Origin of the sequence: Actinomadura keratinilytica (assembly GCF_039539665.1) — a bacterium.
GTDB classification, from domain to species: Bacteria; Actinomycetota; Actinomycetes; order Streptosporangiales; family Streptosporangiaceae; genus Spirillospora; species Spirillospora keratinilytica.
Window position 1 is genome coordinate 1 of sequence record NZ_BAABDO010000035.1, and the last position, 51,908, is coordinate 51,908.

Below are 51,908 nucleotides of genomic sequence, written 5' to 3' on the forward strand. Positions count from 1 at the left end.
GGTCCACCACCGGCCGCACCGCCGCCGGCACCACCGGCCGCGCCGGCGCCACCTGCGGCACCGCCCGCCGGTCCGCCGCCACCGGAACCGCTGCCTCCGCCGGAGCCTGCGCCGGAGCCGCCGCCACCGGGACCGCCGGACGGCGGCGCGTTGTCGTCGTCGCCGCCTCCGCCCGAACCGGACGGACCCTTCGGCCGCGCCGATCCTCCGCCGGAGGGACCGCCTCCCGAGCCGCCACCGGTCGAGCCGCCACCGGTCGGGCCGCCACCGGTCGGGCCGGCGCCGGAGGGACCGCCGCCTCCGCCTCCGCCGCCCGAGGAGTTGTTGCCTCCGCCGCCCCGGAGGTTGTTCACCATCCGGGCGCCCAGCGGCAGGTAGTCGGCGGCCGCGCTGGCCGTCCGCTCGGCGACGTCACCGCTGGTGGACGACACCATCGGCACGATGAACCGCATCAGCGCGGGCAGTGCCAGCACCGCCATGATGATCAGGATGATGCCCTGGAGCTGGGCCATCGAGTCGCCGTGCATCGCCCGGAAGGCGACGGCGTAGATGGTGGCCACCACCGGCTCGTACAGCAGGTACGCCACCAGCCACGCGATCAGCTTGCGGAACCAGGCGCGGCCCTGCGGGGTGATGCTGGCCGCGCCCGCCAGCGGAAGCGCCCCGGCCAGCAGCACCAGCATCGCGCTGCGCACCACCATCATGGCGAGCTGGATCACCGACGACAGGATCGCCAGCAGGGCCACGATGAGGATCACCGCCGGCATCACCGGCAGCAGCGCCCCTCCGAACAGCGCGCTGATCTTGCCGAGGTTGCCCTGGACGTCGCCTTCGGTGGAGGCGTCCAGGATCCACACCGAGTAGGAGTGGCCCGCCTCGATCGCCAGCCGCACCGCCGCCGTCACCGTGAAGACGGCGACGACCATGGTGAGCAGCCCGGAGAACGCCTCGCGGAACGGCTCGCCGCGGCGCTGCCAGGCGGTCTTGCCCGCGGCGAACAGCAGCCCCAGCACGGCGACCCAGGTGACCAGCCACCCGGTCCGCTCGCGCATGAAGTAGACGGGGTCGTCGGGGTTCTCGCTGAGGGTGGGGTTGGGAACCTTGACCCACCACGTCAGCAGCACCTTGAGGATCTCGATCGCGGCGTCGGCGAAGGACTCGGCGACCATGTCGACGATGGATCCGGCGAGCGCCCCGCCGACCGCCTTGGCCGTGTCGTCCAGGCACCAGGGGAGGACGGGCACGATGCCGCAGCCCACATCGGCGGCGGCCTGTGTTGCGACGACCGAAATGTCAGACACCTCCCCAGGGAGTGAAGCCGGCCAGTGACGAGACGAGCTGCTGCGAGTTCGACGGCGACCCGTTCGGCTTGAGCTCGAGCTTCCAGTCGCCGGCCTGCCATTTCACGGTGACCGCGCTCACCGACATCTGGCCGTTGGAAAAGCGCATGACGAGCTGGACGACCGCGGTCTGCGGGTCGTAGGTGACGAACTGGAACCCGGCGATCTGCCCCAGACTGCCGGGCGTCACGGCGTCGACGCCGCGGTTGCCGCGCAGCTTGAGGTAGGCGTCCCTGCCGGGACCGGGGACCACCTGCTCGTCGGCGATGACACGCCACTGGCGGGAGAAGACGTAGCGGGAACTGAGGTGGACGGCGGCGATCAGCGCCCCCACCGGGGTATGCGCGAAGCAGCGGGCCACCTCACCGTCGGCACTGACGTTGAGAGGGCCCGCTGTCGACGAGTACGGCAACGCCATCGTCTTGTACACCTGCCAGGTGATCCCGGTCGGCGGTCCCGTCGGGATCTGCTGTGAGGTGTCACCCGGACGGCAGCCGTTCGCGGGAGCCTGCGTCGCGCCGTTCGCGGGAGTCGCACTGGCCTGGGGGGCGGTCGACTGCTCGGAGCGCGGTGCGGGACTGCGGATGAAGGTCACCGCGCCCAGCACCGCCACGACCGCCAGGAACCCGGCCGACATGAGGAAGGCGGGACGCCGGAACGGGCTGGAGTCCTCCAGCCCGTCATCGGTCGTCGAGCGTCGCTCGGTCATCCGACCAGGGCACCCACGAGCGCGGACGCCGAACCGGCCAGGATGCAGGCGGCGGCCACCCAGGCCAGCCCCGACGCGTGCGCGCCGCCCTCACCGTGGCGGTGCATGACCGCCATCCGGCCCGCCGCGATCAGCACGCCCGCGACGCACAGGCCGAAAACGACCCAGGCCACCCACCGCAGGATCTTCAGCAGCTGGTCGGCGCCGGGCGGGGCCTCGCCCTGCCCGGGGTTGGGAACGTCGGCGGCCACGGCGTGGAGCACGTCTACCGCGGCGGTGAACAGCGTGCTAAACATGCGTTCCTCCAGTGACGATGCGTTGGAGATCGGCGGCGAGCTCGGAGAACGCCGGCGGCAGTTGGATCTGGTCGGGGGGCTCTCCCAGCCGCAGCGCTTCGACCCAGGGCAGCTCCCACACCCGTGGGAACGCTCCCGAGATGAGATGCAGCAACTCCCGCAGCGGTTTCGGCCGTCGGCCGGGTGCGTCGGCGACCACCGCCAAGCCGACCACGCGCACGGTCGGGAGTCCGCCGCCAGCCCACTGCCGCGCGGCGGCCTGAGCGGCGCGCAGACCGCCCGCGTGGCCGCGCGCCACCAGCACGACGTTGGCGTACGCGGGCGGGTCGGGCACTGGCCAGTACTGGCCAGAGGCCATCCCGCCTCGGACGATGCCAGCCACCGTTGACGTCCCCGCGCCGCCGTGGCAGCTGGTGAACCACCACGCCGGGCCGGGGCCGCTGTACCGGAAGAGCCCCAGCTGGCTGGTGGGCGGCGGTGCCTGGCGAGGCTGGAGCACGACATGCGGCCGCACCTTGGGCTGGTCGCTCGGCGGACTGCCCGTCATGTAGGTGGTCGCCCCTGGTACGAGGTAACGCGGCCCGGAACCGTCCAAGGGGACACCATTCATGGTCATAGTCCCTTCGACGCACCGAGGATGTCCCCTGGTTCAAAAAGCATCTCCAGGGCAGGTCGGCATGCTATAGCATCGGCGCGCCATGATCGCGGGCTTTTTGAACCGTTACATTACGGTTGACCTGTCGAAGGAGGTCAGGGCAAGCCAATCGGCGGTCGGCCAAGGGGCGCCACCTCCCTTGGCCACCACAGGTGAGGGGCGATTCTTATTCGTGACTACAAGATTCGCCGACCCCCCATGCGGGTGGCTGACCAGCACCGATGTCATTCGTCCCGGCGGGCGCCGCGGCCGCGGGCCGCGGCGCCGCGCCCCGGGACGGCCCGCGGGGCCGCGCCCTGCCCGCGGCACCTCCCCGGCGTCCGGGGCGCCCGCCGGCGCGCAGCCCGTCCCGGAAGCCGTGAAACGCCACCGCGCCCGGCTGCGTCGTACGTGTCGATGCGAGCCGTGACCCTTTACACCCACCGGAACGCCCGTAGCGACGGGCGTTTCGAAGCGTGCGCGACCGTCGCGGCCGCGGTGCGCGGCGCACGGCGCCGTGCGCGGCGGTGCGGCGCGCCGAGGCGCCGCGGTCGGGCCGCCCCTCGCCCGCCCGGCGCCGCCGGGCCGCCCCCTGGAGGCCTGCCATGAGCCGTCATGCCGGTCGTGTCGCCGCCTTCCTGCGTTCCCGCTGTGCGCTCCGCTTTACCGATGACGGCGCCTTTACACCGGTCACCGTGTTGATCGGGGGCGGACTCGCATTCGTCATCACCTTTGTACTGATGGTCACCTTGTTGTTCGGCGGCGGTGCCGCCAACGCGTGCCCGTCAGGTGGAACCGCCAATCAACCCGAGGCGTCCGAGGAGGCGAACTCCATCCCCCGCAACTATTTGCGGCTCTATCAGCAGGCCGGACAGAAGTATGGCATTCCGTGGAATGTTCTGGCGGGCATCGGTAAGGTGGAGACCGACCACGGCCGGTCCAACCTGCCCGGTGTCAAAAGCGGTGAGAACTCCGCCGGCGCCGGCGGTCCCATGCAGTTCCTGCAGTCCACGTGGAACGCCTACGGGGTCGACGGCAACGGCGACGGCCGCAAGGACCGCTACGACCCCGAGGACGCCATCCCCGGCGCCGCCAACTACCTCAAGGCCAGCGGCGCACCGGAGGACATGCGCAAGGCGATCTTCGCCTACAACCACGCCGACTGGTACGTCGACGACGTCCTGGAGTGGGCCGACAAGTACGCCAAGGGGAACTTCGAGGTCGGCGGCGACAACGGGTCGGCGGCCGAGTGCGAGCCGGGACCGCAGGCCACGGGGAGCTATCCCCCCGGCACGAAGTGCCCCGCGGGGGCGGCCATGGGCGCCGAGAACATCACCAACCGGATGCGCTGCGTCCGCGACCAGATCAAGGCCCTGTTCAAGGTGCCGCGCGGCATCGGCTGCTACCGCCGCGAGGGCGGCATCACCGGCGGCGGCGAGCACCCGCTGGGCCGGGCCTGCGACTTCATGATCAGCAGTGGTGCGCCGACGGCGGCGGAGGCCCAGCTCGGCAGCGAGATCGCCGCCTGGGCGCAGGCCAACGCCAAGAACCTCGGCATCTACTACATCATCTACCGGCAGCGCATCTGGAACCCGTCCCGCGCGGACGAGGGCTGGCGGCTGATGGAGGACCGCGGAAGCATCACCCAGAACCACTTCGACCACGTCCACATCTCGGTCAACCCCTGACCCACCGAGGAGAGAGCGCAAGCCATGACCCTTCCCCGGCGGCCGGGCCCCCTGACCGCCCTGGCGGCGGCGCTGGCCGTGGCCGCGACCGCGTGCGGGGGGCAGGAGCCCCGCCGTCCCGTGACGGCCGCGACGACGGCCGCCCCGTCGCCCACGCCGACGGCCTGCCGGCCCACGGCGTCGGCCAAGACCCCCGAGGGCGGGCTGCCGGATCCGAAGGACGTCGACCAGCGTGACGCCACCGCGGTCGCCCGGGCCGCCGTGACCGTGATGTGGACCGTGGACTCCGCGATCGACCGCGGCCAGCGCGACGCTTACCTGCGCGCCTGCCCCTACCTGACCCCCGATTACGCCGCCCGCGTCGCCGCCGAGCAGGCCGTCGGCCCGCTGCCGCAGCAGTGGCGGGACCACCGCGCCTACGCCGAGGTCCGTCTGGAGCTGCGGCAGCCGGAGGGGGATCTCGACCCGGACACGCCCACCATGGCGTATCGCCAGTGGCAGGTCACCGTGACCCCGACCGGCCGCGACGAGTGGAAGGGCCGCACCGTTCGGGCCATCGCGTTCGTCACCCTCACGCGCGCCTCCCCGCGCGATCCGTGGCGCGTGGCCCGGGTGAGCACCGCCTGACCGGGCCCGTCCGACCAGGCCGTCCGACCAGGACCGAGCACGCGGAATGAGACGGAGGCAATGCCATGGGCCGTGACAGGCCGAGATCCGACGAGGTCGACGACGCCGCATACGCGTTCCTCGTCACCGTCGCCAACACGATCGTGGCGGTGGCGGCGTTCGGCTGCTTCATGATCTGGCTGGCCGGGCAGCTCTCGGGCCTGCTCAGCGGCAACGGCTGGCCCGACTCCGGTCCCAAGGACTGCTTCGGGGTCGCCTACCGGTTCCTGCGCGATCCGCTGGATCCCGCGGCCGCCTGGCCGGCCGCCGCGGCGCCGGACCTGGGGCCGCTCTGGCTGCTGTGCGCGATCCTGCTGGTCTTCCTGGCGCTGACGGGCTGGGCCGCGTTCTGGCTCGTGCGGTTCGCGCTGAACTGGCGGCGGCGGCGCGAGTTCCGGCGGCTGCGCCTCGGGTTCGCCTCGGGCAACGAGATCCGCAAGATGCTCAGCGAGAAGGCCGTCCTGAAGAAGGCCGGGTCGGTGCGGCCGTCCACCAAGGGCAAGAGCGGGGTCAAGCCGACCGACGTCGGGTTCTACCTCGGCCGCGACATCAGGTCCCGGCAGAAGCTCTACTCCTCCGTGGAGGACGTGTTCATCATCCTGGCCCCTCCGCGCCAGGGAAAGGACGTGCACTTCTGCGCCCCCTACACCATCGACGCGCCGGGCGCCTGCATCGTCACCTCCACCCGGGCGGACGCCTTCACCAACACCTACGCCATGCGCGCGAAGATGGGCGAGGTGCACGTCTTCGACCCCAACGGGCTGACCCGCTGGCCCCAGCAGCTGCGCTGGTCGCCGATCAAGGGGTGCGAGGACCCGAACGTGGCGGCGCTGCGGGCCGGCACGTTCGTGGACGCCAGCGGTTTCGAGGTGACCGGTGACGCGGCCTTCCTGGTCGCCGCGCAGACCTCGATCCTGCGCTGCTACCTGCACGCCGCGGCGATCGGCGGGCGCACGATGCGCGACGTCATGCGCTGGGCCTTCCAGCCGAACAACACCGAGCCCCTGCAGCTGCTGCGCAAGGGGGAGGCCGAGGGCACCGCGCCGATGGGGTGGGCGGGCCAGTACGAGTCCCTGATGGTGGCGAACACCAGCATGGGGGGCCGGATCTGGCCGGGTCTGATCCAGATCCTCGCCTGCTTCTCCGACCCCCGGGTGCTGGACGCGTGTTCTCCCCCGCCGGAGGAGACCTTCGACATGAAGCGGTTCCTGTCCGGCCGCAACACCCTCTACATCCTGGGCAAGGAGCAGAAGACCGGCGGTATCGCCCCGGTGGTCACGGCCATGATGGAGGACCTGTTCGACTCGGCCCGCAAAGAGGCGACGAAGATGCCGTCGAGCCGGCTGGACCCGCCGCTCACCGTCGAGCTGAACGAGGCCGCCCACATCTCGCCCATGCCGAGCCTTCCGGCGTACATGGGCGACTCGGGCGGTTTCTCGATCGCCCTGCACGTCTACCTGCAGTCGCTGTCCCAGGCCCGGGCGCGGTGGGGGGACCACGAAGCGATGATCATGTGGGACAACGCCGCCGTCCGGGTCATCATGGGCGGCGCGGGCAACGTGGAGGACCTCGAGGACGTCTCGCGGCTGATGGGCAAGGTCCGCGGCAAGGACGTGCTGTCCCCGGACGAGATCCGGACGCTGAAGTTCGGCAGCGCGGTCGTCGTCGCCCGCTCCGCCCGCCCGGTGGAGGTGCAGCTCACCCCGTGGTGGAAGCGCGAGGACGGCGACGAGATCGCCAAGGGCAAGGCGGAGACCGAGAAAATGATCACGGAGATCGGCAAGACCCCCCGGGGCCTCGGCGGGTCCACCCCCACCGCCCCTGCCGCGGCTCCCGCCGGTGACGGAGCGGCCGGCGGAGCCAACGGCATCGGCAACGGGGACCTGACGGCCAAGCCTCAGGGACCCAACGGGGCCGCACAGCAGGCGCCCGGCGCCGACCAGGGGGAGCAGCAGGTGCGCGTCGACGGAGGTACGGCATGACGGTGGAGGAGCCCCGGGCGCTGAGCTCGGCCGACGTCCAGGAGCTGGCGGACCTGCTGCGCAGGCAGCAGCAGCTGCTGGAGAGGCTCATCGAGCTGCTGGACGACCGGCTCGCCCCCGAGCCGGCCCCGCCCGCGGAGGCGCCGCCGCCCCCGCCCGGCCCCATCGACTGGACCACCCTGACCGGCCCGGAACGCAGCCGGACGCTGCACGAGCTGGCGACGTTCGTCGAGAGCACGGTGCACCACTACAAGCTGCCGCTGGCGATCCTGCCGTGCTGGTGGCGGCATCCGGAGGTCATCGAGGAGCTGACGGCGCTGTGGCAGGTCCGGAAGGAGACGTTCCGTCCCGGGGTCAAGCCGAGCGCCGCCATGCAGTGGCACGACGCCCTGTACAAGATCCGCGACCGGGTCTCGGTGTTCCTGAGCTCCTGCCGCGAGGGGCACATCGAACCCGCGTACGGCACCTGGATGAGCGACGCGCAGCGGGCGGAACTGGCGGCGTTCATCGCCCAGCAGGGGTGACGCGGCCGGTCACGCGCGGGTGATCTCCGGAAGCCCGTCGGGCCCGGCGCCGAGGACGAGGCCGAGGGCGGCGAGCCGTTCGGAGATCTCCCGCAGGTCCGCGCCGCTCACCGTCAGGCGGCTGGTGGCGAAGGTGCACCGCTGCGGTTCGAGCACCGGGGGACCGGTCCAGGGCACCTCCACCGCCAGCGACCGGGCCGCCAGGCGGCCGCGGGCGTCGGGATCCACCGGCAGGTCGAAGACGCGGACGCCGGCGGCCATCGCGCCGACGCGCACCGTGCCGGCCAGCCGGGGGTTGATCTCCAGGACGAGCGGTTCGGCGGCGTCGCCGACCACGAACTCCACCTCGATCCAGCCCGTGCAGGCGGACGCCGCGACGATGGCCTCGGTGATCTCCAGCATCCTGGCCCGGAGGCGGGGATCGAGGTCCGGGGCGGGGCAGACGCGCGGCCGCCGGAACGGCGGCAGCAGGTCGGTGCGCGAGCGGCCCTTGTCGACGATGGGCAGGGTCGCCACGCGGGTGCCGTCGGCGCAGGCGAGCACCGAGTACTCCCGGCCGTCGACGAAGCGTTCGGCGTACTCGTCGGCGCCCGGCTCGACCGGGCCGGGGCCGTCCACGAGCCGCATCCCGTCGCCCTCGGTCCCGTACCGCCGCTTGATCACCCATCGTCCGGCGGGGGCGGCGCCCGGCCGCGCCGGCGGCCCCGGCGGCACGGGAACCGACAGCTCGCGCAGGAACTTGCGCATCGCGACCTTGTCCAGCCCGAGCGCGGCGCATTCGGGGTTCTGGGCGACGACCCGGATGCCCCGCCGGCGGAGCGCCGCCGCGATGTCGATGTCCCGCGGCAGGGAGACATGGCTGGAGTGGAAGACCACCGTCCGCGCGCCGGACCGCAGCAGCCGCGCCTCCAGGCGGTCCCGGTCGTCCGCGCGGTCGCTGACGCAGTGCACGTTCTGCGGCGGGGCGGTGCAGAAGTACCGGAACCACGGGTGGACGCTGCGGGACACGACGACGTGGTGGGCGTCGGCCGGCGAGGACATCACTCCTTGCGGCCCTCCGGCGAGTACGCGGCGTCGGACCGGTGCCTGCGCCCGCCCGAGTCGTCCGCGAACGGGGCGGCGACGCTCCGCCGCCAGGCCGGGCGGCCGATGCGGGTGCGGATCAGCAGCCGGTCCGCGCTTTCGCCGGCCCCCTCGCCTGCGCCCTCCGCGGTGTGCACCGGCCCGCGGCGGTGCAGGCAGCGGTGGTTGTCGAACACCAGGATCTCCCCCTCTTCGAGACGGTGCGACAGGTACGGCCGGGCGCGTTCGGCGACCTCCGCGAACCGGCGGCACAGCGACGTGATCCAGGGCGCGTCCCGGGGATGGGCGGCCGCGGCGCGCTCCAGCGAGCCGCGCATGAAGCGCAGGCCCTCGGGACCGATGACGGGCTGGTGCACGACCCGCGACCCGAGCGCCTCGTCGAGCACCCAGGGGATCTTCCGGGCGGCCAGCTCCGCGCGCAGTTCCGCGGCCGACCGCAGTTCCCGGGCGATCGCCGTCCACGGCAGGATCTCGGTCCGCCCGCCGGCGGCGGCCGGTGTCACGCACAGCAGACAGGTCAGGTCGTTGGTCCGCGGCCAGCCGGGGCTGTCGACGTGCCAGGCGAGGGCGTCGTCGGAGCCGGGGTCCACGACGATCTCCTGCATGACGCGCGACCACGACCGGCGGTAGGGGTCCTCCAGTCGGCCGAGGCATACCGACAGCGCGGCGAGGACCGGCGGTGACGGCGGCCCGGCCGCGCGGACCAGGGCGACGTGCGGCGGCGTGTCGAGCAGCCGCCGCACCCGTGCGCACGCCCGCCGCCACTCCTCGCCCGCCCGGTCCGCGAGGGCGTCGCGCAGCCCGCGCTGCGCGTCCTCGTCGTGCAGGGTCGCGTCGTCCAAGCCCAGTTCCCGCCACAGGTCGGCCACCCGCGCCGCGGTCGGCTCGGACAGGGCCGTCCGGACGGCGGCGGGAAGCGGCTCGCCGGCGGGGCCGGCGCCCGGCGCGGACGGGATCATGAGCCGTCCGTCGGACGGGGGCTCCCGTCCGCGGTCACCTTGGTCCGCAGCAGCTCGCGGTCCGACGTCGCCAGGTCGCTGATCGCGGTCCGCGCGTGCAGGCAGTGCTTGTTGTCGATGATGAGCAGGTCGCCCGGCTCCAGCACGGTGTCCACCACGGCGGGGCACTCCTCGAGGTCGGCCTCGAACTCGGCCAGCAGCTTCTCCGTCGCGGGGTCCAGCTCGGCCCCTTCGGCGACGGCCTCGGAGACGGAGTACCGCAGCCAGCGGATCTCCTGTCCGCCCTCGGTGATCGCGGGCGCCCAGTGCACGCCGCCGCCGAGCTCGTCGGCGATGCGCCAGGGCAGCCGCAGGCCGGTGATCTGCTCGGTGAGCCGCCGCAGCCGCCCCGCCGGGGTGTCGAGCAGCGCCTTCAGCGTGAGCAGGTGCGAGCGACCCTCGCCGTTCTGGTCGGGCCGCACGCAGAACAGGCACGTGTAGTCGTTGGGCCCGTTCCAGTCGGTCCCGTCGGTGTGCAGGTGCTCGTTGAGCACGTGGCCGTCGACGACGCGGTCGGTCCGCGGCTGGATGTGCCGCACGACCTTGGACCACGGCTGCCGGTAGGGCTCGACGAGTTCGCCGAACGTGGAGCTGATGGAGATCAGCAGCTCCCGGCCGCGCTCGGGCGACAGCCCGCGCAGGAGCAGGAAGCCCGAGTGCCGGATGCGCCGGTGCGTCTCCGCGACCAGGTCGTCGAAGGCGGCCCCGGCCAGCTCGCTCATCCGCGCGACCGTCCGCCGCTGGTGCTCGCGGTCGCGGAGCACGGACTCGGCCACGTCCAGGCCCGGCGCGGCGGCGGCGAGCGACCGGGCCTGGGACGCGGGGACCTCCAGCAGGTGTTCGCTGGGCAACGGGTTCATCTGCGTCTCCCCTCGGTGGGCGGGTGCCGGCGGGGGTCCGGTCGGCTGTCCCCGGGCGAGGGCTGCCGCATGCGCGGACCCAGCCAGCGCGCCGGTCCGAGTCCGGGGCCCGCCGCGGGCAGGTCGTCGGACCAGTTGACGATGTAGGTGTCGGTGAGGCCGCGGTTCGGGTCCTCGAACAGCCCGCGCACGGCCGGCCCGACCCGTTCGAGCTGCTCGCGCGAGTGTTCGGGAAGGGGCTGCGCGGGCCGCGCCCACGCCGGCCGGTAGGACGCGGCGAACGCCCGCCGGGCCGTGCCGGTGCGGTTGGGGCCCACACCGTGGAACACCCGGTGGTTGATGACGATGGCGTCGCCCGCCCGGCAAGTGACGGTCGTCTCCTCCGGATGCTCCCGGTACCGCCGGTAGGGCATGGCGTCCCGGTGCATGCTCAGGTGCGAGTACGGCACCACCCGCATCGGCGACCGGTCGGGCGTGAGGTCGTCGAGGTAGCACAGCACCCGCACCAGCACGGGCGAGGTACCGCGGGCGCCGTGCAGGTTCGACCCGTAGGGATGGCTGTCGGTATGTAGCGCCATGCCGGGATAGCCCGGCTCCGACCGGGAGAAGCTCACGCCGAGGCAGACCACGTCGTCGGCGAACAGCTCGTCCAAGAAGTCCAGGGTCCGGGCGGACGCCGCCATCTCCAGGACGGCGGGGTCGGCCCGCCACTGCAGGTCGTGGGCGTACCAGTGGGTGTCGGTGTAGTTCGACCGGCGCAGCGGGATGCGCTCGGCGGCCTCCCGCAGACGGCTCAGCAGGGAGCCGTCGAGGTGCCCCGGCAGCACGGCGTAGCCTTCGAGTTCCAGGTTCCGGATGCGCTCGCCCGCGGTCAGCGCGTTCCAGTCGCGTTCGTCGATGGTCACCGTCGCGCTCCTTTCGAGCTCGCCGTCCGGGCCAGGTAGGCGCGCTCCAGCTTGGTCAGGGCGGCGCAGGCGTCGTCGATCTCGCGGGAGGTCCACCGCTCGTGCACGAACAGCGTGACGTGCCGGCCCGCCGCCGCTTCGGCGTTCGGCCAGGAGGCCCGGCCCGCCGGGCGGCGCGGACGGTCCGCCGCGCCCAGCGGCCACGCCCCGGGCTCGGCGGCGCGGACCTGGCGCTCGTACCACGGTTCCGCGGCCGGGATGTCGGCCCACACGCCGCAGGGGATCCCTTCGGCCCGCAGGGCCCGCAGGTATTCGGTCATGCTCACCCCCAGGCGGGCGAGGTCGAGCCTGATGCGGACGAACCAGTAGGCGGGGCTGCAGTCGGCCGCCACGCGGGGGACACCGGTGGCCTCCAGGCCGTGCAGGCCCGCGCGCAGCCGCGTCACGAGGTCGCGTCTGGCGGCCAGGACGCCCGGGAGCTTGGCGAGCTGCACGCGGCCGATGACCGCGGCGAGATCGTTGCCGTTGAAGTTCAGGGCCGCCTGGACGTTGCGGACCGCGTCCGCGCCCGCCGCCTTCCCGCGGTCGGAGAAGCGGCGGATCCGCTCGTACAGCGCCGGGTCGCGGGTGTGGACGACGCCGCCCTGCCCGCCCGTGCTGTGGTGCTTGTTCGTCATGGTGGAGTACACGGCGACGTCGCCGAAGGTGCCGACCGGACGGCCCCGGTACTCGGCCCCGTGCGCCTGGGAGCAGTCCTCGACGACCGGCAGTCCGTGGCGGCGCGCCAGAGCCAGCACCGGTTCCATGGCCACCGGCTCGCCGCCGATGTGGGCCACCACGATCGCCCGGGTCCACTCCGAGAGGCAGCGCTCGATCTGCGGCGCGCCGACGTTGAACGATCCGGGCGCCGTGTCGGCCACGACCGGGACCAGCCCCAGCAGCGGCACCGGCATGACGCCGCCGGCGTCGGTGACGGCCGGGACCACCACCTCGCCGGGGCGCCGCGGCTCCAGCGCGCCCAGCGCCACGTACAGCGCCGCGGTCCCCGAGCTCACCAGCAGGGCGTGACCGCCCCCGTGGTAGCGCGCGAACTCCGCCTCGTAGGCGCGCTGCTCGTCGCCGCCGTACCGGAAGTCGTCGCCGGTCTCGATGGTCCGCGCGAAGAAGGCGTCCACGGCCGCCCGTTCCTCCGGGCCGAACACCCGCCTGGGCGGGAACGGCCGCGTGCGCACCGGCTCGCCGCCGTCGACGGCCAGTCGTGCGGTCCGCGGCGTCATGTCGGCACCCGGCCCGGCGCGCGGGTCCGGGCCGCGCTGGCGGCGCTCACCGTTCCGGACGGGAGTGCCGGCTGCGCAGCTCGGTCATCAGGCGGGACACGTCGGGGGCGAACAAGGCGACGTTCTCCTTCTCCATCATGGCGGAATGGGCCCGCAGCCCGGCCACCGGGCGGATCGGGTAGGACCGGGTCTCGGTGCGCTCGCCGAGGACGCCGGCGAGCACGTGGTCGCCGCCGTCGCCGCCGCCGTCGTCGGCCACGGCGAAGACGTAGGTGCGGCTGCGGTGGCCGCCCGGCGTCGGCCGGTACGCGCGGGCGAGTTCCTGGTTCTTCTTCCACACGCATGCGCCGCGCAGCACGTCCAGCGGCGCCAGCTCCGGGATCAGCAGCCGGTTGCGCTGGTGCTCGTCGGCGTCGGCGAGCAGACGGGCGAGCAGTTCCCGCCACACGGCCTCGCGGCCGGCCGCGGCGTCCAGCGGCTCGGCCCCGGGGAAGATTTCGCGGTCCAGCGCCACCAGCGCCGCGGCGTCCGTGCGCCGCGGGTCGAGCAGGTCGAAGAAGCGGCCCAGCGCAGCGCCGGGGGCCGGTTCCGGCCGCGCCCCGCCCGGGTCCGCCCCGCCCGGCTCCGCCCGGCCCGGCTCAGGGGCCGGCGGCTCCCGCCCCGGCGGGTCGAACAGCACGAGGCCCGCCAACGCACCGCCCCCGGCCTCGACGGCGACGGCCGTCTCGTACGCCAGGAGCGCCCCGAACGACCATCCGGCGAGCACGACCGGGTCACCGCCGGCCAGCCGAAGGATCTCCGCGCGGTACACCCGTACCAGCGCGTCCAGGTCCAGGAGCGTCTCGTCGCCGGTCAGCTCGGGCGCCTGCGCGATCAGCACGGTCTGCTCGTCGCCGAGGGCGCGGATGAGCTCCAGATACCCGTAGCCCAGTCCGCCGGCCGGAGGCAGGAACACCAGCGGGACGCCGCGGCCGCCGCGCAGCCGGGTGATGACCGGGATGCGCGCCGGGGCCCTGTGCATGAGGTTCTCCGCCTGCCGGGCCACGGTGGGCAGCGCCAGCATCTCGCCCAGCGTGAGGACGACCCCGCACCGCTGCCGGATCCGCGCGCACACCTTCAGCACGTCGACCGACGTCGCGCCCCAGACGCCGAACAGGTCGTCCTCGTGCCACACGTCCTCGACGCCCAGCGCCTCCTCCCAGGCCTGTTTGAGCATCGCCGACCACAGGCCGAGGGTGCGCGGACGGCCGTCGTCCTCCCGGCGGGGGAACAGCGACTCGTAGAGGGCGCGCGCGTCGGCGGACTCCTCGGCCAGCCGCGCCAGGAACGCGTTGGCCGGCGGCGGAGCGGCCGAGCCGGCGGGCGCTCCGGCCTCCGGCTCGCGGGCCTCGCGGGTGTCGTCGGGGGGCGCGGAGGGCGGCGGCGACGCGGCGGCCTCGACGGTCAGCCGCATCCTGCCGCCGTCGTCGCCCTGCTCGATCCACTCGGCGCCCGCGCGGGTCAGGAAGGACCGGGCGGGGATGTTGCGGTCCGTCCGCCTGACCTCGAACACCAGCGCGTCCACCCCGCCGGCCGCCGCCCGGTCCGCCAGCTGCCGCAGCAGCCGGTGCTCGACCTCGCGGTGCAGCACGCGGCAGCTCAGCATCCAGGACCACACGTGCAGCGCGGCGGGGGTGAGGGAGTACTCCAGCACGCCCGTCAGGCCGTAGTCGCCGAACCGGTCCGCCACCTCGGCGACCAGGCACACCCGGCCCTCGTCGGCGAGGTCGCGGGCCACCGCGGCCTGCGTCCTGCGGGACGGGCAGGTGGTGAACTGGGTGACGCGGTCGCTCATCTGGGCGATCCGCGGGACGTCCTCGGGGCGCGCCTCCCGCACGCACAGCCGCAGGTCCAGGTCCGCCAGGAACCGCTCCCGGTCGGCCGCCTGCGCCATGGCGCGCCTGCGGCCGACCTCGGCCCGGTACTGCTGCGTGCGGTCCACGGCGACCGGGCCGGTGTCCGGCGGGTCCAGCAGCCACGCGTGCTCCAGGAACGCGCCGACGTCCTTGTCGTCCTGGGGGAAGCGAAGGGTGTGGACGGCGGGCATCTCGGCGCGCATCCGGGCGCACTCCCCGGGATTGTCGTCCACGAAGACGAACGATTCGGGTGCCGCGTTCAGGTCCGCCGCGGCCCTGCGCAGCTTCGTCGGCTTGGCCTCGAACCCGGCCTCGACCAGGGCGAAGTCGTCGAGCGTCAACGGAAAGTCGTGCTCGTCGAAGGCCCGCTCCACGTCCTGGCGGGCGTTCTGCGTCACCAGGCAGAGCAGGACGCCCTGGCGCCGGCGCTCCAGCAGCATGCGCTGGAAGGACTCCCGCCCCGGGCCGAGCCGCAGCCCCCGCTCGCCGGACTCGGCGCAGACGCCCTCCCACAGCGTGTAGTCGGCGTCCACGGCGATCACCTTGACCGGGCGCCTCTCCCGGGCGTGGACGGCGCGGGCGATCTCGGCGGCGAACGCGGTGTGCAGCTCGTTGCCGTAGACGGGTTCGCCGTCCACCTCCTGGCAGCTCGCGTCGCCGACCCGGTACCGGGGCACGACCTGCGACGCCGTGATCAGGGTCGTGCGCTGCGCCCTGCTCAGCCGGTCCACCAGCTCGGCTTCGCACCGCGCCACGTCCGCCGCCGACGCGCCCGGCGGCGAGGGGTAGAGGCACACGATCGAGCCGACGGCGGGACCGCCCGGACCGTCCAGGCCGGCGAGGAACGCCGACAGGTTCTCCGCGAACCGCTCCCGCCGCGCGGCGCGGCCGTCCGGCGCCGCGTCCATCCAGTCCACCGTGCGCAGGACGACGATGTCCCAGTCGCGGCCGCGCCCGCCCGCCTGCCGCCGGAACTGGACGAGCCCGGCGGCGAGCTGGTCGAAGCGGACGTCCATGCCGAGCCGGTCGCACAGCCGCCGCAGCGGCCGCGACAGCGGGCCCGCCGGGAAGCTGGCCGCGATGGTGGCGCTAGTCCCCATCGGCCGCCCGGGCTCGCGCGGGGCCGCCGCCTTCCGCGGGCGGCCCGGTCAGGTCCACCTTGCAGTGCCGGACCCGCCGGCGGGAACGGGCCGGATCGGGGACGGCGTCGCGGGCGTGCAGGGCGCGGCGGTTGTTGACGACCAGCAGATCGTCCTTGCGCAGGAAGAACCGGTGCAGCCGCGCGCTGCTCAGCATGACGGTGTCCACCATGCGGATGAATTCCATGGTGTCCCGGTGCGGCAGGGCGCTACCGTACCGTTCCACCGCGGTGGCGACCCGGAACGGCTGCCAGCGGAGGCCCTCCTGGGTCAGCGGTACCGCCCGCAGCTCGCCGCCGCCCAGGCCGTCGTCGATCGCCCAGGGCAGGACCTCGCCGCTCAGCCGGTCGACGGCGGCGATACCGAGCCGGTCCTTGATCTCTTCGAGCGCGTCGTCCAGGGAGAGCAGCAGGGACACGCCCCCGCCCGACTGGTCGGGCTCCACGCACTGCAGCATCGTGACGTCGTTGGGTGCGGGCCAGTTGGCGCTGTCGGTGTGCAGCCATTCGGTGAGGACGCCCCACCCCTGCATCCGGGCCGACTCCCGCGGTCGGAGAATGCGCGTGGCCGTGTAGCTCGGATCCGGGTAGGGGTGCGCCAGGCGGCCGATGCGCCCGGCCAGGACACCGAACAGCAGAGCGCCTGAACCGAAGCCGACACCGCGGACCACGGTGTAGTAGGGCGGTCGGCGCAGGCGCGCGCGGATCTGTGCGGCAAGCGCGTCGATGGCGTCGAGCGGCAGTCCGTGCGCGGCGGCGACCGAGCGGGCGCCGTCCGGGGCGAGCAACGCCCTGTCGTCGAAGGAAGCGTCGTCCTGCACCGTGGAGTGCCCGAGGTCCTGCGGCCACCGCAGTACCGCATCGGCGCGTTCCGCGGCCATGGGTACGCCCGGAATGGTCTACCTCCTCGTCCTGTTGGTCGCTGATTCCCATCGGCCTGTCGTCCGCGGACCGCCGTGCGTCACCCTTGCGGGCCCGGCGCGGCTGGCGTCCGCTGCCGCCTGCTCTTGTAGGTCAGCCACTCCCCGGCGACGACGGGCCGCGGCCGCGGTTCGCCCGGCGCGTCCCGGAGCCGGAGCGGCTCGATGACGGCGTCCAGATTCGGGTTGTGGAAGAACACGATGCTCTGGCGGCGCGTCGCCCCCGCCGCCCCGGCCGGCGGATTGACGACCCGGTGCACGGCGGACCGCCACCGCCGGCCGGTCCAGTAGGCCATCAGGTCGCCGATGTTGACCACGAGCGTGCCGGGCGGGGCCGGCACGTCGAGCCACCGCCCGTCCCGGGTCTGGACCTGCAGTCCGCCGGGGGCGTCGTCGGCGGCGATCATCGCCAGCACGCCGAAGTCGGTGTGCGCACCCGCCCGCATGGCCCCGGCCTCTGGAGGGCGGTCCTGCTCCGGATAGCCGATCAACCGCAGGAAGTCCGCGCTGCGGTCCATCTTGTCGGCGAAGGCGGCCTCGGGAACGCCCAGCGCGTCGGCGAGCAGCCCCATGACCCGCCCGGCCAGCGCGTGCGCGGCGCGGTAGTAGTCCAGCAGCGTCTCGCGGAACCGGGCCGGACGGTCGGGCCACTCGACGGTGCGCAGGCCGGCGCCGGCGTACTCGGCGGAGCGTTCCGGGACGTCCGCCGTCCCGATCGCGAACGCCTCCTTGACATCGGCCGGTGCCGTCTCCCCGCCCGTCGACGCCAGGCTCTCGGTGCCGAGCGGCGTGTAGCCGCGCGAGGACCCCGGAAGGTGGAACCGGCGCTTGTAGTCCTCCGGGGCGTCGAAGAACTCCCTGGCGACGGCGTGGACGTCACGCAGCAGATCCGGATCGAGCCCGTGGCCGCGCAGCAGGAACAGCCCGAACTCGGTGCACGACTGCGCCGCCCGGTGGGCGGCGTCCCGGCGCCGCGACGCCGAGCCGGACAGGTGGTCGGCCAGGTCGATGGTCGGCGGCATGGTCACCGCCGATCACGCCGTTCGCTCGGCCAGCAGCTGCCCGCAACCGGCCTGGATGTCGCGGCCCTTGCTGGGCATGGGCTTGGCCATGAGCCCGGCGTCGGACAGCAGCCGCCGGAACTCGTCCACCCGGTGGTCGTCGATGCGGCGGAACGGGAAGCCCGGGATCTCGTTCCACAGCAGCAGATGCACCTCGAACAGCTCGGGCTCCAGCATGTCCACCAGGCGCCGGGCGTCCTCGATCCGGTCGTTGACCGACTCGAACATCAGGTAGTTGACGATGACGCGGCGGTCCCGCGTCCGCGCGAAGTGCCGTGCCGCCGTCAGGATCTCCTCGATGCCCCACTTGCGCGTCGTCGGGATGAGCTGCCGCCTGACCTCGTCGCTGGTGGCGTGCAGCGAGACGTGCAGCTGGAGATAGGTCGGCTCGTCGGCGAGCTGGTAGATGCGCGGCACCACGCCCGAGGTCGTCAGCGAGACCACCTCGATGTCGGTCCACTCGTACAGCCGGCGCGCGGCCTCCACCATGTTGTCGTAGTTGAGCAGCGGCTCGCCCATGCCGGACAGGGTGACGAAGCGCCACGGAACCGTCAGGCCGCGTTCGCGGCAGTCCTCGTCGACCCGGACGGCCTGGGCGTAGATCTCGTCGGCGGACAGGTTGCGCGCCGGACGCTGGAGCGCCGTGGCGCAGAACGTGCAGCCGATGGCGCAGCCGGTCTGGGTCGAAAGACACTGGCCCGGCCCCGCGTGGTGGGAGAAGAAGACGGTCTCGACACGCCGTCCGTCGTGGAGCGTCCAGAGGTATTTGGCTGTTCCCTCGTCGTCGATATGGCGCTCGGTCAGCCGGAGAACGGCATCGGTCATCGTCACCCCTGTCGAATGCACCCGGACGCGCGCCGGGCGGTGTCTGTCGCACTAGAGGAAGAAGCTGTGCGTCGGACGCGGGAGGACCGTGCGCAGGTCCTCGATCCACGCGCGTACCTCATGGAGGCGGTCCTCCCTGCGGAAGTGCTCGATCTCGCGGAAGAGCCGGTTGAAGAAGTACCCCCGGCCGTTGCTGGGACACTGCCGGGCGAAGCAGTTGGTGGTCCGGACCATGTCGAGGACGGCCCGCCGCTCCGGACCGTCCCAGATGTCGCCGATACTGCGCGCGGCGACGTTGCCGATGAAGTAGTCGGGATTGCCGTAGCGGTCGGAGCAGACGACCATGTCCCCGTTCGGGGTGATCTCCCCGAACCAGCCCGCGGCCAGGCAGCCGAACTCGTCGTTCTCCGCGGCCGCGGCGTCGTCCCGGTCCGGCTCGTCCGCGCCGCCGTCGTCGGGCACGACCACGTCGATTCCGGCGTCCTCCAGGCGCCGGCGCCACGGGGCGCCGGGGCCGACCACGCTCAGGAACCTCGCCACGGTGTCGTCGTTGATCACGAGCTGGGCCGTGTAGAAGGGGAAGGCGGGCCGGAAGATGACGTAGTCGATGCAGCCGTCCCCGTACTCGTCCACCAGCCGGCACAGGTGCTCGGCGGTGGCCTCGAGATCCGGCAGGTTGCGCTCGTCGACCACGACGGACACGCCGAAGAGCGTGGGCGAGCGGCGCTGCGCCCGCACCTCCGCCAGCCGGCGCAGGTTGTCCAGCACCCGCTCGGCGTAGTTCTTCCTGGGGTCGTAGTCGTGGTGCAGCTGGTGGACGTCCGGGCTGACGGCGTTCAGGCTGACCCGGACGAACACCAGGTTGGCGTCGAACAGCTCGCCGATGCGGCGCCGGTTCAGCAGGCTGCCGTTGGTGAACAGGCACTGCGGCAGGCCCAGCCGGTCGGCCTTCTGCGCCGCCGGATACAGCAGGGGGTTCATGGTGGGCTCTCCGCCGACCCACATGATCCCGATCCGGTCGGGCGCCAGATGGTCCAGGACGTGATCGATCTTGTTCTCCCGCATCACGGTCAGCGGTGTGGCGCGGGGATGGTTGAACACGTCGGTGTCGGACCAGTCCTCCCGGGCGCTGCGGCAGCTGCACCAGGGGCAGGAGAAATTGCACAGGTAGGTCGGGGACAGTTCGACGTGCAGCGGCTTGACCTCGTCGTACCGCCCCGCCAGGACCAGCTCCACGCGGTCTTCCCAGAAGACCCACTGGCCGGCCTCCTTGCGGGCCCGCCGGAACTGCTCCTCGTCCCCGTAGGCCGCCACCCGGTGGGGCAGCGGCCATCCGGTCCGTACCTTCATCAGACGAAGAACGAGTGGCCGAGCGGGTAGGTGACCTCGCGCAGGTCCTCCATCCACTTGCGCACCCGCTCGATCTCCCCCTGCTTGCGCAGGCGCTCGATCTGGTGGAAGACGCGGTTGTGGTGGTGCCCCCGGGAGTTGTGCGGGCAGAAGGTCTTGTAGCACTCCTTGGCGTTGATGGCGTCCAGGACCTTGCGGCGGCGCTCCCCGGTCCAGATCTCCTCGAGGGTGTTCTCGAACAGGTTGCCGATGGTGTACTCGGGGTTGCCGTAGGAGTCCGAGCAGAGCTGGACGTCGCCGTTGTGCCGGATCTCGCCGTACATCCCGTAGGCCAGGCACCGGGTGTCGTCGTACTCGGTCTCGTCCGGCGCCTCGCTGTAGGAGTCCTTGATCAGGATCAGCGGGATGCCCAGGTCGTTGAGGATCCGCCAGACCTCGCCGCCCTCGCTGACCAGGTCGAGGGCGCGCTTCTTGGTGTCCTCGCGCACCTGCGCCCAGTCCTTGTCGAAGTGCGAGTAGTTCATCACCGGCCGGGCGATGACGTAGTCGATGCCGGGACCCGACTCGTCCACCACCGCGCGGATCTCCTTGGCGGCGGCGACGGTGTCCTCCATGTTGCGCTCGTCGGTGATGAGGGAGATGCCGACGAGGGTGCGCGCGCCCCGCTCCAGTTTCCGCCTGGCGAGCAGGCGCATGTTCTTCTTGACCCGCTCGAAGTAGTCCCAGTCCCGCGGGTAGCCGTGGAACTTGCTGTACGCCTCCTTGGTGCCGCAGTTGAGGCTGATCCGGATGAGGATCGGGTCGGCGTCCAGGCACCGGTCGACTTCGAGGAACGTGCCGTTGGTCAGGAAGCTCGCGGTGATGCCCTTGCTCCGGGCGTAGAGCATGCCGTCGTAGGTGAACGGGTTGGCCGTCGGGTCGCCGCCGCCCCACACGATGCCCATCTGGCCGTCGGTGCGGTGCTCGGCGAGCTGGTCGATCACCCGGCGCAGCCCCTCCGGGTGCATCGTGTTCTTCTTCTCGACCTCGGTGTTGTGCTCCCAGGTGCCGCCCTCGACCCATCGGGTGCGGGTGACCCGCCGGGTGCAGTGCGGGCACTTGAAGTTGCACACCAGCGTGAAGATGCCCTCGAAGTGCGCCGCCGGGATCTCGTGGTAGCGGCCTTCGAGCACCAGTTCCGCACGCTGTTTCCAGTGCACCCACTGCGCCATGTACTTGGGCGCCTTGACGAACTCGGAATAGGTGCCGTACTCGCCCACCCGGTCCGGTATGGGATAGGCGGTGCGCCCTGCGATCTTGGGCAGCCAGGCGCCGGCGTAGGGCTGCAGGGGCGAGAGCATCTCCTCGTTGGAGAAAAGCGCCTCGTGGTCGTTGATCTGGAAGACCTGGCGGCCGTCGACGATGCCGTCCGGGCGCAGCGGCTCCAGGTCGCGCTTGTCGATCAGCGGCAGTCGGCGGTGCGGTACTCGCTTGCCGTCTGTACTCGTCATGAGTGGTGCTCCCGGGTCCGGGTCCGTTAGGAGTGATCGATCCAGCCGTGCTTGTCCAGCAATTGGCAGACATCGCACAGCCCGGACCATTCCACTGCGACGGCGGGCTGCTGGACGACCGAGCCACCGCAGTTCTCGCATTCGCGGTAGCGCGCCGACATGTCCACCGCGTTGCGCGCGTGCGCCGTGAACATCCAGTGCTCGATTCCCGGCCAGTACCACTGGATCTGGTCGGCCAGGTAGTAATAGAAGTTCCGGTCGGTGGGATTGAACTCCCACTGGTTGGGCGTGGTCTGCTTGGGCCGGTGCCCGGTGCGCCGCGAGTAGTACAGGTGCAGTTCGCGCTTCGGCGTGAACGCGAGCGGCAGGATGTAGGTGTAGGGCCCCACCTGGCGCCGGGGAATCGGACCGACGTCGAATCCGGTGGTGAAGGAGTTGAGCATGCCGGCGAGCAGGTCGGTCGTGTGCAGACCGAGGGCGATCTTCTGCACGCCGATCTCGTCGCCGTAGGCCTCCAGGACCCGCCGCGTGGAGTGGTGGTCGGCGTACATCGCCAGGTGCGCGTCCTCGGTCTCCATGAGATGCATGAGGATCTGCGCCATCGGCCGGTTGAGATGGAAGACCTTCTCGGCGTATCCGGCCTCGATGACATGGTGGTCGACACCGTGCCGCTGGGCGAGCCCGCGGGCGAAGTCGAAGGTCTCCGACCACTTGCTGTCGAAGTCCTGGAAGGTGGCCGCGTGGATGTTCAGGTCCGGTACGGCTCCGCTGTCACGGTAGGCGGCCAGCAGCATGAGCAGAGACCCGCTGTCCACACCGCCCGACAGGCCGAGGACGACCTGGTCGCCGCTCTCCAGCAGACCGAACTCGGCGATGGTGTCGCGCACCACGCCCTCGACGTGTGCCTCCGCGCCCTCCAGGTCGAGCGGGGTGGACTCCATGCGCAGCGCGCCCGTGGGGGCGACCCCCAGTCGCCGGTGCACGTAGGCGGCGCTGCTGTCCTGCGTCTGGTACAGCCGCCGGATGCCGACGATGTCGTACCCCTCGATCAGCCTGGCCACGTAGGTGCTGTTCGGGTCCAGTACGTGATTGTCGGGGACGATCTCGTCGTCTCCCCGGTACGTGACGGTGGAGGTGGGCGGAATCGCGTTTCGCAGCAACGCGGCAGCGACGGTGTCGCCGGGCTGGGTGATCAGAGAGTGCATTCCGCCTCGGCGGTCAAGCAGCGACAGAGTAGGCACGTGTCTCCGAGAAGTAAGAGAAGGCTTATGGGCAGGTAAGTTTCACGCCGGCCCGGCGCGCACTTCGGTACCGGGCACCCGAACTCGAGGTCGGGCGCCCGGCTCGATGTTTCCGCTGGATTACTTGCTGTTTCCGGTGAACTACTTGCTGGCGCGCGGGTCGGCGCAGCAGGTGCGGAAACGGATCAGGTCCGCTTCCCGCTTGGCCGTCGTCTCACGGAGCGCGGCCGACAGCGAGGTCGGGCGCACCTTGGTCGAGTCCGCGGTGCTCCGGGTGGGGGTGGTTGTGATCACTGCTGCCCTCCATAACGGACGACTGGGACGATCAAGGTCAACTCACCGTAGATCGAACTCTTGGAAAGTTCCAGGGGGGACGCCGGAATGGATTTGTTCACTGAGAGGCTCTTGCATAGCCGTCGGTCGCGGTGATAAGAAACACGGGGCTCTCAAGAGCCTGCGTCGCTATGCACTACGGGGAGGCAGGGTGTCGGCGGTCACCGGTAAACCCCCCAGTCGCCGCAGGTCAGGGTGTTATTACCGCATTCCGGAGCCGGCGGTGTCCCGGCGCCGCGCCACATCGGTTCCGGCAGGCCGCGGCCGCCCGGGTTTCGCATGACGCCGGGGACGCCGTCCGTCCCCTCCCACCTGATCAGACCACCGGCACGTACACCTCTTCCTCAGGGTCCCTCAGGCCGTTGCACCTGGGCGGTTGCTGCGGCGTTCGACCACGTTGTGCCGTCGACAGGGCGGCCGCATCGAGACGGGCCGGCCCGTCCGGTCTGTGATCGGCGCGTTCGCCCATGACGGCACCGAAGCCGCGACCCGCGGTCGGCGGCGGACCACCCGGCCGCCGCCCCACCCGCACACGAGATCAGCAGCAGCATGCAGAGGATGACCCGACACGACCTGAGCCATGTCCTGTCGATCCCGGTCATCGGCGGTTGCGTCGATCGGTGGGCCGGGCGGCCCGGCCGCAGACCGAGGCGGCGGCCGCCCGCCCGTTTCCGAGGCGGCTGCCTTCCCAGCGCCGCACCGACCGTGTCGGCGGCCGCCGCCCCCCGGGGCGTTCGTGCGGCCCGTCGGCGGTGTGCACGGCGTGCGGGGCCAGGGCGTCCAGCAGCGTGCGCAGCGTTGGGCGGGCAGGTCGGGTGGCAGGGGGCAGATGGCCGGTCCGGTGCCGTTCAGCGCGGTCAGCGCCTCGAACAGCCGCCGCCCGGGGGCCGCACGACGGCGTGCACCCAGCCGTTCACGGTCGAACGCCGTATCAACCGGTCCGGAGCGAGGCGCAGCGTCGTCACCGGACCGGCGGCACCCTGGCCGCCGCAGTGCTGCGGATCCGCCATGGGCCGTAGGACGCGGCTTGGAGGCGCTTCCATTTCCGATGCTTCCTTCCGGCCGGGCAGGCCGCGTGACCTCCCGCGGCCGGCGGCCGTGGTCCTTCGACTCGTCCCCGGCCTCTTCTCCATGGCCTTTCCAGCCGCGTGATCGCCGGGGCGAGCCGTTCGATCGGTTCCAGGCGTCCGCCGGCCCGGCCGAGGGCGTCGGTGAGCCGGGCGCCTGCGGCGGCTCTTCGGCGCCGCGGCGCGTCGGAGCGCCGGGCGGCAGGTCAGAGCGTCCACCCTCGCACACGCCGTAGGCTTGACGTGGCGGAATGATCCTGCGTCGTGCCGCCGTCCAACGGGCGCCGGGCACTCGCGGTGACGCTTCCGCCGCGGCGGGCCGGCCTCGCGCGTCCGGCCCGCCGCCGTGTCGGATGCCGGAGCGAAGGCCACCGCCGCGCGGTACAGCGCGAAGTCGATGGCCGCGGCCGACGACTCTCAGTAGAGTCGTCACGCTCAACAGCCTGGGAGGGGCAGATGATCGACCCGAATCTATTGCTTGAAGACACCGATGCCGTGGCCGCGGCGCTCGCCGGGAAGGGCGTTCCGGCGGAGTCGGTGCAGGAGGCCCGCGAGGCCCTCGTCGAGCGTCGATCGCTGCTGAGTGAGCTGGAGCGCAACCGCGCGGAGATGAACCGCCGCGCCAAGCAGGTGGGGCGGCTGAAGGCCAGCGGCGACCCGGCGGCCGAGGAGGAGCGCCGCCGGCTCACCGACCTCAAGGCCAAGATCACCGACCAGGAGAACGCCTACCGCAAGGCGGACGAGCGGTTCCGCGACCTGATGCTCCGCCTGCCCAACATCCCCGACCCGGCGGCCCCGGTCGGCCACGACGAGGCCGACAACGTGGTCGTGCGCTACGAGGGTCCGCCGGCCGAGGAGTTCAAGGCCGGCGAGTACCGCCCGCACTGGGAGGTCGCCGCCGACCTCGGCATCTTCGACGCCGAGCGGGCGGCCAAGCTGAGCGGGTCGGGCTTCGCCCTGCTCTACGGGGACGGCGCGCGGCTGCTGCGCGGCCTGGTGCAGTTCGGCCTCGATCTCCACCGGGAGACCTACACCGAGGTGCTGGTCCCCCACCTGGTCCGCGGCCCCCTCATGGTGGGCACCGGGCACCTGCCGAAGTTCGCCGAGGACGCCTACAGCATCCAGCCCGACGACCTGTGGCTCATCCCCACCGGCGAGGTGCCGCTGACCGGGCTGCACCAGAACGAGATCCTCACCCCCGACGAGCTGCCCCGGCGGTACATGACCCACACCGCCTGCTTCCGCCGCGAGGCCGGATCGGCCGGCAAGGACACCCGCGGATTCCAGCGGGTCCACGAGTTCCACAAGGTGGAGCTTGTGCGGATCTGCACCCCGGACACCGTCCAGCAGGAGTTCGAGGCGCTGCTCGCCGACTGCGAGCGGGCGCTGCGGACGCTGGGCCTGCCCTACCGGGTCGTCGACCTGTGCACCGGCGACCTGACCTTCTCCTCGGCCCGGATCTTCGACCTGGAGGTGTACGCCCCCGGCGTCGAGCGCTGGCTGGAGGTCTCCTCGGTCGGCAACTTCACCGACTACCAGGCGCGTCGCGGCAACATCCGGTACCGCACCGAGAGCGGCAAGACGGCCCCGGTCTACACGCTCAACGGCTCGGCCATCGCGACGCCGCGGCTGTGGGCGGCGATCATCGAGCACGGGCAGCGGCCGGACGGGTCGGTGGAACTGCCGGAGGCCCTCGAACCCTACGTCGGCACCCGCGTCATCAAGCCCAGGGGATGAGGCACGCGCCGTCGCCCGCCTGAGAACATCGTCGCCATGCGAGCGGCGATCATGTACGGAGCGGGTGACGTGCGCGTGGCCGACGTTCCCGACGCGCGTATCACGGCACCGACCGACGCCCTGGTCCGGGTCCTGCTGGCCGGCGTCTGCGGCAGCGATCTGTGGATGTACCGGAAGATGGCGCCCAGCGAGCGCGGTTTCCGGATGGGGCACGAGTTCGTCGGGGTCGTGGAGGAGGTCGGGGCCGAGGTGACCGCGGTCCGGCCCGGGCAGGTGGTGCTGGCTCCGTTCAGGTGGTCCGACGGCACCTGCGAGTTCTGCCGGGCCGGTCTGCCCACGTCCTGTTCCAACGGCGGATCGTGGGGAGGCGCGCTCGACGGCGGCCAGGGGGAGGCGGTGCGCGTCCCCCTGGCGGACGGCACGCTCGTCCCCGTACCGGTCGGGCCCGGCGATCCTCGTCTGGTGCCGGTGCTGGCGCTCGCGGACGTGCTGTGCACCGGCCACCATGCCGCCCGTGCCGCCCGGGTCGGCCCGGGGGCGGCCGTCGCGGTCATCGGAGACGGAGCCGTCGGGCTGTGCGCGGTGCTGGCCGCCGCCCGCCTCGGCGCTGAGCGGATCACCGTGGTGGGCGCCCACGAGGACCGCCTCGAACTGGCCCGCCGGTTCGGCGCCACGGAGGTGCTGAAGGCTCGCGGCGACGCCGCGGCCCGCCGGCTGCTGGAGCTGTCCGAAGGGCGCGGATACCACGCCGTTTTGGAATGCGTGGGCACCGGTACGGCTCTGCGGACGGCCCTGGAGGCCGCCCGTCCCGGCGGCGCGGTCGGCTACGTCGGCGTGCCCCAGGACGGAGAGGGCGTCGACGTCCGCACGTTCTTCCGCCGCAACGTCACGCTCGCCGGAGGGATCACCCCCGCACGGACGTACATCCCCGAACTCCTGCCGGACGTGCTGTCCGGCGGAGTCGATCCCTCGCCGGTCTTCGACCGCGTCGTCGGGCTCGACGAGCTGCCCGAGGGATACGCCGCCATGGACCGGCGGGAGGCCGTCAAGACGCTGGTCGACCTGCGCCGCTGAGCCGGCCCCGGCCTCCCTTCGGCCGACGCGCCCGGGCCGGCGCCGACGGCCGGTGCGCCGGCGCCGGGCGGTCAGGACTGCGCACGCTTGACGGCGAAGCCGTCGCCGACCATGGCGGCCAGCTTCAGGTACGCCTCGCGGGTGGACGAGGCCAGCTGCTCCAGCTCGACCTCGGCGCCCTCCTCCAGGTGGTCGTCGTAGGGGATGCGGACGACCCCGCGGCAGCGGCTCTCGAAGTGGGCCTGCAGCTTGTCCAGGTCCACCTGGCTGCGGGTGCGGTTGCGGACCATCGACAGCACCACCACGCCCTCGCGGACCAGGTGGCCGTGGTTGTGGGCCTCCAGCCAGTCGAGGGTGGCGCTGGCGGAGCGGGCGCCGTCCACCGACGGGGAGCTGACCAGCACGAGCTGGTCGGCCAGGCTGAGCACCCCGGACATGGCCGAGTGCAGCAGGCCGGTGCCGCAGTCGGTGATGCAGATCGAGTAGAACCGCTCCAGCACCACGGCGACCGCCGCGTAGTCCTCGGCGCTGAACGCCTCGCTGATGGCCGGGTCGCGGTCGGAGGCCAGCACCTCCAGCCGGGCCGCGTTCTGCGAGGTGAAGCCGCGCACGTCGGCGTAGCGGTAGATCTTGTCGCGGTTGTTCAGCAGGTCGCGGACGGTGGCGGCGGTCTCCAGCCGCAGCTTGTCCGACAGCGTGCCGCGGTCGGGGTTGGCGTCCACCGCGATCACCCGGTCGCCGCGCAGCGACGCCAGCATGGAGCCGAGCCCGACGGTCGTGGTGGTCTTGCCCACGCCGCCCTTCAGCGACATGACCGCGACCCGGTGGTGGCCGGACTGCACCGGGGTGCGGGCGCGGGCGATGAGGTCCTTGCGGCGCAGTTCGGCCTGCGACTCGCTGGGGTGGATGCTGCCGCCGGTGGCCTTGTAGACGGCGCGCCGCCACCCGCCGGAGGGGGCGATGCGCCGCTGGCCGAGCAGGTTCTCCGAGCTCAGGGCCTCGGCGCTCTGCGGCGGCGGCCCCTGCGGGGCCTGCGGGGCCTGGGGGGCCTGCGGGGCCGGCTGCGCCGGGGGCTGCGCGGGCACCGCCGGAGGCGCGGGCGCCGGGGGATAGCCGGGGGGCGGGCCGTCGAAGCCGGGAACCGGGTTGCTGTTGGGGTCGTACTGCGGCATGGGGGCGGGCGGCTGCGGCGCGCCGTAGGGCTGCCCCGGCTGCCACGGCTGGCCTCCGTACGGCGGCTGGACCGGCGGCTGCCCCGGCTGGACCTCGTACGGCACCTGCACGCCCGGCTGGCCGGGCGGCATGGGCTGGTCCGGCTGGCCGGGCTGGCCCTGCTGGGCAGGCGCTTCCTCGGCCCCGGGGGGCGGGCCCTGGGGGGCGCCCTGCTGCGGGGCGGGGCCGCCGGACTGGTCGCCGGGGTACGGCGGCAGCTGCTCCGGAGGCGGCGTCGTCTGCTCCCCGGCCGGTGTCTGCTCACCGGACGGCGCCTGTTCCCCGGCGGGCGGTGCCTGCTCGGTGGGCGGCGCTTGTTCGGCGGGGGGCGCCTGCTCGGCAGACGGCGTCTGGTCTCCAGCGGGCGTCGTCTGCTCACCGGCCGAGGGCGCCAGCTCCCCGGCGGGCGGAGCCTGCTGGTACGGCGGCGGCACCTGCTGGTACGGGGGTGCTGCCTGCTCGTAGGGGAACGGCGACAGTTCGTACACGGTCGGCGGCGGCTCCTGGGCGGGCGGCCCCGGTTGGAAGGGAGGGGGAGCCGGCTGCGCAGGCTGCCCGTTCTCGGAGGCGGGCGGGGGCTGCGGGGCGGGGTGCTCCCCCGGTGGAGGCGGCGTCGGCCCCAGGTGCCCCGGCAGCGGAGGCGGAGGCATCTGGCCCGCGTCGTACGGCGGTGCGTAACCGGAGATGCCCGTGTACGGCGGGGGCAGCATGCCGCCGTCGAACGGCTGCGGCATCGGGCTGCCGTCGTACGGCTGGGGCGGCGGCGGAGGCGGCTGCTGGCCTGCGTCGAACGGCTGGGGCGGCCCGTACTGGGGCATGGGGATGTCGCCGTACGGGGGGAAGCTCGGCGGCTGCTGCGCGTCGGCCGGAGACTGCGGTGCGGCCGGCGGGGCGCCCTGGAAGGGCGGAGGAGCCGACAGCCACGGCTCGGCGGGCGTCTCGACCTGCGGCGGGCTCGCCGCGGGCTCGTTTCCGGACGCGTCCGGGGCCGGACGCTGCGCCGCCTCGGCCTCCGGGGCCGTGCCCTCGTCCGCGGGGGCGCCTTCCGCGTCCGCCGCCCCCCGGTCCGGGGACGCGGCGTCGTCGGAGGCCGCGGCCGCCGCGGGCGGCGACTCGGTGGCGGGCTTGACCGGCTCGTCTCCACCCGGGTCACCGGGCGGGGACGTCTCGGCGCCCTGGCTGCTCATCGCGTCCAGAGATGCCAGGCGCTCCTCCAGCGACCGTCCGTCGTGCTCGTTCCTCGCCACCGGTTCTCCCCTCGACCCCGCCTCGAACGATCCTTTGGAGCTGGTTGGCATGACCCCACGGCAGGATACCCGTGCGCCTTTACCATGCGCCTCCGTTGAAGATCCACTCCTGCCGCCCGACGGGCCGTCCGGATATCGGGGGATGGGCGTGCCGAAGGGCCGGTAGCGTGATCCGTATGCATGCCATCGTCATCCGTGAACCGGGGGACGCCGACGTCCTGGAATGGACGCGGGTCCCCGATCCGGAAGCCGGGCCCGGCGAGGTGCTCATCGACGTGGCGGCCGGCGCGGTGAACCGGGCGGACGTGATGCAGCGCCGCGGCTTCTACCCGCCGCCGCCGGGCGCTCCCCCGTATCCGGGCCTGGAGGTCTCCGGCCGCGTGGCCGCGCTCGGCGAGGGCGTGACGGGCCTGCGGGTCGGCGACGAGGTGTGCGCCCTGCTCGGCGGCGGGGGATACGCCGAACGGGTGGCGGTCCCCGCGGGGCACGTGCTGCCGGTGCCGCGCGGCGTCGACCTGGTCGAGGCGGCGGGCCTGCCCGAGGTCGCGTGCACGGTGTGGTCGAACGTCTTCATGCTGGCGGGGCTGCGCGCGGGCGAGACGTTCCTGGTGCACGGCGGCGGCAGCGGCATCGGCACCATGGCGATCCAGCTCGCGCGGGCGCACGGGGCGCGGGTGCTGTGCACGGTGGGCAGCGCGCAGAAGGCCGAACGCTGCCGTGAGCTCGGCGCCGACGAGGCGATCAACTACCGCGAGGACGACTTCACCGAGTACGGCCCGTTCGACGTCATCCTCGACAACATGGGCGCGGCGTATCTGGCGCGCAACGTGTCGGCGCTGGCCGTCGGCGGCCGGTTGATGGTCATCGGGCTGCAGGGCGGCCGCCGCGCCGAGCTGGACCTCAACGAGCTGCTGCGCAAGCGGGCGCTGGTGCACGCGACGTCGCTGCGGGCGCGATCCGCCGAGGAGAAGGCAGAGATCGTCGCGGCGGTGCGCGAGCACGTGTGGCCCCTGCTGGAGTCGGGGGCGGTGCGGCCGGTGGTGGACCGCACGGTCCCCATGGCGGACGCGGCGCGGGCCCACCGGCTGCTGGAGGACAGCGTGCACGTCGGCAAGATTGTCCTGACCGTCTGAAACCCCTGGAGACAGCATGAACGAGTCTGCGCAGAACCCGTCCGGAGGCCGGGCCGAGCAGGAGCCGCAGGTTCTGGTGGTCGGCCCGAACGGCATCGCGGTGGAGGGCGGCAAGTCCGAGGGCGGTGACGAGAAGTCGGTCACCGACATGGTGGAGCAGCCCGCCAAGGTGATGCGGATCGGCAGCATGATCCGGCAGCTGCTGGAGGAGGTGAAGGCGGCGCCGCTGGACGAGGCCAGCCGGGCCCGCCTCCGCGAGATCCACCGGTCGTCCATCAAGGAGCTGGAGGACGGCCTGGCGCCCGAGCTGATCGGGGAGCTGGAGCGGCTGTCGCTGCCGTTCACCGAGGACGCGGTGCCGAGCGAGTCCGAGCTGCGCATCGCCCAGGCCCAGCTGGTGGGCTGGCTGGAGGGGCTGTTCCACGGCATCCAGACCACGCTGTTCGCCCAGCAGATGGCGGCGCGCGCCCAGCTGGAGCAGATGCGCCGCGCCCTGCCGTCGGGGATGATGCCGCAGGCCCAGCAGGGCGACGAGGAGCAGCGCCGCCGCCAGTCCGGCCCCTACCTGTAGGCCGGGCGCCGCCGGTCATCGCGCTGCGATCAGCGGGCCCCGTCCTCCGGAACGCCGGGGAAGAGCCTTTCGAGGACCTGGGCGACACCGTCGTCGTCGTTGCCCGCCGTGGTGTGGGTGACCGCCGCCAGCACCACGGGATGCGCGTTGGCCACACCGTACGAGGTGCCCGCCCAGGTCAGCATCGGCAGGTCGTTCGGCATGTCGCCGAACGCCACCACGTCGGCGGACGGGATGCCGTACTCGGCGCACAGCTCGGCGAGGGCGCTGGCCTTGGTGACGCCGTGCGCGCTCATCTCCAGCAGGCCGCTCCCCGAGGAGTGGGTGACGGTGACCAGGTCGCCCACGGCCTCGCGGGCCTTGACCGACAGCGAGTCGGGGTCGGCGTCGGGGTGGAACGCCAGCAGCTTGGTGCCGCCGCGGCTGACCAGCGCCTCGCCGTCCACCGCCCGCCCGCCCAGCGCCTCGGCGTCCCAGCTGCCCAGGTTGTAGCTGGCCTCGAACACGAACCCGTGCGGGTACTCCACGGCGAACCGCAGCTCGGGGATCGCCGCGCGCAGCCGCCGCACCGTCTCGGCGAGCACCTCGGGGGCGATCAGCCGGGTGCGGAGCACGGTCTCGGTGTGCAGGTCGTACACCACCGCCCCGTTGGCGCAGATGGCCACGCCCCGGTGCCCGACGGCCTCGGCGACCGGGTGCATCCAGCGCGGCGGCCGCCCGGTGACCATGACCAGCAGCGCGCCCGCGCGCTCCACACGGGCCAGGGCGTCGACGGTGCGGGGCGAGAGGGTCCCGTCGGAACGCACGATCGTCCCGTCGAGGTCAGTGGCGACCAGGCGCGGCATGGTTGGAGACATGTCACCTTCCCGTCGTGCCGCGTCCCGGGGTCGTCGCGCATCGAGGGGTCGGTATGACGACGGCGGGCACGGCTGGGACACACCATAGGCGATATGTCAGACAGTGCCCTGCGTGAGGCCCGCGGCCCGGCCGTCCGCCGTGCGGATCACCCCCGCGGGCCGGACACGCGGGCCGAAACAGGGCGCGGCCGACTCCGGGAAGCCGCCCAGATCGGCGGGGAGGCCGCCGCTCGGCCACAGGGCGCTTGAACGGCGCGCGGCGGGGCGCCTCGGGGGAACGACGGAGGCGCCCCGCCGCGTACGGGCGTCCAGTCGGCGCTCAGCGCTTGACGGGCTCCAGCACCTCCAGGCCGAGGTACTTGCGCAGCGCCTCGGGCACGCGCACCGACCCGTCGGCCTGCTGGTGGTTCTCCAGGATCGCCGCGATCCACCGGGTGGTGGCCAGCGTGCCGTTCAGCGTCGCGACGGGCTGGTTGCGGCCGTCCTCGTCCCGGTAGCGCACCGCCAGGCGCCGCGCCTGGAAGTCGGTGCAGTTGGACGTCGACGTCACCTCGCGGTAGGTCTGCTGCGACGGCACCCACGCCTCGCAGTCGTACTTGCGGGCCGCGCTGGCGCCCAGGTCGCCGGCCGCCACGTCGATCACCCGGTACGGCAGCTCGACCTTGGCGAGCATCTCCTTCTCCCACTCCAGCAGCCGCAGATGCTCGGCGTGGGCGTCCTCCGGACGGCAGTAGGAGAACATCTCGACCTTGTCGAACTGGTGCACCCGGATGATGCCCCGGGTGTCCTTGCCGTAGGAGCCGGCCTCCCGGCGGAAGCAGGACGACCAGCCCGCGTACCGCCGGGGCAGCCCGTCGATGATCTCGTTCATGTGGTATGCGGCAAGCGGCACCTCGGACGTGCCCACCAGGTACAGGTCGTCCTGCGGCAGCTGGTAGACCTCGGCGGCGTGCGCGCCGAGGAACCCGGTGCCCTCCATGGCCTCCGGCTTGACCAAGACCGGCGGGTACATCGGGACGAACCCGGCGGCGATCGCCTGTTCCATGGCCAGGTTGAGCAGCGCCAGCTGCAGCCGGGCGCCGACGCCGGTCAGGAAGTAGAACCGCGCGCCGGACACCTTGGCGCCGCGCTCCATGTCGATCGCGCCCAGGCTCTCGCCCAGCTCGAGGTGGTCCTTGGGCGCGAAGTCGAACTCCGGAGGCTCGCCGACGTGCTCCAGGACGACGAAGTCCTCCTCGCCGCCGGGCGGGGCGCCCTCCTCGATGATGTTCGGAACGGTCTTCAGCAGCGCGTCCAGCTCGGCGCCGAGCCGGTCGGCCTCGGCCTCGGCCTCCTTGACCTGCTGCGCCAGCTCTTTGGCGCGGGCCAGCAGCCGCTGCCGCTCGTCGCCCTGCGCCTTGGACACCGACTTGCCGAAACTCTTCTGCTCGGCGCGCAGCCGCTCGAACGCCGACTGCGAACTGCGCCGCCGCTCGTCCAGGTCGAGCAGCGTGTCGACGACGGTCTCGTCCTCCCCGCGGGCGCGCTGCGAGGCGCGCAACCGCTCGGGATCCTCTCGAAGAGCTCGCAGGTCAATCACACACCTGAGGCTACCGGTGCGGTGCACCCCTGCGCGCGCGAGTAACGACGGCGGCGTCCTCCGCGGGCCGGTGGTTTACCCGCCATGGCGTCCAATAGCGGACGTCCACCCCAGCAACCAACTTATGTCGCCAAGCGTCGAAAAAGTGACAACGGGGAGAGAATCAATGGCGCAGGCGACACCGCAGCGGCGGGGGTTGAGCATCGTGTGGGCGCTGAGCCCACTGTTCACCGCGGGGATCGCGACCCCCTTCATCTTCGGCTTCGCGGCGGCCCGGCTGAGATCCCTGCTGCTGTGGCTGGCGACCGGCATCTACCTCGCCGCCTGGACGGTCATGTTCATCACCGCCGAGTCGCCCGACACCGGTGCGGAGGACGCCGCCTTCAGCATCGCGGCCGCGATCGCGACGGTGGGCGCCTCGGTCCACGCCTTCGCCATCCGCGCCCGCGTCTTCTTCCAGGCGCCGGACCACAGGTCGGCCGCGTTCCAGCGGGCCCAGTTGGAGGTCCAGCACCGCCGCGAGCTGCGCCGGCGGGCGATGGAGATCGTCAACCGCGACCCGGCGATGGCCATCGAGATGCGCATCGGCCGGCCCGACCTGCCCCGCGCCTTCGACGACGGCGGGCTGGTGGACGTCAACCACGCACCCGCCCCCGTCCTGGTCGCCGTCCTGGGCATCACGCCTGAGCAGGCGCAGCAGCTCGTCCAGGTGCGCGAGCGGTGCGGCGGCTTCGTCTCCGCCGAGGAGGCGGCCGCGCTGGCGGGGCTGCCCCCGACCCTCACCTCGCGGCTCGCCGAGTACGGCGTGTTCCTGCGCTGAACCGGGGTCAGGCGCGGCCGCTGCGGATGGAGCGCAGCCAGGCGGCGGCCTCGGTGAAGTCGGCGTCGTGGGTGCCGCGGCGGATCTCCGGACGGACCTGGTCGGCCCGGGGGTAGGAGCCGAGGAACCGCACGTCGGCGCAGATGCGGCGCAGGCCCATCAGCGCCTCGCCGACGCGGGCGTCCTCCACGTGCCCCTCGAAGTCCATCCAGAACAGGTACGAACCCAGACCCGCGCCGGTCGGCCGGGACTGGATCAGCGTCAGGTTGATGCCGCGCATGGCGAACTCGTTGAGGATCTCCAGCAGGGCACCGGGGTGGTCCTCGCCGATGAAGGCGACCACGGTGGTGCGGTCCATGCCGGTGCGCGGCGGCGGGACGCAGGGGCGGCGCAGCTCGATGAAGCGGGTCACCGCGTCGGCCACGTCGTGGATGTCCTCGGCCAGGACCGACAGCCGGTAGCGGTCGGCGGCGAACGCCCCGGCCAGCGCGGCGTCGTAGTGGCCGTCGGCGACCCGCTGGGCGGCCTCGGCGTTGGACGTGGCGGCCCGCCACTCGGCGTCCGGGACGTGCTCGGCCAGCCAGCGGCGGCACTGCGGCTGCGCATGCGGGTGCGAGGCGACGGTCTTGATGTCGGCGAGCGTGGTGCCGGGCCGCACCAGCAGCGCGAACGACACCGGCAGATGCACCTCGGCGACGATCTGCAGCGGCTCGCCGGTGGCCAGCTCGTCCAGCGTGGTCGGCACCGAGCCCTCGACGGAGTTCTCCAGCGCCACGACCGCCGCGTCGGCCTCGCCGCGGCGCAGGGCGTCCAGCGCGGCGGGCACGGTGTCGTACGGTACCTGCTCGGCGCCTTCGGCGTCCGGCAGCCGGCTCAGGGCGGCCTCGGTGAATGTGCCCCGGGGACCGAGGAACGCGTACGTCCTGGTCACGTGACGCCCCCCGGCCGTGTGCACGCTTGTCCCAATGGCATATGACTTGACTCCTCCGCCGTGCCGAGAACGCGCGGCGGGCTGTGTGACAGGTGGTGTGGACGTCGAGTCTACGTGCCCGTCCGGGCCGGCACCGGCAAAGAACCGATCATGAACCCGTCACGAACGCGGCGCGGTGCGGACGCCGGGCCCGAGGGGGAGTCAGGCGCGGGGGGTGGGGGTGCGGCCGCCGAAGTCGGCGAGCGGGTCGTCCATGGTGACGACGGGCCCCTTGCCCAGGCGCGCGGCGCGCAGGACCTGGTTCTCCTCGGGGGACAGCTTCTCCAGGGGGTGGCCGTCGCGCACCGGCTTGGCGTAGGTGCGGGTCTCCGTACGGCCGTTGATGGAACTGATCACCACGCCGTCGCCGTTGGCGTTGATCAGGGCGAGCGAGAACGACCGGTGCCCCGACATCTCCTTGAGCGCGTCGTAGTGCACGATGGCCAGGTCGCGCAGGGCCTGGCCGTCCACCGTTCCGGCGGTGAGCTGAAGTTGCCGCCGCAGCATCGCACCGCACTCGTCGACGACCTGGTTCACCCTGTTGTGGGCCACTACCGCGATGGACAGACCGGCCACCCCGGCGACCAACCCGGCGACGGCCACCGCTACCAGCATCACGGAGTGAGCGTACCGACACCGTCCTCCCGGCGCGATGAACTGGCGGAAACAGGCCGTCCGGACATGCGGACCCGGTCGATCAGCCGCCGCCCGAGCAGGACGATCAGCGCCAGCGCGGCCAGCCCGAAGGAGCTCTGGATGATCCGCCCGACCACGATCGAGGGGATCGAGTGGTCGGGGCCGATCAGCCGGGTCCCCCACCACGGCAGCGGGAACAGGAAGTACAGCCAGATGAGCCCGGCGAACAGGCATCTGCGGACGTTCCGCCCGTCGCCCGCCACGGCGCCGATCACCGGGATGATCCACACGAGGTGGTGGATCCAGCCCACCGGCGACAGCAGCACCGACAGCAGGCCGGTGATCGCGACGCCCGCCAGCAGGGCGGAGCGGGCGTCTGGGCCCGGCGGCATCGCGTCGGCGGCGAGCGTCGCGCGGCGGGCCAGCCGGAACCCGTGGTAGCCCACGAAGGCGACCAGCGCCAGCCACAGCAGGCCGGTGATCGGGCCGGGCAGGTAGAGCCGGGCGAGCATGCCGTTGATGGCCTGGTTGGTGGTGCCGTTGACGGCGCCGGTGCGGTCGCCGCCCTCCAGCAGCGCGCCGAACCAGTAGTCGACCGAGTCGTCCGGCAGCAGCGCGAACCCGGCCAGGCCGGCGACGGCGGCGGTCAGCACGGCGTTGGCGGCCGCGTCCCGCCGTCCGGTGATCCAGAAGTAGATCAGGAAGACGCCCGGCACCAGCTTGATCGCGGCGGCCAGGCCGACCAGCATGCCGCGCGGCCAGCGCGGCGTCCGCACGCAGCAGTCGGCCAGGCACATCGCCAGCAGGAACAGCCCCACCTGGCCGAACCGCGCCTGGTCGTACACGGGGACGAGCCAGGCCGCGGCGCCGATGAGCGCGCCCGCCGCCAGCGGCGCCCACCGGCCCGCCCGCCGGATCAGGTCGCGGAACGACAGCCACACCACGATCGCCAGCGCGACGTACAGCAGCACCATCCACGTCACCTGGGCCGCGCCCCACGACATGAGGGTGAACGGCACCGCCATCGCGGCCGCGATCGGCGGATAGGTGAACGGCAGCAGCTGCGGCGGCTGGGTGAGCACCTCGTACAGCGGCGCCCCGCGCAGGACGGCGCGTCCGCCGTCCCGGTAGACCTCCAGGTCGACCATGCGCTGGTCCGGCGGGTTGGTCAGCCAGTGGACGACGATCGGCGCGACCGCCGCCACCGCGACGCAGATCCCGGCCGCCAGGATCAGCAGGTTCGCCGGCGAGGCCGCCCGTGCGGACGGGGCCGGCGCCGCCCGCCGGTGCTCCGGCTGGTCCGTACCGATACGTTCGCCCATGTCCCCATCCTGATGTAGGCCGCCCACTACCCTGGCACGCATGACGCATCGGGGGGCGGCGGCCGAGACGCGCAGGGTCGTGGCGACCATTGTGGCCGTCGGCGCGGCGCTGCTCGCGCTGTTCGCCGTGTCGTCCCCCCGCGCGCACGCCGCCGAAACCTCCGCCTCCGCCCGCGCCGCGGCCGCGCCCACCGGACGGGTCGCGATCATCGGGATCCCCGGGCTGACGTGGCAGGACGTCACCCGCGGCGGGACGCCGACGCTGTGGCGGCTGACCGGGCAGGGCGCCGCCGGCGCGCTCAGCATCCGCACCACCCGGGTCAACACCTGCCCGATGGACGGCTGGCTCACGGTGTCGGCGGGGCAGCGGGCCCGGCTGGCGCACGGCGACTGCGCGCTGCCGTCGGCGCCGGTGACGGCGGAGCGGCCCGGGGCACAGGAGGGCGCGCCGCCGGAGGGCGGGGCGCTGGCCCCCGGCTGGCAGTCGATCAAGGACGACAACTCGCGGACCTCCTACCACGCCCGGGTGGGCCTGCTCGGCGACGCGGTGCGCGGCGCGGGCGGCTGCACCCTGGCCGTCGGGCCGGGCGCCGTGTTCGGGCTGGCCGACGGGGCGGGACGCGTCGACCGGTACGCCCCGTCCCCCGACAAGGTGCCCGCCGCCGACTGGTCGCGGTGCGCGCTGATCGGGGTGGAGATCGACGACATCTTCCGCGCCTACCTGACCGCGGGGGTGGACGCCGAGGGCGAGCAGGTGCCGGTGACCGCCCGCGCCCGCGCGCGCGCCGCGCGGGCGGCGGACCAGCGGGTCGCCCAGGTGCTGGCGGGTCTCCCCCGGGGCACGACGGTGCTGGTGGCGGGGCTGTCGGACACCGACATCAAGCCGCACATCCGCGTGGCCGTCGCGCAGGGCCCCACCGGCGAGGGCGGCAAGACCTACCAGCCGGGGTACCTGACGTCCAGCGCCACCCGGCAGACCGCCCTGGTCACCCTCACCGACCTCACCGCGACCACGTTGAAGGTGCTCGGGCTCCCCCAGCCCAAGGAGGCGGTCGGGTCGGCGTGGCGCACGGCCGGGGGCGGCGACACCGCGACCATGGGGAAGGTCGACCGGCTGCGGGACGAGGACGTCGCCGCCCAGGCGATCCGGCACGTGCAGGGCGGTTTCTGGTGGGTGCTGGGGGGCGCCCAGCTGCTGCTCTACGGCATCGCGGGCGTGGCGTTGCGGCGGCGGTGGAACGTCCCCGCGTCCCGGGCGCGCATCCTGAGCACGACGCGGTTCATCGCCCTGGTCGGGGGCGCGGTTCCGGTCGCCACGTTCCTGACCGGGATGGTCCCGTGGTGGAACCTGCCGCACCCGACGCCGGCGCTCGTCGCCACCGTGCTGGGGTTCAGCGTGCTGGTGGCCGTGCTGGCGTGGGCGGGGCCGTGGCGCGGCTCGGTGCTCGGCCCCGGGCTGGCGATCGCGGCCCTCACCGCCCTGACGCTGGCGGCGGACGTCATGGCCGACTCGCGGCTGCAGCTCAACACGCTGATGGGCTACAACGCGATCATCGCCGGCCGGTTCTACGGGTTCGGCAACCAGGCGTTCTCGCTGTTCGCGGTGGCGGCGATCCTGACCGCCGCGTGGCTGGCCGAGCGTCCGGTGCGGGCGGGCCGCCGGGCCGCCGCCGTGGCGATCATCGCGGCGGTCGGGGCGGCGGCGGTCGCGGTGGACGGCCTGCCCGCCTGGGGCAGCGACTTCGGCGGCGTGATCGCGATGGTGCCCGCGTTCGCGGTCCTCGGCCTGATGGCCACCGGGCAGCGGGTGTCGGCGCTGCGGCTCGGACTGTTCTGCCTGCTGGGCGCCGCGCTGGTGCTGCTGATCTCCTACGTCAACTCGCGCAGCGCCAACCCGACGCACCTGGGCCGGTTCTGGCAGGACCTGATGAACGGCGACGCCTGGGACGTGGTGGTGCGCAAGTTCCAGGCCATGCTGCGCAGCCTGGGCTACTGGCCGTTCACGCTCGCGCTGGCCGGCGCCATCGCGTTCTTGTACTTCGTGCTGATCCGGCCGCTGAAGTGGCGGGCCTCGCTGCTGGAACGGCTGTACGAGCGGTGCGCGACGATGCGTCCGGCGCTGGTGTGCGCGCTCACCGTCGGGGTGGTCGGCACGCTGGTGAACGACTCGGGCGTGGTGATCCTGTCGGTGGCGTTCAGCCTGGCGACCCCGCTGCTGCTCGCGGCGGCGGTCCGGGCGCTGGAACTGGATCTGGCCGCCGAAGGCACATCCGCACCGCAACGATCAGGATCACCGTCAGCAGCACCGGGATGACGCCCGGCCGCGCCACGTCCAGCAGGAAGTCCAGCGAGGACGGCAGCCCGATCAGCTTCGGGTCGCGGGCGGGCAGGTAGCCGAGGCTGAGCGCGGCGGTGTGCGCCAGCAGCACCCAGTCGAACCGCGACCACGGCAGCAGCGCGAGCGCGGCCCACGCGAACCCGCTGTACCAGGGCAGCTCGTAGGGCGTGGCCAGCAGCCAGGCCAGCACCAGCGCCGCCGCGACCCGCTCGCCCTCGCCCCCCGTGTCGGCGCCCCCCGCGGCGGGGCGGACGCGGGGCAGGGCGCGGGCCAGCAGCACCGCCAGCACCGCGAACAGCGTCAACCAGCCGATCTTGATGAAGACGCGCTTCTCGCGGCCGACCAGCAGGTCCACCAGATGCCAGGGGGTGGCCAGCGACACCTGGTCGGCGGCCCGCCTGAGCTGGTCGAAGGTGTGCGGGCCGGCGAACGCGTAGGTGGCCGCCGTCACCGCCAGCGCACCCGCGGCCAGGGCCGCCAGGCGGAGTGCGGCCGAGCCGCGCGCCCCCGGCTCGCGGCCGTCGCGGGCCAGCGCCCAGGCGAGCCCGCCGCCGACGAGCGCGGCGGGCACCTTGATCGCGCCGCCGACGGCGATCAGCGCCCCGGCGCCCAGCGAGCGCGGCACCGTGCCGGGACGGCCGCGCCGCGCCGCGAACAGCGCCAGCCCCGCCACCATCGGGCACACCGCCAGCGCGTCGTTGTGGGCGCCGCCGACCAGGTGGTACAGCAGCAGCGGGTTGCACGTCCACAGCAGCGCGACCCGCAGCCGCCGCTCGTCGGTGTCGGCGGTGCGGTAGAGGATCCAGGCGGTCAGCGCGAACGCCAGCGCGTTGAACAGCGACAGCACGAACACCGTCAGCCGCACCGAGTCGCCGCCGACCCAGGACGCCAGGGCCTGCGTGCCGGTCGCGACGGGCCCGTACACCGACGGGGTGCGCCGCCACTCCTCCACCTCGCTGATCACCGGGTCGCCGGGCACGTCCACCGCGCTGGTGGAGTACGGGTCGTGCCCCAGCACCGCCATGCGGCCGTAGGCGGCGTAGTTGAGGTGGTCGGCGGACCCGACCGGCGGCATCAGCGCGAACGCCGCCGTCACCAGCAGCCCGGCCGCCATCAGCGCGCCCGGACGGTACCGCCGGCCCTTGCGCACGGCGCGCCAGCACAGCGCCAGGCCCGCCGTCCCGATGATCATGCCGGCGGCGACCAGCCCGATCACCAGGTGCGGCGACGGGTGGACGGACAGCGAGTAGGGCGGCTGCCCGGCCGGGCCGCGCAGCTCGGGCTGCATGGCCGAGGGGCCCAGCAGGGCCGTCAGCAGGAAGCAGGCGAGGCTCGTCCCGACGGCGGCCAGGCCCGCGCGGGCCCCGGCGGCGCCGCCCGCCGCGCCGGAGGCCGCGGCACCGGGACAAGACGGGGTCACGGCAGGCGGGTGCCGCGCAGCAGCCGCGCCACGGCCGGTTCGCGCACGGCCAGGGCGCGCGCCACGTCGCGGAACTGCCGGGCCCGGTGCAGCTGGGACCGCCAGTCGGTGCCGGTGGCCCGGTGCGCCAGCGGCACCTCCACCTCGGTCACCCGGAAGCCTTGGCGCAGCAGGTCGATGGTCAGGGCGGTCTCGACGCCGAACCCGGCGGCCAGCGGACGCGCCGCCTCGAACGCGGCCCGGGTCAGGCACCGCTGCCCGTTGAGCGGCTGCGTCGCCTCCCAGCCGGTGGCGCGGCGGATGCCGTCGCGCGACAGCCGCACCACGAACCCGTGCCCGCCCAGCTTGACCGTGGTGGAGAACACCGCGATCGTCATGTCGGCCTCGCGGCGCCGCACCGGCTCGACGAGCGGGGCGGCCTCGCGGGCGGTCTCCGCCAGGTCGGCGTCCAGGAACAGCAGGTGGCGCGGCTCGCGGCGGTCGTCGTCCAGCAGCCGCACCGCCTCGGCGCCGCTCTCCATCGCCGCGCCCTTGCCGCGGTTGCGGCCGTGCCGCACGACCTTGGCCCCGGCCTGCTCGGCGACCCGGGCGGTGCCGTCGGCGGAACCGTCGTCGACCACCACGACCAGCCCGGCGCCGGGCAGCTCCAGCGCCGCCTTGACGGTCGCCGCGATCCGGTCCGCCTCGTCCTTGGCCGGGATGACCACCGCTACGTCCTGCATACGGGCGATCGTAGTGCGGGTTCGCGGGAACCGCCCGCTAACGGCGGCGACCCGCGGGGTGGTTCCCCCGCGGGTCGCTCGTCGTTCAGGCGGTCGTCGGCGCCGCGCCCCCGGGAGCCCGCCGGGGGCGCCGGATCAGCCGACGTCGAGGACAGGCACCGCGTCGCACACGGTGAACACCGTGTCCAGTCCGGTCACCTGCAGGATGCGCCGGACGGCCGGGCGCGGCGCGGCCAGCTCCAGCGAGCCGCCCTGCTCTTTGAGCCGCTTCATGGCCGCCAGCAGCACGTTCATGCCGGTCGAGTCGCAGAATTCGACGCCGCTCAGGTCGACGACGACGCGGTCGACCGGCTCGCGCAGCAGGCCCGCCAGGGCGGCCTGCAGACGCGGCGCGGTGTACAGGTCGAGCTCGCCCGTCGCTGTGACGACGGCGTTACCTCCCTGAGACGCGGTCGAGACATTCAGCTCCACGATCGGCACACTATCGGGCCGAGCGGCGACGGGCCAGGGGGTTGCCCCGAACCGCCGTGTCCTCGCGTCCGGTACGTATGACCTTGGCAAATGACGTTGTGCAATGTCTTGATTACGACACTTGGCGGGCTCCTCCCGCTATGGGGGTCGCCCCTGGGTGCGGACTGTGTAATTTCCCCTCCGCGCGGCCAGGAATTAGGGGACGCTGAGCGGGTGCGACAGCGGCAGAGGCAGGCGGCGGGCCCCGGACGGCGCCCCGCGAGCCCGGCGGCGGCCCCGCGTGGGGGGTGCCGGGCGTGAAGACCGAGCGAGACCCGCGCGAGGTCCGGCTGCGTGAGCGCATCGAGGCGATCCGGGCCCGGTCGGCGAAGTCGACCCCGTGGCGTTCCTCCGTCCAGTACCTGTCCCGCCTGGTCAACGACACCGGGCACGTCCCGGTCAAGGTGCGGCTGTCGCGCGAGGACCTGTCCTTTCTGGCCGGCGCCCGGGACGAGGTGATCATGCTGGCCGACCTGGCCGTCCGCCTGATCGAACTGCACCGGCCGCAGGACTCGGGCGGCATCACCAGCGACCCGGACACCCCGATCCGCCGCTGCCGCGCCTGCATGTGGCGCTGGCCCTGCCCCACCTTCCGCGCCATCGACGAGTCCGTGGCCCGCTGACCCGCCCACCCCGCCCCCGCCGCGCGGGCGGGCGCGTCGCCCCGGCCTCGCCTTCGGCGCGGGCGCGGGGGTGCGTCACCGGGTTGTGACAGACGGTCTGTTTAATGGCCGCATGTCCTCGACCCGGACCGCCCCCTCCGGCGGAGCGCCGTTCGTGGCGTTGCTGATCGGCGGCGCCGCCGCCACGGCGATCAACGCGCTGTTCGCGATCGTCTTCTTCTTCCTCGTCACCGAGATGGGCCAGGATCCCGACGGGCCGGTCCTCGACGTGTACGCCACGATCGGCACCGTGGTGATGGGGGCGGCCGTCTCCGGGCCGCTGCTGTTCACCCGTCCGCGCGGGCCGGTGGCGCCGATCCTGGCGGTCGTGTTCGCGATCATCGCCAACATCTTCGGAGACCTCCTCGGCGCCTACGGCTACAACCTGATGCAGGGCCAAACGCCGGAGCCGGGGTACCTCGACGCGTACTTCCGCGCCTTCGGCCACTACACCGTGTTCGCCTGGTTCCTGTTCCTGCTGGCGCCCATCGTCGCGGCGGCACTGGCCGGGCTGCGCGTCATGATGGTGGGCCGGGCTCCCCAGCAGCAGCCCGCCGCCGGGCCATGGGGGGCTCCGGGCGGCCCGTACGCACCGCCCCCGGCAGGCGGCGGATACCCGCTCCCCGGGGCCGGTGGAGCGTACACGCCGCCGCCCGGAGGGTACGGGGCCGCCCCCGGGCAGCCGTATCCCGCACAGCCGAACCCGGGGCAGCCCCCGTATCCGGATGCTCCCGGCCAGCCGAACCCGGGACAGCCGGGTCAGGACCTCCCGCCGCCGCGGTAAGCAGCACAGCCCGTAGGGGCGTACACGCCGCCGCCCGGAGGGTACGGGACCGCCCCCGGAGAGCCGTACTCTGGCCAGCCCACGCCGGGGCGGCCGGGTCAGCCTGGGCAGCCGGGTCGAGATGTCCCGCCGCCGCGGTAAGCGCCACAGCCCGTAGGGGCAGCCCGGCCAAGGCGCGGCGCCACAGGCCCGGCCGCCGCCGTTGCGGCGATGCTCTCCGCCGCCCCGACGTCGACGTCATCGACGACCACGCACGGCGCCGTCGGCCCTTACTCCTGTCTCAGGGGGTGTTCCGCCTTCGGGCGGGGGAACGCGGCCGCCGAGTCGTCCCACAGGGTGATGACGTGTCCCGCACCGCGCAATACCGTGAGAGGCATGGGACGGACAATTCTGATGGTCGTCGGCGTGATCCTCGCCCTGTGGCTGCTCATGGGCGTCATCGGCTGGATCCTGTCGATGCTGAAGCTGTTCTTCTTCGTGGGCTTCGTCGCGGTGCTGGTCTTCCTGGCCGTCACCCTGGTCGCCAAGGGCGCCAAGAGCAGATAGCGCCGGCCGGGCCGCAGCTGGGCAAGGAGGCCCTTGCCGTCGCCCGCCGGTGACCTCATGATGCGCAGACAACCGTGGTCACCGGCGAAAGGGGATCTCCGTGCCAAGCCTGACCCAGGTGCTGCGCGAACGCGCGCAACGTCATCCGGACCGGCTCGCCTACATCGCGGGCGAGGTTCAGATCACCTACCGGGACTTCGACCGGCGCGTCGACCAGGTGGCGGCGGCGCTGGGGGCGGCCGGGGTCGGGCGCGGCGACCGGGTGGCCGTTCTCGACAAGAACTCCCTGGAGTACGCCGAGCTGCTGTTCGGCGCGGCCCGCGTGGGCGCCGCGGAGGTGCCCATCAACTACCGCCTCGCGCCCGACGAGGTGGCCTACATCGTCAACAACGCGCAGGCGAAGGTCTTCGTCGTCGGCCCCGAGTTCGTGCAGGTGCTGGACGCGGTCGCCGGGAAGCTGGAGCACACCACCCATGTGGTGGTCATCGGCGGCTCCGGGCACGCCTACCGCGACTACGCCGAATGGACGGGCGCCCACGAGCCCCCGGCCACGCCCCCCGACGCGGAAGCCGACACCGCCGAGGTGTTCGTCCAGCTCTACTCGTCGGGCACCACCGGGCTGCCCAAGGGCGTGATGCTCACCCACGACAACTTCAACGCGGTGCTGCCGCTCACCAACGAGCTGTGGGGCATCGACGACGACACCGTGATGATGGTCGCGATGCCGATGTACCACGTGGCGGGCTGCGCGCTCACCGTGTGCACGGTGTTCGACGGACTCACCGGCGTGATCGTGCGCGAGCCCGACCCGGTCGCCATCGCCCGCGCGATCGAACGGCACCGGGTGACGCACGTGTTCCTCGTCCCGGTGCTGCTGCAGTTCATGCAGCTGATGCCCGAGGTCCGCGAGGCGGACCTGTCGAGCCTGCGGCTGCTGCTGTACGGCGCGTCCCCGATCAGCGAGGAGGTGCTGCGCGGCGCCATGGAGCTGCTGCCCGGCACCGGGTTCATGCAGGTCTACGGGCTGACGGAGACCACCGGCGCGATCACCTATCTGCCGCCGGAGGACCACGACCCGGGCGGCCCGAACGCGCACCGGCTGCGCAGCGCGGGCATCCCCAACCCCGCCTGCCGCCTGCGGATCGTCGATCCGGCGACGCTGGAGGAGGTGCCGCGCGGGCAGGTCGGCGAGATCCTGTGCCAGACGCCGCAGAACATGAAGGGCTACTGGGGGATGCCGGAGGCCACCGCCGCGGCGCTGCTGGAGGACGGCTGGTTCCGCACCGGCGACGCCGGATACCTGGACGAGGACGGCTACCTGTACATCCACGACCGGGTCAAAGACATGATCATCTCCGGCGGGGAGAACATCTACCCGGCCGAGGTGGAGAACGTTCTGATGAGCCATCCGGGCATCGCCGACTGCGCGGTGATCGGGGTGCCCCACGAGCGGTGGGGCGAGACGCCCAAGGCGTTCGTCGTGCCCGCCGAGGGCGCCGAGTTCTCCGAGCAGGAGATCATCGACTACTGCCGGGAGCGGCTGGCGCACTTCAAGTGCCCCACGTCCGTCGAGCGCCGCGACGCCATCCCGCGCAACCCGACCGGCAAGATCCTCAAGAAGGACCTGCGCGCCCCGTACTGGCAGGGCCAGGACCGCGCCGTCCACTGAGCCCGGTGGATCCGGGGTGCGGGCGCCGCGCGGCGCCCGCACCCGGCCGGATCAGCGGGCCTCGATGGTCGCCTCGTGGTCGGGGAAGCGGACGACCGCGCCGACCGGCCGGTGGTCGGACGAGCGGACCGGCGTCTCCGGCACCCCGCAGGAGATCCCGGCGGGCGCGTAGGCGAACAGGTAGTCGGTCTTCTCCACCGGCGTGCCGGCCGCGTCCTGCCGGGTCTTGGCGCCGGTGCGGGCGGTGCCGGGCCCCTGGTCGCACTCGGCGTAGTCGCGGTAGAGCACGTCGAGGTTGCGGGACTCGGGCTGCTCGCCGAGGTCGCCGCCGAACACGACGCGTCCCGTCCCGGCCGCCTCGGCGACCTTCTGGGCCTGCTTGCGCCGCCATGCGCCGTTCGGGTCGTCGTTCCAGCCGGTGGAGCTCAGCCGCGCCGTGCACAGTTTGGTGTGCCAGGCGGCGGCCTGGCCGCACAGCGCCACCCGCCGCACGGTGGACGGCGAGGGCAGCTCCGTGGTGCGCACGTCGGTGAGGCGCTCCCGGGAGCCGATGGCCACGCCGAAACTCCCCTGCCCGTTGGCGCACTTGCGCGGCGCGCCGTCGGACCCCCGGTAGGCGGCGAACTCCCAGCTCCACGCCTTGAACCGGGACGTCTTGCGCAGCGCGGCCACCTCGCCGGAGCAGATGTCCTGCAGGAACACCGCGTCCATGTCGACCTTGCGGCCGCCGACGCGGACGTCCGCCACCTGGCGGGGAATCTCGCGCACCAGGTCGGCCGGACGCGATCCGAGCGGGCATCCGGACGCGGAGTCGCCGCAGACGTTCCAGGTCATCGCGGTGATGGTGGCCGCGGGGACCTCCCGTGCCCCGTCGGCCAGGGCCGGTCCGAGGTTCGGGGCTCCCTCGATCGCGGCACCGGCACCGGCGGTCACCACGACCGCCGCGGCGCCGCACACGGCAAGCAGGGGGATCAGGGCGCGGGGGGCTCGCACTCGTTCTCCAGGTCGGGAAACACACGGGGAATGATCACGAATCCCACCACATCGGAACCGGGTCCGCCAGTGATTCGCCCGCATGCGGGCCCTCTGACCCGAAACCAACTGACCACCCGGCCACCCGACGGCGCCTGCAGCGCCCCGGCCGGCGGGCTCCCTCCCCCGGAGAGAGCCCGCCGGCGCATGCGGCCTACTCGTCCGCCACGGCGGTGACGGTGCCGGCGCCGACCGTGCGACCGCCCTCGCGGATCGCGAAGCCGAGGCCCTCGGCCATGGCGACCGGCTTGCCGAGCTCGACCGCCATCTCGACGGTGTCGCCCGGCATCGCCATGGCGCCCTCGCCGCCGAGGTCCACGCCGCCCACCACGTCGGTGGTGCGGAAGTGGAACTGCGGCCGGTACCCGTGGAAGAACGGCTTGCTGCGGCCGCCCTCCTCCGCGGTCAGCACCCGCACCCGGGCGCGGAACCGGGTGTGCGGGCGGATCGCGCCCGGCGTGCTGATCACCTGGCCGCGCCGGACCTGGTCCCGCTTGACACCGCGCAGCAGCATCGCGGTGTTGTCCCCCGCCTCGGCGTGGTGCATCGCCTGCCCGAACGTCTCCAGGCCGGTGGCGACGGTGGCGATCGTGTCCCCGAGCCCGACGATCTCGACGGGGTCGCCGACCCGGATCGCGCCCTGCGCCACCACGCCGGTCACGACGGTGCCGCGCCCGGTGATGGTCAGCACGTTCTCCACCGGCATCAGGAACGGCCGGTCGAGCACCCGCTCGGGGACGGGCACGTAGGCGTCGATCGCGTCCAGCAGCTCCACGATGCGGGCCGTCCAGTACGGGTCGCCCTCCAGCGCCCGCAGCCCGGACACCCGGACCACCGGCACCTGGTCGCCGGGGAACCCGTACTCCGACAGCAGCTCGCGGACCTCCAGCTCCACCAGGTCGAGCAGCTCGGGGTCGTCGACCGCGTCGGCCTTGTTGAGCGCGACCACCACGTGCCGCACGCCCACCTGGCGGGCCAGCACGATGTGCTCGCGGGTCTGCGGCATCGCGCCGTCCTGCGCCGACACCACCAGCACCGCCCCGTCGATCTGCGCCGCGCCGGTGATCATGTTCTTCACGTAGTCGGCGTGGCCGGGCATGTCGACGTGGGCGTAGTGCCGGGTGGCCGTCTCGTACTGGACGTGGCCGATGTTGATGGTGATGCCGCGCTCGCGCTCCTCGGGGGCCCGGTCGATGCGCTCGAACGGGACGGCCGCGGCCAGCCCGCGCTCGGCCAGCACCTTGGTGATGGCGGCGGTCAACGTGGTCTTGCCGTGGTCGACGTGCCCCATCGTGCCGATGTTGAGATGCGGCTTGGTCCGTTCGTACAGCGGCTTGGCCATGTGGAATCGTCCTCACTCGTTCGTGGGGAAGTGAGAACCGCACGGGCGTACGGCCGCGCATGCTTCACGCGGTCGTTGCTCGTGTTCTGGTGACAACCCCCCTCCGCTGGTTCTCATCGGAGGTGGGACGGAGGAGGGTCAGCCTCGCAGGCCGTCGAATGCGGCCGTATCGGCTGCCGTATCAGCCGCCGCTGCCAGGGAGGCAGCCGGCGCCGCGCTCAGCAGAGTGACCTCTGCGAGCGTGCGGGCGCCGGCTGCGAAGAACATGCTCCGAGAGTACGAACGCGGCCGCGACGCTGTCGATTGATTTTTCAGGCGCGTGATCGGGCGGCGCGGTCCGCGCGTCCGGTGATGCCGAGCAGGAGCAGGCCCACGGCCGCACCCGCGAACTGGCAGGCGGCGATGGCCAGCACCAGGCCGTCCGGGCCCAGATGGTCGGCGAGCATCCCGGTCAGCGCCGCGCCCACCGCGAACGTGCCGATCTTCAGGCTGCCGCCGGTGGTGTTGACCTGCCCCAGCCGTTCCGGCGGCGACTCGCGCTGGCGCAGCATCAGCGTGGCGGCGAAGACGGGGCCCTCGCACAGCCCGGCCGCCAGGAAGCACAGCAGGGCCCACGGCAGCGACGGCACCCACGCCAACGCGGCCAGCGCCCCGCCGAAGGCCACCAGCCCCACCACCATCACCCGTTCGGCATGCCGGGGGCGCAGCCAGCGGGCGCTCGCCAGCGAACCGGCCAGCGACCCCACCGCGACGGCCACCATGAGCTGGCCGCCCGCGCTCGGCTCGGCGTCCAGGCGTTCGGCCAGCAGCACGGCCGCGATCGCGATGCCGCCCCACCCCAGCCACGCCAGCGACGTCGCCGCCGTGAGCGCACGCAGCACCCGATTGCCCACCAGCACCCATAACCCGCCGGCCACCGCGTCCACCAGCACCCGCGCGCCACCGCGCCCGCCCCCGGCGTCGGCGGCCGCCCGCCCGTCCGCGTCGGTGCTCCCGCCCGTCTGCTGGCGGGGTGCCTGCGTTGCCGCCTCGCCGCTACCGGCCGGCCCGGCCGGCTGTGGGGCGCCGCCGTCCGCGTCGGTGCCCCGGCTCATTTCGCGGCCGGGTGCCGACAAGGCGGCCTCGCCCGCGCCGGACGACCCGGATGAGGGGTCGGCCTCGGCAGCCGTCTGCTCGTCGCGGGGTATCGGGGCGGCGGGGCCGGGGATCGGGAGGAGGGGGAGGACGAGCAGGGCGACGATCGCGCTGGCCGCGACGGCGAAGCCCGCGTACGTACCGGTCGTGGCGGAGGCCAGGCCGGCGGCGAGGCCGGGACCGGCGATGGCCGCGACGTTGTAGCTCGACGCTTCCAGCCCGTACGCGCGCGGCAGCCGCTCGGCCGGGACGTACCGGGGCAGCAGGCTCGTCAGCGCGACGACGACGGGTTCGGTCACGCCGATCACCGCGGCGACCAGCAGGGCGAGCACCAGCGGGGAGCGTCCCGCCATGAGCAGCAGCGACGCCGCCGCGACCGCGTAGCCCGCCGCCAGCATCATGATCAGCGGGCGGGGGCGGCGGGCCCGGTCGAGCGCGTGGCCGATCAGCGGGCCGCTCAGCACGTACGGCAGGGTCGCGGCGGTCTGCAGGAACCCGGCGTCGGCGGCGCGTCCGGTGCGGGCCTCCACCGTCAGGACCAGCGCGGTCGCCATCCCCTCCGCCGAGACCCGCAGCAGCGTGGCGGCCGTCAGGTGCAGGGGGAGCGTTCCGCGGCTGATCACGTGGCGATGGTGGCACACCGTCCGGATCGGCCGGTAGGCGCGAAAATGGGGCCACATAGACTGCCGGTGTGGGCGAGACGACCGAACACCGGGTCACCAGCGAGGTGGGACGGCTGCGGACCGTCCTGCTGCACCGCCCGGGCGCGGAGCTCAAACGCCTGACGCCGCGCAACAACGACAAGTTGCTGTTCGACGGCATCCCCTGGGTGGGGCGCGCCCAGGAGGAGCACGACGCGTTCGCCCAGGCGCTGCGCGACCGGGGCGTCGAGGTCCTCTACATCACCGAGCTGCTCCAGGACGTGCTGGAGTACGAGACGGCGCGCGACGAGGCGATCAGCGGCGTGCTCGACGACCCCCGCCTCGGCGACCAGCTGCGCGGCGTGGTCGAGGGATACCTGCGCGACCAGGACCCCGAAGAACTCGCCCACACGCTGATCGCGGGGCTGGCCCACGAGGAGCTGAAGACCGGTCACGGCCTGGTCTACCGGCTCCTGGACCGGCACGACTTCATCATCGACCCGCTGCCCAGCCTGCTGTTCACCCGCGACAACAGCACCTGGATCGGCGACCGGGTGGCGGTGACGAGCCTGGCGATGCCCGCCCGGCACCGCGAGTCGGCCCTGATCGGCCTGGTCTACGCGCACCACCCGAGGTTCGCCGGGGTGCGGTGGGTGTACGACCCGACGCTGGAGCACATGGAGGGCGGGGACGTCCTGCTGCTGTGCCCCGGTGTGATCGCGGTCGGCACGGGGGAGCGCACCACGCCCGCCGGGGCGGAGCGGCTCGCCCGCCAGGTGTTCGACACCGGGCTGGCGCACACCGTCCTCGCCGTGCCGATCGCGCAGAAGCGCGCCACCATGCACCTGGACACCGTGTGCACGATGGTGGACGTGGACACCGTGGTCATGTACCCGCCGATGGCGGACTCGATGACCGCCTATACGGTGACGACCGACGACGGCGACCTGCGCGTGGCCGAGTCGCGCCCGTTCCTGGAGGCCGCCGCCGAGGCGATGGGCCTGGACCGCCTGAAGGTCATCGACACCGGCCTGGACCCGGTCACCGCCGAGCGCGAGCAGTGGGACGACGGCAACAACACCCTGGCCATCGCCCCGCGTGTGGCGGTCGCGTACGAACGCAACATCGAGACCAACGCGCAGTTGGAGGCGGCGGGCATCGAGGTCATCCGGATCAGCGGCAGCGAACTAGGCAGCGGCCGCGGCGGCCCCCGCTGCATGTCCTGCCCGCTCCTCCGCGACACCCCCGCAGCCTGACCCCTAAGCCTCCGCCGCCCTGAGTTGGAGCGCGCTGCCCTGGGCCTTCACGTCCCGTCTCCTGGATCTAGGCGCGATACCTCCAGGGTGATGATGCGGCCCGAGGGTAAAGCCGCAGGTGGGCGCGGCTTGTGTATGGCCGTACCGGGTGGATTCTGCAGCAGTCCGGCGGTTGGGCAAGTGCGCAGGTCAGAGCGGTGCTGGTTGGAGATGGGTGTTCGCTTTGCAGTTGGCGCAGGGCAGCGCGTATGCGCGGGGCTGCCCTGCTACGGGCGGCGTGTGGTGGCGGGCCGGAGGCATGCGGGTGCCTGCCGGTCGCGTGGTGGTGAAGCAGGTGCTGGCGGCGTTGCGGGTGCAGTGGACGGGCCGCCGGTGCGGGGCGGTGGTGGTTACCAGGGTTCCCAGATGATCG

45 protein-coding genes are annotated in these 51,908 nt (G+C 73.1%); 16 read left to right on the forward strand and 29 right to left on the reverse strand.

The window, feature by feature from the left end; all coding sequences use genetic code 11:
- From ABD879_RS14065 to ABD879_RS14080, 4 genes are all read right to left on the reverse strand, one after another.
- A partial coding sequence (locus ABD879_RS14065; protein WP_345021431.1) for a hypothetical protein occupies positions 1-1,301 on the reverse strand: 1,301 nt, incomplete at its 3' end.
- A complete protein-coding gene (locus tag ABD879_RS14070; RefSeq protein WP_345021433.1) occupies positions 1,294-2,049 on the reverse strand; it encodes a DUF8175 domain-containg protein in 756 nt (251 codons plus the stop codon). The genes ABD879_RS14070 and ABD879_RS14065, both read right to left, overlap by 8 nt.
- Complete coding sequence (locus ABD879_RS14075; RefSeq protein ID WP_345021435.1) at positions 2,046-2,345, reverse strand: hypothetical protein; 300 nt, start codon at positions 2,343-2,345, stop codon at positions 2,046-2,048. Before ABD879_RS14075 ends, ABD879_RS14070 begins: the two co-directional genes overlap by 4 nt.
- On the reverse strand, positions 2,338-2,727 hold the full coding sequence (locus ABD879_RS14080) for a DUF6668 family protein (protein ID WP_345021437.1): 390 nt from the start codon (positions 2,725-2,727) through the stop codon (positions 2,338-2,340). Before ABD879_RS14080 ends, ABD879_RS14075 begins: the two co-directional genes overlap by 8 nt.
- On the opposite strand from ABD879_RS14080, the gene ABD879_RS14085 reads away from it, so the two are divergent.
- The 5 genes from ABD879_RS14085 (at position 2,717) to ABD879_RS14105 (ending at position 7,839) form a co-directional block, all read left to right on the forward strand.
- Positions 2,717-2,896 (forward strand): hypothetical protein, encoded by a 180-nt coding sequence (locus tag ABD879_RS14085; protein ID WP_345021439.1) that lies wholly within the window; start codon positions 2,717-2,719, stop codon positions 2,894-2,896. The genes ABD879_RS14080 and ABD879_RS14085 overlap by 11 nt on opposite strands.
- An 823-nt stretch (positions 2,897-3,719) precedes the next feature.
- Positions 3,720-4,667: a lytic transglycosylase domain-containing protein gene (locus tag ABD879_RS14090; protein ID WP_345021441.1), complete on the forward strand. Its 948-nt coding sequence runs from the start codon at positions 3,720-3,722 to the stop codon at positions 4,665-4,667.
- Between the two features lie 24 nt (positions 4,668-4,691).
- Positions 4,692-5,294, forward strand: a complete 603-nt coding sequence (locus tag ABD879_RS14095) for a hypothetical protein (protein WP_345021443.1) — start codon at positions 4,692-4,694, stop codon at positions 5,292-5,294.
- Positions 5,295-5,359: 65 nt separating this feature from the next.
- The gene (locus ABD879_RS14100) at positions 5,360-7,315 is read left to right on the forward strand and encodes a type IV secretory system conjugative DNA transfer family protein (RefSeq protein WP_345021445.1); all 1,956 of its coding nucleotides are present in this window, start codon (positions 5,360-5,362) and stop codon (positions 7,313-7,315) included.
- Positions 7,312-7,839, forward strand: a complete 528-nt coding sequence (locus ABD879_RS14105) for a hypothetical protein (protein ID WP_345021447.1) — start codon at positions 7,312-7,314, stop codon at positions 7,837-7,839. Before ABD879_RS14100 ends, ABD879_RS14105 begins: the two co-directional genes overlap by 4 nt.
- Positions 7,840-7,848: 9 nt before the next feature.
- Here ABD879_RS14105 and ABD879_RS14110 read toward each other — a convergent pair whose 3' ends face one another.
- The 13 genes from ABD879_RS14110 to ABD879_RS14170 form a co-directional block, all read right to left on the reverse strand.
- Positions 7,849-8,880 carry an ATP-grasp domain-containing protein gene (locus ABD879_RS14110; protein WP_345021449.1) on the reverse strand — a complete coding sequence of 344 codons (1,032 nt, stop codon included), beginning with the start codon at positions 8,878-8,880 and terminating at the stop codon, positions 7,849-7,851.
- Complete coding sequence (locus ABD879_RS14115) at positions 8,880-9,881, reverse strand: TauD/TfdA family dioxygenase (protein WP_345021451.1); 1,002 nt, start codon at positions 9,879-9,881, stop codon at positions 8,880-8,882. Before ABD879_RS14115 ends, ABD879_RS14110 begins: the two co-directional genes overlap by 1 nt.
- Positions 9,878-10,780 (reverse strand): TauD/TfdA family dioxygenase, encoded by a 903-nt coding sequence (locus ABD879_RS14120; protein WP_345021452.1) that lies wholly within the window; start codon positions 10,778-10,780, stop codon positions 9,878-9,880. Before ABD879_RS14120 ends, ABD879_RS14115 begins: the two co-directional genes overlap by 4 nt.
- Positions 10,777-11,685 carry a phytanoyl-CoA dioxygenase family protein gene (locus ABD879_RS14125; RefSeq protein ID WP_345021454.1) on the reverse strand — a complete coding sequence of 303 codons (909 nt, stop codon included), beginning with the start codon at positions 11,683-11,685 and terminating at the stop codon, positions 10,777-10,779. The genes ABD879_RS14120 and ABD879_RS14125 overlap by 4 nt, the downstream gene beginning before the upstream one ends.
- Complete coding sequence (locus ABD879_RS14130) at positions 11,682-12,962, reverse strand: DegT/DnrJ/EryC1/StrS family aminotransferase (protein WP_345021456.1); 1,281 nt, start codon at positions 12,960-12,962, stop codon at positions 11,682-11,684. The genes ABD879_RS14125 and ABD879_RS14130 overlap by 4 nt, the downstream gene beginning before the upstream one ends.
- Before the next feature lie 46 nt (positions 12,963-13,008).
- Positions 13,009-15,957: an HAD-IIIC family phosphatase gene (locus ABD879_RS14135; RefSeq protein ID WP_345021458.1), complete on the reverse strand. Its 2,949-nt coding sequence runs from the start codon at positions 15,955-15,957 to the stop codon at positions 13,009-13,011.
- On the reverse strand, positions 15,947-16,876 hold the full coding sequence (locus ABD879_RS14140) for a TauD/TfdA family dioxygenase (RefSeq protein ID WP_345021460.1): 930 nt from the start codon (positions 16,874-16,876) through the stop codon (positions 15,947-15,949). Before ABD879_RS14140 ends, ABD879_RS14135 begins: the two co-directional genes overlap by 11 nt.
- An 80-nt stretch (positions 16,877-16,956) precedes the next feature.
- Positions 16,957-17,937 (reverse strand): isopenicillin N synthase family dioxygenase, encoded by a 981-nt coding sequence (locus tag ABD879_RS14145; RefSeq protein ID WP_345021522.1) that lies wholly within the window; start codon positions 17,935-17,937, stop codon positions 16,957-16,959.
- Between the two features lie 12 nt (positions 17,938-17,949).
- Positions 17,950-18,801, reverse strand: a complete 852-nt coding sequence (locus tag ABD879_RS14150) for a radical SAM protein (protein WP_345021463.1) — start codon at positions 18,799-18,801, stop codon at positions 17,950-17,952.
- 51 nt (positions 18,802-18,852) lie between these two features.
- Positions 18,853-20,151 (reverse strand): radical SAM protein, encoded by a 1,299-nt coding sequence (locus tag ABD879_RS14155; RefSeq protein WP_345021465.1) that lies wholly within the window; start codon positions 20,149-20,151, stop codon positions 18,853-18,855.
- Positions 20,151-21,641, reverse strand: coding sequence for a radical SAM protein (locus tag ABD879_RS14160; protein WP_345021468.1), 1,491 nt, complete (start codon positions 21,639-21,641; stop codon positions 20,151-20,153). Before ABD879_RS14160 ends, ABD879_RS14155 begins: the two co-directional genes overlap by 1 nt.
- A 26-nt stretch (positions 21,642-21,667) precedes the next feature.
- Entirely contained in the window at positions 21,668-22,846 is a 1,179-nt protein-coding gene (locus ABD879_RS14165; protein WP_345021470.1) for an asparagine synthase-related protein, read from the reverse strand.
- A 177-nt stretch (positions 22,847-23,023) separates the two neighbouring features.
- Complete coding sequence (locus tag ABD879_RS14170; RefSeq protein ID WP_345021472.1) at positions 23,024-23,176, reverse strand: hypothetical protein; 153 nt, start codon at positions 23,174-23,176, stop codon at positions 23,024-23,026.
- A 1,562-nt stretch (positions 23,177-24,738) separates the two neighbouring features.
- Between ABD879_RS14170 and serS (ABD879_RS14175) the strand changes: the two genes are divergently transcribed.
- Entirely contained in the window at positions 24,739-26,019 is a 1,281-nt protein-coding gene (gene serS, locus ABD879_RS14175; RefSeq protein ID WP_345021474.1) for a serine--tRNA ligase, read from the forward strand.
- Positions 26,020-26,055: 36 nt separating this feature from the next.
- Complete coding sequence (locus ABD879_RS14180) at positions 26,056-27,093, forward strand: zinc-binding dehydrogenase (protein WP_345021477.1); 1,038 nt, start codon at positions 26,056-26,058, stop codon at positions 27,091-27,093.
- Between the two features lie 71 nt (positions 27,094-27,164).
- Here the strand turns inward: ABD879_RS14180 and ABD879_RS32965 are convergent, their stop codons facing one another.
- Positions 27,165-28,523 carry a MinD/ParA family ATP-binding protein gene (locus tag ABD879_RS32965; RefSeq protein WP_425549634.1) on the reverse strand — a complete coding sequence of 453 codons (1,359 nt, stop codon included), beginning with the start codon at positions 28,521-28,523 and terminating at the stop codon, positions 27,165-27,167.
- A 1,205-nt stretch (positions 28,524-29,728) separates the two neighbouring features.
- Here ABD879_RS32965 and ABD879_RS14190 point away from each other — a divergent pair.
- Together ABD879_RS14190 and ABD879_RS14195 are read left to right on the forward strand one after the other, a co-directional pair.
- A complete protein-coding gene (locus tag ABD879_RS14190; protein WP_345021481.1) occupies positions 29,729-30,685 on the forward strand; it encodes an NAD(P)H-quinone oxidoreductase in 957 nt (318 codons plus the stop codon).
- 16 nt (positions 30,686-30,701) lie between these two features.
- On the forward strand, positions 30,702-31,256 hold the full coding sequence (locus ABD879_RS14195) for a bacterial proteasome activator family protein (RefSeq protein WP_345021483.1): 555 nt from the start codon (positions 30,702-30,704) through the stop codon (positions 31,254-31,256).
- 29 nt (positions 31,257-31,285) lie between these two features.
- On the opposite strand, the gene ABD879_RS14200 is transcribed toward ABD879_RS14195, so the two are convergent.
- Both ABD879_RS14200 and serS (ABD879_RS14205) read right to left on the reverse strand, forming a co-directional pair.
- Positions 31,286-32,113, reverse strand: coding sequence for an HAD family hydrolase (locus ABD879_RS14200; protein ID WP_345021485.1), 828 nt, complete (start codon positions 32,111-32,113; stop codon positions 31,286-31,288).
- 319 nt (positions 32,114-32,432) lie between these two features.
- Positions 32,433-33,692 carry a serine--tRNA ligase gene (gene serS / locus ABD879_RS14205; RefSeq protein WP_345021487.1) on the reverse strand — a complete coding sequence of 420 codons (1,260 nt, stop codon included), beginning with the start codon at positions 33,690-33,692 and terminating at the stop codon, positions 32,433-32,435.
- A 166-nt stretch (positions 33,693-33,858) separates the two neighbouring features.
- On the opposite strand from serS (ABD879_RS14205), the gene ABD879_RS14210 reads away from it, so the two are divergent.
- Positions 33,859-34,512: a type II secretion system protein GspK gene (locus ABD879_RS14210; RefSeq protein ID WP_345021489.1), complete on the forward strand. Its 654-nt coding sequence runs from the start codon at positions 33,859-33,861 to the stop codon at positions 34,510-34,512.
- 7 nt (positions 34,513-34,519) lie between these two features.
- Here the strand turns inward: ABD879_RS14210 and pheA are convergent, their stop codons facing one another.
- From pheA to ABD879_RS14225, 3 genes are all read right to left on the reverse strand, one after another.
- Complete coding sequence (pheA, locus tag ABD879_RS14215; RefSeq protein WP_345021490.1) at positions 34,520-35,443, reverse strand: prephenate dehydratase; 924 nt, start codon at positions 35,441-35,443, stop codon at positions 34,520-34,522.
- 201 nt (positions 35,444-35,644) lie between these two features.
- Complete coding sequence (locus tag ABD879_RS14220) at positions 35,645-36,097, reverse strand: DUF4446 family protein (RefSeq protein ID WP_345021525.1); 453 nt, start codon at positions 36,095-36,097, stop codon at positions 35,645-35,647.
- Complete coding sequence (locus ABD879_RS14225; RefSeq protein ID WP_345021492.1) at positions 36,097-37,440, reverse strand: glycosyltransferase 87 family protein; 1,344 nt, start codon at positions 37,438-37,440, stop codon at positions 36,097-36,099. Before ABD879_RS14225 ends, ABD879_RS14220 begins: the two co-directional genes overlap by 1 nt.
- Before the next feature lie 40 nt (positions 37,441-37,480).
- On the opposite strand from ABD879_RS14225, the gene ABD879_RS14230 reads away from it, so the two are divergent.
- Positions 37,481-39,754, forward strand: a complete 2,274-nt coding sequence (locus ABD879_RS14230; RefSeq protein ID WP_345021494.1) for a hypothetical protein — start codon at positions 37,481-37,483, stop codon at positions 39,752-39,754.
- Here the strand turns inward: ABD879_RS14230 and mptB are convergent.
- From mptB to ABD879_RS14245, 3 genes are all read right to left on the reverse strand, one after another.
- Positions 39,636-41,198 (reverse strand): polyprenol phosphomannose-dependent alpha 1,6 mannosyltransferase MptB, encoded by a 1,563-nt coding sequence (mptB, locus tag ABD879_RS14235; RefSeq protein ID WP_345021496.1) that lies wholly within the window; start codon positions 41,196-41,198, stop codon positions 39,636-39,638. The genes ABD879_RS14230 and mptB overlap by 119 nt on opposite strands.
- Positions 41,195-41,920, reverse strand: a complete 726-nt coding sequence (locus tag ABD879_RS14240; RefSeq protein ID WP_345021498.1) for a glycosyltransferase family 2 protein — start codon at positions 41,918-41,920, stop codon at positions 41,195-41,197. Before ABD879_RS14240 ends, mptB begins: the two co-directional genes overlap by 4 nt.
- A gap of 135 nt (positions 41,921-42,055) precedes the next feature.
- A complete protein-coding gene (locus tag ABD879_RS14245; RefSeq protein WP_345021501.1) occupies positions 42,056-42,391 on the reverse strand; it encodes an STAS domain-containing protein in 336 nt (111 codons plus the stop codon).
- Between the two features lie 296 nt (positions 42,392-42,687).
- Between ABD879_RS14245 and ABD879_RS14250 the strand changes: the two genes are divergently transcribed.
- From ABD879_RS14250 to ABD879_RS14265, 4 genes are all read left to right on the forward strand, one after another.
- Complete coding sequence (locus ABD879_RS14250; RefSeq protein WP_345021503.1) at positions 42,688-43,053, forward strand: hypothetical protein; 366 nt, start codon at positions 42,688-42,690, stop codon at positions 43,051-43,053.
- 112 nt (positions 43,054-43,165) lie between these two features.
- On the forward strand, positions 43,166-43,876 hold the full coding sequence (locus ABD879_RS14255) for a hypothetical protein (RefSeq protein ID WP_345021505.1): 711 nt from the start codon (positions 43,166-43,168) through the stop codon (positions 43,874-43,876).
- A gap of 375 nt (positions 43,877-44,251) precedes the next feature.
- On the forward strand, positions 44,252-44,422 hold the full coding sequence (locus ABD879_RS14260) for a hypothetical protein (protein ID WP_345021507.1): 171 nt from the start codon (positions 44,252-44,254) through the stop codon (positions 44,420-44,422).
- A 100-nt stretch (positions 44,423-44,522) separates the two neighbouring features.
- Positions 44,523-46,091, forward strand: coding sequence for a long-chain-fatty-acid--CoA ligase (locus ABD879_RS14265; RefSeq protein WP_345021509.1), 1,569 nt, complete (start codon positions 44,523-44,525; stop codon positions 46,089-46,091).
- A gap of 51 nt (positions 46,092-46,142) precedes the next feature.
- On the opposite strand, the gene ABD879_RS14270 is transcribed toward ABD879_RS14265, so the two are convergent.
- The 3 genes from ABD879_RS14270 to ABD879_RS14280 form a co-directional block, all read right to left on the reverse strand.
- Positions 46,143-47,084, reverse strand: a complete 942-nt coding sequence (locus ABD879_RS14270) for an endonuclease/exonuclease/phosphatase family protein (protein ID WP_345021512.1) — start codon at positions 47,082-47,084, stop codon at positions 46,143-46,145.
- A 193-nt stretch (positions 47,085-47,277) separates the two neighbouring features.
- On the reverse strand, positions 47,278-48,465 hold the full coding sequence (gene tuf / locus ABD879_RS14275) for an elongation factor Tu (RefSeq protein WP_345021514.1): 1,188 nt from the start codon (positions 48,463-48,465) through the stop codon (positions 47,278-47,280).
- Between the two features lie 311 nt (positions 48,466-48,776).
- Entirely contained in the window at positions 48,777-50,222 is a 1,446-nt protein-coding gene (locus tag ABD879_RS14280) for an MFS transporter (RefSeq protein WP_345021516.1), read from the reverse strand.
- 68 nt (positions 50,223-50,290) lie between these two features.
- Between ABD879_RS14280 and ABD879_RS14285 the strand changes: the two genes are divergently transcribed.
- Positions 50,291-51,496 carry an arginine deiminase gene (locus tag ABD879_RS14285; protein WP_345021518.1) on the forward strand — a complete coding sequence of 402 codons (1,206 nt, stop codon included), beginning with the start codon at positions 50,291-50,293 and terminating at the stop codon, positions 51,494-51,496.
- Positions 51,497-51,908: the final 412 nt, after the last annotated feature.

What these genes read in the sequence shown, in the direction of transcription:
- ABD879_RS14180 (WP_345021477.1), top strand. Translation starts at nt 26,056, where the DNA reads ATGCGAGCGGCGATCATGTACGGAGCGGGTGACGTGCGCGTGGCCGAC.
- ABD879_RS14100 (WP_345021445.1), top strand. Translation starts at nt 5,360, where the DNA reads ATGGGCCGTGACAGGCCGAGATCCGACGAGGTCGACGACGCCGCATAC.
- ABD879_RS14095 (WP_345021443.1), top strand. Translation starts at nt 4,692, where the DNA reads ATGACCCTTCCCCGGCGGCCGGGCCCCCTGACCGCCCTGGCGGCGGCG.
- ABD879_RS14150 (WP_345021463.1), bottom strand. Translation starts at nt 18,801, where the DNA reads ATGACCGATGCCGTTCTCCGGCTGACCGAGCGCCATATCGACGACGAG.
- ABD879_RS14200 (WP_345021485.1), bottom strand. Translation starts at nt 32,113, where the DNA reads ATGTCTCCAACCATGCCGCGCCTGGTCGCCACTGACCTCGACGGGACG.
- ABD879_RS14085 (WP_345021439.1), top strand. Translation starts at nt 2,717, where the DNA reads ATGCCAGCCACCGTTGACGTCCCCGCGCCGCCGTGGCAGCTGGTGAAC.
- serS (WP_345021474.1), top strand. Translation starts at nt 24,739, where the DNA reads ATGATCGACCCGAATCTATTGCTTGAAGACACCGATGCCGTGGCCGCG.
- ABD879_RS14130 (WP_345021456.1), bottom strand. Translation starts at nt 12,962, where the DNA reads ATGACGCCGCGGACCGCACGACTGGCCGTCGACGGCGGCGAGCCGGTG.
- ABD879_RS14240 (WP_345021498.1), bottom strand. Translation starts at nt 41,920, where the DNA reads ATGCAGGACGTAGCGGTGGTCATCCCGGCCAAGGACGAGGCGGACCGG.
- ABD879_RS14090 (WP_345021441.1), top strand. Translation starts at nt 3,720, where the DNA reads ATGGTCACCTTGTTGTTCGGCGGCGGTGCCGCCAACGCGTGCCCGTCA.
- ABD879_RS14105 (WP_345021447.1), top strand. Translation starts at nt 7,312, where the DNA reads ATGACGGTGGAGGAGCCCCGGGCGCTGAGCTCGGCCGACGTCCAGGAG.
- ABD879_RS14220 (WP_345021525.1), bottom strand. Translation starts at nt 36,097, where the DNA reads ATGCTGGTAGCGGTGGCCGTCGCCGGGTTGGTCGCCGGGGTGGCCGGT.
- ABD879_RS14225 (WP_345021492.1), bottom strand. Translation starts at nt 37,440, where the DNA reads ATGGGCGAACGTATCGGTACGGACCAGCCGGAGCACCGGCGGGCGGCG.
- ABD879_RS14195 (WP_345021483.1), top strand. Translation starts at nt 30,702, where the DNA reads ATGAACGAGTCTGCGCAGAACCCGTCCGGAGGCCGGGCCGAGCAGGAG.
- ABD879_RS14165 (WP_345021470.1), bottom strand. Translation starts at nt 22,846, where the DNA reads ATGCACTCTCTGATCACCCAGCCCGGCGACACCGTCGCTGCCGCGTTG.
- ABD879_RS14145 (WP_345021522.1), bottom strand. Translation starts at nt 17,937, where the DNA reads ATGCCGCCGACCATCGACCTGGCCGACCACCTGTCCGGCTCGGCGTCG.
- ABD879_RS14155 (WP_345021465.1), bottom strand. Translation starts at nt 20,151, where the DNA reads ATGAAGGTACGGACCGGATGGCCGCTGCCCCACCGGGTGGCGGCCTAC.
- ABD879_RS14135 (WP_345021458.1), bottom strand. Translation starts at nt 15,957, where the DNA reads ATGGGGACTAGCGCCACCATCGCGGCCAGCTTCCCGGCGGGCCCGCTG.
- ABD879_RS14110 (WP_345021449.1), bottom strand. Translation starts at nt 8,880, where the DNA reads ATGTCCTCGCCGGCCGACGCCCACCACGTCGTCGTGTCCCGCAGCGTC.
- ABD879_RS14070 (WP_345021433.1), bottom strand. Translation starts at nt 2,049, where the DNA reads ATGACCGAGCGACGCTCGACGACCGATGACGGGCTGGAGGACTCCAGC.
- ABD879_RS14115 (WP_345021451.1), bottom strand. Translation starts at nt 9,881, where the DNA reads ATGATCCCGTCCGCGCCGGGCGCCGGCCCCGCCGGCGAGCCGCTTCCC.
- ABD879_RS14075 (WP_345021435.1), bottom strand. Translation starts at nt 2,345, where the DNA reads ATGTTTAGCACGCTGTTCACCGCCGCGGTAGACGTGCTCCACGCCGTG.
- ABD879_RS14210 (WP_345021489.1), top strand. Translation starts at nt 33,859, where the DNA reads ATGGCGCAGGCGACACCGCAGCGGCGGGGGTTGAGCATCGTGTGGGCG.
- ABD879_RS14120 (WP_345021452.1), bottom strand. Translation starts at nt 10,780, where the DNA reads ATGAACCCGTTGCCCAGCGAACACCTGCTGGAGGTCCCCGCGTCCCAG.
- ABD879_RS14190 (WP_345021481.1), top strand. Translation starts at nt 29,729, where the DNA reads ATGCATGCCATCGTCATCCGTGAACCGGGGGACGCCGACGTCCTGGAA.
- ABD879_RS14140 (WP_345021460.1), bottom strand. Translation starts at nt 16,876, where the DNA reads ATGGCCGCGGAACGCGCCGATGCGGTACTGCGGTGGCCGCAGGACCTC.
- ABD879_RS14255 (WP_345021505.1), top strand. Translation starts at nt 43,166, where the DNA reads ATGTCCTCGACCCGGACCGCCCCCTCCGGCGGAGCGCCGTTCGTGGCG.
- ABD879_RS14260 (WP_345021507.1), top strand. Translation starts at nt 44,252, where the DNA reads ATGGGACGGACAATTCTGATGGTCGTCGGCGTGATCCTCGCCCTGTGG.
- ABD879_RS14160 (WP_345021468.1), bottom strand. Translation starts at nt 21,641, where the DNA reads ATGACGAGTACAGACGGCAAGCGAGTACCGCACCGCCGACTGCCGCTG.
- tuf (WP_345021514.1), bottom strand. Translation starts at nt 48,465, where the DNA reads ATGGCCAAGCCGCTGTACGAACGGACCAAGCCGCATCTCAACATCGGC.
- ABD879_RS14230 (WP_345021494.1), top strand. Translation starts at nt 37,481, where the DNA reads ATGACGCATCGGGGGGCGGCGGCCGAGACGCGCAGGGTCGTGGCGACC.